Consider the following 57,671-nt stretch of genomic DNA (forward strand, 5'->3'; position numbering starts at 1 on the left):
TCCATAATAATTAGTTATCCATCATTCAGATAACCAACCAAACTCAAAAATGCACAAAATTCCGTGGGTTTTTAACTGTCAATAACTCCGTTTTTTTCTTTTCATTGACATGCGCATACATTTGCGTGACGTTAATAGAACTATGCCCCAAAAAATGTTGAATATATCGAATATCAACATCTTCCTCTAATAACAAAGTCGCAAAAGAATGTCGGAACACATGTGGCGTAATAGTCCGCTGAATATTAGCTTTCATAGCATACTTTTTTACCAAAAAACGAACAGATTGTGTAGAAATCGGATTCCCAAAGCGGTTGATAAAAAAATACGAAGAAGTATCAATCATAGTTTTAAATGACAAATAGTTGTTTTGTAAAGCTTCTTGAGTTGCCGTATTTGTTATCGGAACATTGCGTTCCTTATTTCCTTTTCCAAGTATCCGAATAGTTTCAAAATTAGCACCAATATTTTCCTTTTTTAAACCACACAATTCAGACACTCTAATTCCAGTTGCCAACAACAATTCAAGTATGGCAACATTGCGAATTGCTTCCTTATACTGATATGAATTCTTAGTGTTAACACTTGCTTTTTCAGCGTATACATTTTTCAGAATAGCGTTAATTTCTGCAATTGATAAAATTTTAGGCAATAGCTTTTCCAACTTAATCTTGATACGGACTTTATGAAACGGATTTGTTTCAATTGCTTCTTCAAACTCTAAAAAAGAAAAAAAAGTTTTCAACGTAGCAACTTTTCGTTTCATCGTACGGGAAGCAAACTTTGATAATATACCTAAATACAATTTTAAATCATCTTTCGTAATCTTTGTAAGATCGTCAGTCTTCAAAAAAGTAGCAAACTGACGTAAATCTGTTTCATATGCCTTCAATGTTTTTGGACTTAATTTTTTTTCTATCTCACAATGAAATAAAAAAAAAGAAATTTCTTTCTTCATAAATAAAAAATAGGTTTAAGGGGAATTCAACAATGTTCAAAAAGCTAAAGATCACATAATTTTTTGACTCTTGTATAGAATGTTAAGATCATGAATCAAATTATATTTTTGTTCAAAAAACTGTATCTTGTTGTTCTTAAAATTTCTAAAAATGAAACAAACCTCAATAGCCATTATGAGTAGTATTCTGCTATTTGCTTCCTGCAAAGATGCTACTTCCGAGAAAAAATCAGAAACCGCTATGAACGATAATCCATTATTGACCGAATGGAACACACCTTACGGAGTGCCGCCTTTCGATAAGATAAAAAGTAGTGACTACTTACCCGCTTTTAAAATAGCACTAGAAGAAAATCAAAAAGAAATTACTGAAATCAGTGATAATTCCGAAGCACCAACATTTCAGAACACTATTGAAGCGTTAGAATTTAGCGGAAAATATCTCAACCGATTGCAACGTATATTTTATGCCGTAAATGGTGCAAATACAGATGATACTTTAAAAGCTGCCGCCAAAGAAATCACGCCTGCAATTGCTACTCACAACGACTTTATCAATTTAAATGCAAAACTGTATGCGCGTGTAAAAGCGGTGTACGATCAAAAAGACAAACTCAATTTATCAGCCGAGGAAACACGTTTATTAGAAGAAACACACAAACGATTTGTTCGAGCAGGAATTAGTCTCAAAGGAAAAGCACAAGACCGTTTACGCGAAATCAATACGCGATTGGCAAAACTAAGTGGCGATTTTGGAGAAAATCTATTAGATGAAACCAATGCTTTTGAATACCACATAACTGACAAGAAAGACTTAGGAAATCTTCCTGAAAGTTTAGTTTCTCTTGCGGCTGCAGAAGCTAAAAAAAGAGGTCACGAAGATGGATATTCGTTTACATTGCAACGTCCAAGTATCAATCCTTTTTTACAAACGTCTCCAAACAGAGAAGCGCGCAAAGCATTATTTGATGGCTATGCCATGCGTGCCAATAATGACAATGAAAACGACAACAAAGCTATTTTAAGTGAAATGGCTACGTTACGTTTGGAAAAGGCAAAACTATTGGGCTACGATTCGCATGCCGCTTACATTCTGTCGGATAACATGGCAGAAACTCCCGAAGCTGTATATGATTTCATGGACAAACTCTGGCCGTCTGCGTTAGCAATGGCGAAATCAGAGCGTGAAGCCTTAGCGAAGAAAATGAAAAGCGAAGGTGTTTCTGGAACTTTTCAAGGAAGCGATTGGAGATATTATGTAGAAAAAGTCCGTAAAGAACGTTACAACTTTGATGAAGAAGAAACACGTCCGTATTTTGAAGTAAATACAGTACGAGATGGTGTTTTTGCACTAGCGAAACAATTATTTGGTTTGACATTTAAGGAAATGAATACTGTTCCGAAATGGCATGAAGATCAACAAGTATTTGAAGTATTAGAAGCCGATGGAAAACACTTAGGAATCATTTATATGGATTTCTTTGCACGCGAAAGTAAACGTGGTGGCGCTTGGATGAATGCTTTACGTAGTCAAATGAATGTAGACGGTATGGTAACGCCAATTGTAACCAATAACTTTAATTATCCTGCTCCTTCCGGAGATTCGCCATCGCTATTATCTTTTACGGAAGCGGAAACCTTATTCCATGAATTTGGACACGCGCTCCACGGATTATTCTCAAATGTAAAATACGAATCGTTGTCAGGGACAAACGTTCCAAGAGACTTTGTTGAATTCCCATCGCAAGTAATGGAAAATTGGATGAGTGAACCGCAAGTATTGCGAATGTTTGCGAAACATTACAAAACTGGAGAAGTAATTCCTGATGCAATGATTAAAAAAATGAAAGATGCCAATTCATTCAATGGTGGTTTTGCTACGGTTGAATATATGGCAGCAGCATACTTAGATATGGCTTGGCATTCTAAAACAGCAGATATTCCAACAGATGTAAATACTCTTGAAAAACAAGCAATGACAGAACTAGGTTTAATTGATGAAATTATTCCACGATACAGAAGCACCTATTTTGGACACATCTTTTCAAGTCCAGTAGGATATTCATCTGGATATTACAGCTACTTATGGTCAGAAGTATTAGATGCAGATGCTTTTCAAGCGTTTAAAGACACAGGAAACATATTTGATCCAGCAACAGCAAAACGCTACCGTAAAATGTTGAGCATGGGCGGATCGCAACCTGGAATGGATTTATATGTTGGATTTAGAGGTACGAAGCCTGAAATAGATCCTTTACTAAAGAAAAAGGGATTTGTAGAATAATTTACAAATCCTTTCCAACAAAAAAAGCCTGAACAAATGTTCAGGCTTTTTTTATGTAATTTAAATCTTAATTATGCTTCGAATGGTTCGATAGACACATAAGATCTGTTGTTTGCTTTCTTTGTGAATTTCACAAGTCCGTCAACTTTTGCATGTAATGTATGGTCTTTTCCCATATATACATTTTCTCCTGGATTGTGAGTAGTACCTCTTTGTCTAACGATGATATTTCCAGCAATTGCTGCTTGTCCACCAAAAATCTTAACTCCTAATCGTTTCGATTCTGATTCTCTACCGTTTTTCGAACTACCAACTCCTTTTTTGTGAGCCATTTTCGTAAGGTTTTATTTTGTTATACTTAAGTGATTTTGCAATTATGCTTTACCACCATCTAATTCATCTTGCCATTTCTTCAACTCATCCCACTTTCCGTCAGCAGCTAATTGAGCTTGTGCTGGCCAAGTATCAGTTACGTGATTTCCACGAACTCCTGAGATAATTTCAGAAATTTTTGCTGGTTCTGTTTTTGCCAATTCAGCAAAAGTTGAAATTCCAGCTTCTACCAAAGTAGATGCGATTTTAGGACCAATTCCTTCAATCTTTTTCAAGTCATCAGCTTTAGTTGCTGTAGCTTTTTTAGCAGCAGGTTTCGCTACTGGCTTAGCTTCTTCTTTTTTAGCTTCTTTCTTTGGTGCTGCTTTTTTAGCTCCTGAAGCTACAATGTTTTCAATAACAATTTCAGTTAAAGACTGACGGTGTCCGTTTTTCACACGGTAACCTTTACGTCTTTTCTTCTTGAAAACAATAACTTTATCACCTTTAAGGTGCTTTAAAACTTTGGCCTCTACTGCGGCTCCGTTTATAGCTGGGGCGCCAATCGTAACTTGTCCGTTGTCATCTAATAAAAGAACATTGTCGAAAGTAACTTTCTTTCCTTCTTCTACAGCTAGACGATGTACAAATACTTTTTGGTCTTTCGCAACTTTAAATTGCTGCCCTGCCATCTCTACAATTGCATACATAGCGTATCGTTTAATTAATTAATTTTATCCAAAAAATGGACGCAAATATACATCTAATTAATTAATCTACAAATACTTCAACAATACTTTCTATGAGATATTCCAACTTGGTTTAAATTTCTGCATAAATAACAGACTTAAAACCACTGCCGAAGCAAAACCTTCTATCAATATAATGAAGAGTAAAATGCCTGGTTCTGAGGTATGACTTCCCAATCCCATTGCCATTATTTTTTCTGCAAAAGCGGTATCAATATGAAAAATATAAATTCCCATGAAAAGCGTAAAAAGCAAAGTAGCTACAAAACCAGCAACAATTCCAGCTTTGAATCCGTCAAAATAATTGAAACGAGCACCATTTTCTGCTTTTACATCTTTAATAATTTTATAAATACCAAATGCTACAATAAGTCCATTGAGTAAACGCAACCAAGGATTTTCATGCATTCCAAACAATCGTACGAGTAAAAAATATAATATCAACCCTAACGCGATGAATCCTCCATATTTTAATGCTTTCTTTTCCATTTTTAATTTTTTTATATTCTAATTAGTAATCAATTGATAGTCTTTAAATTACAAAAAATCGAGTACATGCCAAAATATTCTTAAAATTCTTTTATTTCTTGTATGCTGTAACATTTTTATAGAACTTGCGTCACATACAAAATAACTCAAGTAAAAAAGTAAAAACGCAATGAAAAAAAGATTATTTTCAATAGCCTCTTTGCTGCTTTTCGGGTTTCTTTCCCAAGCACAAGAAGTTAAGTTTGAAGAATATGATTTAGACAATGGTCTACACGTAATTCTTCACCAAGACAATTCGGCTCCTGTGGTCACTACAGCTGTTATGTATCATGTAGGAGCAAAGGATGAAACTCCAGAGCGTACAGGATTTGCTCATTTCTTCGAACATTTACTTTTTGAAGGAACAGAAAATATAGAGCGTGGACAATGGTTCAAAATCGTTTCTTCTAATGGAGGAAGCAACAATGCAAATACTACAGATGACAGAACGTATTATTACGAAGTTTTCCCTTCAAATAATTTAGAATTAGGATTATGGATGGAATCAGAACGTATGCTTCATCCTGTAATTAATCAAATTGGAGTTGATACTCAAAATGAAGTTGTTAAAGAAGAAAAAAGACAACGTGTAGACAATCAGCCTTACGGAGGTATTCTTGAAAACATCAAGAAGCACATGTTTAAAAAACATCCATATAAAGGAACTACGATTGGAAAAATGGAGCATTTAGATGCTGCTACTTTAGATGAGTTTTTAGCTTTTAACAAAAAATATTACGTGCCAAACAACGCTACGTTAGTCGTTGCTGGAGATATTGATGTTGCTGCAACTAAAAAGATGATCAAGGATTATTTTGGAGCTGTTCCTAGAGGAAAAGATATCGTTAGAAGTTTCCCAAAAGAAGATCCTATTACAACACAGTTCCGTGAGAAAGCATATGATCAGAACATACAAATTCCTATGATTATATCTGCCTACAGAACACCTTCATTCAAAACAAGAGATGCAAGAGTTTTAGATATGATTTCTTCTTATTTAAGTAATGGAAAAAGTTCTAAATTATACAAACGTTTAGTAGACGAAAAGAAAATGGCATTAGCTGCACAAGCAGTAAACATTAGCCAAGAAGATTACGGAATCTACGCTGTATTGGCACTTCCTTTGGGAGAAAATACTTTGGATGATTTGATTGCTGAAATGGACGATGAAATCAAAAAAATACAAACAGATTTAATTTCTGAAAAAGATTATCAAAAACTTCAAAACAAATTTGAAAATTCATTTGTAAACTCAAACGCAAGTGTACAAGGAATTGCAAATTCTTTGGCTAGATACAATGTTTTATACGGAGATACGAACTTAATCAATACGGAAATTGATATCTACAGATCAATTACGAGAGAAGAAATCAGAACCGTAGCGAACAAATATTTAAAACAAAATCAACGCTTGATTTTAGAATATTTACCAGCTGAAAAAATAGAAGAAAAAAAATAAAAAGATAATGAAATGAGTCAGTGCATAATTTAAACAATGTAAGTTTAAATTTTCTGACGAATTCCATCTGACCTTTTAAAAAACATTAAAAAATAACAGATGAAAACAAAAATATTTTCACTCCTTGTATTGTTTTTAGCCTCGCTAACAATGCAAGCCCAAATAGATAGATCAGTGCAACCAAAACCAGGACCTGCACCAAAGATCAATATTGGAAAGCCCGAAACTTTTACACTAAAAAACGGACTTACGGTAATGATTGTAGAAAACAACAAATTACCGCGTGTTTCTGCAACACTTACTATTGACAATCCGCTTGTGTTAGAAGGAAAAAAAGCAGGACTCACGAGCTTGGTAAGTTCATTATTAGGAAGTGGTTCTACTTCTATTTCTAAAGATGACTTTAATGAAGAAGTTGATTACTTAGGCGCTAATTTAAACTTTGGTTCACAAAGTGCGTTTGCAAGTTCGCTTTCAAAATATTTCCCTAGAATTATGGAATTAATGGCTGATGCCGCTTTAAATCCTAATTTCACATCGGAAGATTTAGAAGCTGAAAGAGCTAAAATTTTAGAAAACCTAAAATCGGAAGCAAAAAGTGTAACTGCTATTGCAGGAAGAGTACAATCGGTATTGGCGTATGGAGCAAATCACCCTTACGGAGAATTTATTACGGAAGAAAGCATTAAAAGTGTAACGCTTGACGATGTAAAAGCATTTCACAGTAAATATTTCAAACCAGACAATGCATATTTAATTGTTGTTGGGGACGTAAAAGCTAAGAAAGCTAAAAAATTAATTAAGAAACTTTTCAACAAGTGGGAAAAAGGAACTGTTATAGCTGATACGTTTGATACAGCAAAAAATCCTATGACAACAGAAGTAAACTTCATCAACATGGACAACGCTGTACAATCTGAATTAAGTGTTCAGAACACCGTAACATTGACCATGAAAGATGATGACTATTTCCCTGTATTAATTGCCAACAACATCTTAGGTGGTGGTGGAGAAGCACGTTTATTTAACAACTTACGTGAAGACAAAAAATTCACATACGGTTCGTACTCAAGAATTGGAAACAACAAAAAAACAGTTTCTACATTCAAAGCTACGGCGAGTGTACGTAATGAAGTAACTGATAGTGCGGTTATTGAAATTTTAAAAGAAATTAAAACCATTACTACAGAATTAGTTTCTGCGGAAGAACTAAAAAATGTAAAAGCAAAATACGTTGGAAACTTCGTTATGGGAATCGAAAGACCTGCTACGGTTGCAAACTATGCTTTGCGTATCAAAACACAAGACTTACCAGCAGATTTCTATGAAACGTATTTAGAGAAAATCGAAGCGGTTTCAAGAGAAGATGTATTAAGAGCTGCCAAAAAATATTTCCAAAAAGATAACTTACGAATAGTAGTTACCGGAAAAGGAAGCGAAGTAGTTGATGCTTTAGAAAACTTAACATTTGACGGAAAAAAGATTCCTGTTAAATATTTTGACCAATATGGAGCGCCAACAAAAAAGCCTGAATTCAAAAAGCCAATTCCTGCTGGCGTTACAGCACAAACGGTAATTGACAACTATATCAAAGCCATTGGCGGAAAAGACAAATTAATGTCTGTTACTTCAATAGTTCAAGAAATGGGCGCTTCTTTCCAAGGAATGGATATGTCAATGGTTTCAAAACGCAAATCTCCAAACCTTTTTATGGTTGATGTAAGCATTGCAGGAATGGGAAGTGTTAACAAGCAAACATTTGATGGCGAAAAAGGTTACATTGCTGGACAAGGTCAAAAAAGAGATATGCCAGCAGAAATGCTAGCTGACATGAAATCTCGTAAAGGATTATTTCCAGAATTAAACTATGATTCTAGTAAAACTACACTCAAAGGAATTGAATCTGTAGATGGAAAAGATGCATACGTTATTGAAGTTGAAAAAGCTAACGGAGATAAAACATCTAATTTTTACGATGTAAAGTCTGGTTTAAAAATTATGGAACGTTCAATGGTAAAAGGTCCTGGAGGACAAGAAATGCCACAAGATCGTATGTTAGGTGATTACAAAGAAGTAAATGGTATAATGATTCCACACGCGATGATTATTCCTGCAGCAGGACAAAAAATTGAAATGATTGCTGTTTCTACTAAAATTAATGAGCCTTTAACAAAAGCTGATTTCGAATAAACCATATTTATTTTTAATATATAAAAGCTGAAAGTTGTGTACATAACTTTCAGCTTTTTTTTAGTTTAATTAATAAATAAGATATATTTACTTACATTTATAAAAATATTTTTAATTAAAAAATGTAAGATTATGAGTATAAAAAAGATGAAATCATTTAAGGTTCTAACGAAAAAGGAACAGAAAGAATTAGTTGGAGCAAATATTAATCCTATAAAATCTTGTGAAGCACAAGCAACACTTTCAGCAGCAATAGACGCTTACGGCGAACACTTTTTCCAAGAGTTTTATGAAATGTATTACCAAATAGCCTATGAGAATTGCATCAATGGAACTTGGGATTCTTAAAATTAATTTCCAATAGAAAACAGCTGGAAATTGTCCTAAACAAAATAAAATCTAAAAAAAGCTGAAAGTTATACTGATTTTTAGCTTTTTTTAGCTCGCTTATTCACCAAATACACACCAACCAAAATAATAATTCCTCCTAATAATTGATAAATACTTAAACGCTCACCGAAAATCAATCCCCAAAAAATAGCCACAACTGGCATCGTATAGGTTACTGAAGAAGCAAAAACTGGACTCGAAATTTGGACCAGTCTATTATAAATTACTTTTGCTACAGCACTCCCAAATAACGATAGAATCGCTACATAACCCAAAGCAATTTGCATCGCTTCGTTTTCTAAAACTGTATCAAAAAAACCTGTATACCATAATATGATGAGTCCTGGAATACTAATAATTACGAAATTTCCAGCTACAATCGCAATCGCGTTCAAATCGTTCAAATGTCGTTTTATAATATTCACATTCAAGCCATAACCAATCGTTGCTAATAGAATAAAAATACTATACCAATAATTTTGACTTGGCTGAAATTCTGCTCCAGCAAATACCAATACCAACGCACCAACTAAACCGAGAATTACTCCAACAATTTGCCGTTTCGACACGACAACTCCAAAAAATAATACGCCGAAAATGATGGTATGAAGCGGCACTAAAGAGTTTAACATACTGGCTACCGAACTATCCAACTGTTCTTGTGCAATTGCGAATAAAAACATGGGAAGCATAGAACCTGCCAAAGCCGTCCAAAAAATCCACTTCCATTGTTTGCGTTCAATCAATTTAACTTTCTTCAATCCGACAGAAAAAATAAACAATCCTGTCAACACAACTCGCAAAGCACCAACTTGTATTGAACTCAATCCGTGCATTGCCTGATCAATCAAAATAAAAGAACTTCCCCAAATTAACGACAATACGCCAAGATAAATCCACTTCAGTTTTTCGGTATTCATACGAATGATTCAAAAATTCTACACAAAAGTCGGACAATTATTTTGAATACTTTAACCATAATTGTGTAATTTTGTGATAAACATATAAGTCAAAACTATACTGAGTTTTCAGTGTACTCACTAAAAATATATACAATGAAAAAAATACTTTTTGTTTTCGCATTAGCACTTGCTATTGTAAGTTGTAAAAATAACGCGACACCAGAAACGATATCAGTTGATACACAAGCCGAAACTGTAAAAAAAGAAACAACTACACAAGATATTGCGGCAAACTATAACAAAGCTGAGTTTAAAATTGATGGAATGACTTGTGCTATCGGATGTGCAAAGCGCATTGAGAGCAAATTAGCGTCTATGGACGGCGTAAAATCGGCAACGGTAGACTTTGAACAGAAATTGGCAATGGTTGAATACAACGAAACTAAGGTTGATTTTGACGCGTTGACAAGTACAGTTGCCAAAGTTCCTGGAGATTATAAAATATCTGACATGAAAAATGTGGATGCTTTTGGCAAAACATGCAAAGCAGACTGCAAAATGGAATGCTGTGCTAAAAAAGGAGAAGCTAAAAAAGCATGCAAGGCGGATTGCAAAATGGCTTGCTGTACAAAAAAAGAAGAAGCTAAAAAGGTGGCATGTGCTGACGATTGTAAAAAAGATTGTTGCACAAAAAAGGTATAACTTTTTAAATACAATAATTTAGAATCCTCAATTGTAACGATTGGGGATTTTTTAATATAAAAATGTACCAATTCAATGATTTAGTAATTTGGTCATAGAAATACAGAGATCTAAAAGGCATCTCGACTGCGCTCGATGTGGCTTTTTGAAATTGTAAATGCCAAATTATAAACGTTGAATGTAAAAGTATTTTAAGACTTACGCGAAGCGACCAAAAAGCGAAGCAACCCAAAAAGCGAAGCAACCCAAAAAGCGAAGCGACCAAAAAGCGAAGCAACCCAAAAAGCGAAGCGACCAAAAAGCGAAGCAACCCAAAAAGCGAAGCGACCAAAAAGCGAAGCAACCCAAAAAGCGAAGCGACCAAAAAGCGAAGCAACCCAAAAAGCGAAGCGACCAAAAAGCGAAGCAACCCAAAAAGCGAAGCGACCAAAAAGCGAAGCAACCCAAAAAGCGAAGCGACCAAAAAGCGAAGCAACCCAAAAAGCGAAGCGACCAAAAAGCGAAGCAACCCAAAAAGCGAAGCGACCAAAAAGCGAAGCAACCCAAAAAGCGAAGCGACCAAAAAGCGAAGCAACCCAAAAAGCGAAGCGACCAAAAAGCGAAGCAACCCAAAAAGCGAAGCGACCAAAAAGCGAAGCAACCCAAAAAGCGAAGCGACCAAAAAGCGAAGCAACCCAAAAAGCGAAGCAACCCAAAAAGCGAAGCGACCAAAAAGCGAAGCAACCCAAAAACTACTCTTCCCACTTCAACGTTTCAATCAACGTACGAATGTCTTTTTTAATATATACCACCGCTGGATAAATAGAATCATAGTTTGGTATAGCATTGAAATATAACGAACCTGTTAAGAAATGTTTTGTACTATCCGTAACGTAAAATTGTGCTTGTGAAGCGGCATTTCCTTCTACTTCATACACCATTCCATATACATTTTGTGCTTTGTTTTCATATACTGTTGGTTCAATCGCATCTGCTTTTACCGCATGTTCATAGGTAAGTTTCTGAACATCTTCCAGTAATTGATTTAAGTTGTCATCAATTTCTACGTATGATAAATGCAATGTTCCATTTAACGCTGGATAGTCTAAATTCATCCAACAATTTTTCTTCGGAACTATGTTAGCTATTTGGTTTTTTTCAAAAGTATACGGACAATCGGTTTGCATTTTGGCATACACAGGCTCAGGATATTGCAAACTCAAAAAACCATTTGGCTTTGGCAACACTTCTCCTCCACATGAAATTAATATACTACTGAGTACTGAAATGATACTTATATACTTAACTAGCTTCATTATTTGAGTGTTACTTTTACTTGTTTCAATCGTTTGTTGTCAATTACTTCTACGGTAAACGTATAGTTACTAAAGTTTATTTTATCTTTTACTTTTGGAAAGCCTCTAAAAATTTCCAATACAAAACCTGCAATGGTTTCCGATTCGCCTTTTTGTGCTTCAAATTCTGACGGATCGTCTACTCCGATTACTTTATAAAAGTCTTTTAAATTGGTTTTTCCTTCAAAGACATAATTTTTATCATCAATTTTAGAATAAATTAAATCTTCATCATCAAATTCGTCACTAATATCGCCTACAATTTCTTCAATAACATCTTCTAGTGAAACCAATCCAGAAGTTCCTCCATATTCGTCAACCACAATAGCCAAATGAATTTTCTTTTCCTGAAATTCACGTAATAAATCGTCTAATTTTTTATTTTCAGGTACAAAATATGTATCACGAAGCAGCTTTGTCCAAGCGAAGTTTTTAGCATCAATATGCGGAATTAAATCTTTTACATATAAAATTCCCGAAATTTCATCCAAACTTTCTTTATACACAGGAATTCTAGAATATCCATTTTTTGTAATTTCTTTCAAAACGGTTTCAAACGGCAGTTCTTCCTTTAGTGCAAACACATCCATACGCGGTCGCATTACCTGCTTGGTGTCTGTATTTCCAAAAGAAACAATTCCTTGTAAAATTTTCTGTTCTTCTTTCGTGGTTTCGTCTTCCGAAGTCAATTCTAATGCTTGCGATAATTGATCTACAGAAAGGTGCGAACGTTGCTTTCCTAGTTTTTTCTGAATCAATTCAGACACAAAACTCATCGGTCCGCTAATCGGCATAAAAACTTTATCCAAAATATTTAACGGATATGCCATCATTGCCGAAAACTTGTGTTTATTACGACTTGCATATACTTTAGGAAGAATTTCGCCAAACAGTAAAATTAAGAAGGTTACGACACCAATTTCAATAACCAATCTAATCCATTCTGTCGTTATTCCTGAAAAGAATACATTGCTTAAGGAAGCAAATAACAACACGGTTGTAATATTGATAAAATTATTGGCAACTAAAATTGTAGCCAAGAGTTTTTTGGGTTTTCGAAGCAATTTAGCAACCAATTGCAAACGCGGAGATTCATTTTCTTCTGCTTCGTTTACTTCTGTTGGCGACAGCGAAAATAATGCTACTTCTGCGCCAGAAATTAAGGCAGAACAAGCTAATAAGATACCAAAGAAAATAATCTTAAAAATTACCAGTCCGTCAAAAACTGTTAAAAAAATGATTATACTGGGTTCTGGATCCAAACTTTCAATAGTTAATTAAACTTCGATTAAAATGGTAGATCATCGTCTTCCTCAACAGGAGTGGCTTGTGGCGCTTGCTGTTGTGGTTGTACTGGCTGTGCAGCTTGATGATTTGTAGTCGTAGGCGCATTACTCGCCATATTACTTCCCGAATTAGAAGCATTTGCCTGTGCTTCTTTTTTGGTTGACAAAAATGTAAAATCGGTTACTTGCACTTCCGTAGAATAGCGCGTATTTCCGTCTTCGCCTTGCCATTGTCTATTTTTCAAGCGACCTTCCACATATACTTTATCGCCTTTACTTAAATATTTTTCACAAATTTCAGCAGCTTTATTTCGTACTACAATATTGTGCCAATCGGTATTAACAACGCGTTCGCCTGTTTGTTTATTTGTATAGGAATCATTTGTTGCAATTGGAAAACGCCCAATACAACCGCCACCTTCAAAGTAATGCATTTTTACTTCATCACCCAAGTGCCCTATCAACATTACTTTATTTAGTGTTCCACTCATATTTTTAAATTTACGTGTATTATCAAATGTACTAAAAAACCATTAAAAATTGAAAGCTTCAATGAAGTTTCCAATCAAAATCGGAACTGGATATTCTCTAATTTTGCGCAAAGGTATTCCGTTTTTTAAGATATTACTAGTTTCTACAATCCAAAATGTAGTATACAAGTGCTGATGCGACAACTTGTGTACAATTGTTTTTTCGTTGAATTGTGTAATAGAAAAATCTTGAATATTGATAATTTCTTGAATTTCAGCCTGATGTTGCTCAATATTTTCTACTTCCTTTGTGGTTTCAAGCAGTGGAAATTGATACAAACCTTGCCAAATTCCTTTTCCTTTTCGCTCTTCCAAAAGCGTCTGTTGTTCATTTGCAATAACGACCAAATAGTTGAACCAACGGTTTTTTATCTTTGTTTTTTTCAGCTTGACTGGCAACATATTGACACGTTGATTTTTTAATCCTTCACAACTTGAAGCCAACGGACAAATGATACAATATGGACTTTGTGGTTTGCATTGTACGGCGCCAAATTCCATAATTGCCTGATTGAAATTAGCAGGATCGTCATGATCTACCACTTCAAACGCTAATTTTTTGAACAGTTTTATGCCTTCTGTACTATTTATAGGTGTATCAACATCAAAATATCGCGCCAAAACTCTGTATACATTTCCGTCGACTACGGGCGCAACTTCGTCAAAACAAATAGAAGCGATGGCACTTGCGGTATAATCGCCAACACCTTTTAGCTTCAAAAGCGCTGCATATGTGTTTGGAAACTTTCCATTATAATTGTTTACAATATCTTTTGCGGTATAGTGTAAATTGCGCGCACGTGAGTAATAGCCGAGTCCTTGCCAAAGTTTTAACACCTGTGATTCTTCGGCTTTCGCCAGATCGTGTACGGTTGGAAATGCTGCTGTAAACTTCTCATAATAAGGCAATCCCTGAGCAACGCGTGTTTGTTGCAACATAATTTCGGAGAGCCAAATTCGGTATGGATCTTTGGTTTTTCGCCAAGGCAAATCGCGCTTATTTTGAAAATACCAATGTATAATTTCTTTAGAAAACTTCATTAAATTGAATAATACGCAAAAATAAATCTTTATATCGTTAAATTTTAATCAATTAGAATATTATTATTATCTAATTAATTATATATTTGCATCCCTTAATTTTATAACGAATAAACAAAATATATTAAAATGACGAAAGCGGACATCGTAGCAAAGATTTCAGAAAAACTAGGAATGGAAAAAGGTGATGTACAGGCAACTGTAGAAACTTTTATGGAAGAAGTTAAGAATTCTTTAGAGAGTGGAGACAATGTTTACTTAAGAGGTTTTGGTAGTTTCATTATCAAAACTAGAGCTGAGAAAACAGGTAGAAACATTTCTAAGAATACAACTATTAAAATTCCTGCACACAATATTCCTGCGTTTAAGCCTGCAAAAGTTTTTGTTGAAGGCGTAAAGAGCAACGTTGAAGTAAAGTAATTGAAAAAATAATTTATTAATTAAAAACATAGAGCATTATGCCAAGTGGTAAGAAAAGAAAAAGACACAAGGTGGCTACGCACAAGCGTAAAAAAAGAAGAAGAGCTAATCGTCACAAGAAGAAGTAGTTTATTACAAACTACTTTCTTTGTTTTATAGATTTTATAAAACACACGTTCTTTGAAAAAAATTGCATGCCTAAAATGTAAGCACTACTGTCTTGTGCTTGCATTGGCGTATGCATATTTTATTGGGTAAAAACAATACCTGTTGAAAATTGTTTAATCCATCTATACAATTTGTATGGATAAAAATTTTATCAGAGTGAATAAAGAATTAATAATTAGATCCAATTCCTCTGAAGTAGATTTTGCCTTGCTAAAGGATGGAAAACTTATAGAATTACATAAGGAAGAAGACAATAATGATTTTGCAGTTGGAGACGTATTTCTTGCTAAAATAAGAAAACCCGTTTCTGGACTAAATGCAGCTTTTGTAAATGTTGGCTACGAAAAAGATGCCTTTTTACATTACCATGATTTAGGACCGCAACTTCCTTCTTTATTGAAGTTTATAAAACGTGTAAGCACAGGTAAATTAAAAGATTTTACATTAAAAAACTTTCCTTTTGAACCAAATATAGATAAGAATGGTAGCATCATGGATGCTATAAAAGCCAATCAATCTTTACTTGTTCAAATTGTAAAGGAGCCAATTTCGACCAAAGGTCCTAGAATTAGTTCTGAACTTTCTATTGCTGGACGATATATTGTACTTGTTCCGTTTTCGGATCGTGTATCTATATCACAAAAAATAGAAAGTAAGGAAGAAAAAGACCGTTTAAAACGTTTGGTACTCAGTATCAAACCAAAAGGTTTTGGCGTTATTGTACGTACAGTAGCTGAAGGCAAAAAAGTAGCTGAATTGGACCAAGATTTACAAAATTTGTTGACAAAATGGTCAACAATGTGTAAAAAGCTATATAAAGCTGAACATCCTTCGAAAGTATTGAGTGAAATGAATAAAGCATCCTCAATTTTGAGAGATATCTTTAACGAGTCATTCACAGGAATACAAGTAGATGATGAAGATCTTTATTACGAAATTAAAGAATACGTGCAGAAAATTGCACCAAAAAAAGAGTCTATTGTAAAATTGTACCAGTCAAAAGTTCCACTTTTTGAAAAATATGGAGTAGAACGACAAATTAAAACCTCTTTTGGAAAAACAGTTTCCATGAGTAAAGGCGCTTATTTAGTGATAGAACACACCGAAGCGTTACACGTTGTTGATGTCAACAGCGGTAACCGTTCTAACAAAGCCCGCACACAAGAGGACACTGCATTAGAAGTCAACATGATTGCCGCAAGAGAAATTGCAAGGCAACTCCGATTGCGCGATATGGGAGGAATTATCGTCATCGACTTTATCGATATGACCAATGCAGAACACCGAAGAACTTTGTTTGATCATTTGAAGACAGAAATGAAAGACGACAGAGCGAAACACAAAATATTACCTCCTAGTAAATTTGGTTTGGTACAAATTACACGACAAAGAGTACGACCAGAAGTAAATATTAAAACACGCGAGAAAAACCCTAATGGTGGCGGAAGCGAAGTAGAGGCTCCGATAGTGCTCGTTGATAAAATTACGACTGATCTAGAAAGAATTTTAGCCAAGAAAGATGGCTTAAACGGAGTTACGTTAAACACGCATCCTTTTATTGCGGCGTATCTCACAAAAGGATTTCCATCCATCCGTTTTAAATGGTTTTTGAATCATAAAAAATGGGTAAAAATATTACCAAGAGATGCTTACACGTATCTAGAATATCGTTTTAAAGATAAAAACGATGAAGTTTACAACTAATAAAAAGCGATCAGAAATGGTCGCTTTTTTTGGTTTTAATACTTTTAGAAATAATAAAGTTAAATTTATCAAAATTCTAAAATATCCAGATGTCAACAATCTTTCCATATGTCCCAGTAATCATTATTATGTCCTTTTTAATCATTTACACACTAAAGAGGAAATTACAAAAGGTTGCAGTCGCTAAACTTTCTGAATCTTCTGTTGATATTCATAATGAACAACCTGTTACATATGCTATTAATATTCTTGGACTAACAAATGAGTATGATATTGACATATTACAGCCGATTGTTGTTTTTGAAAACAGAACTACAGTTAAACTTACCAAAGTACTTTTCCCAAGAATTAACTGGAAAAGACAGCCAGCACTTCAAAAGTGGAAATTTAAAGCACATGAAAAAGGAACGTACACCATTACGTTTCCTAATTCAGAAAAATTTGTTTTAGAAAACCCAACTCTTACTTCAAAAAAAGTTTTTAGCGACAGAAAGATATTTACAAAAGATTTAATGATTTTAATTACGAAATAAATAAGGAATCTAAACTAGTTCAAAAAAAATTTGCAAATACTTTTTTGGTAATCACATGTTAATATCGGCAACCTGAATCCTCATATCTCAATACTAATATCTTATAGTATTTCATGCACTTCTCGGTACAATTTTTCTTCATTTTACTTCAAAAAATCACTCGAAGAGACGATTTTTAATAACTTTATGAGATGAAACAACAAAACCTACTCCTACTTCACGGTGCTTTGGGAAGCAAATTACAGTTGCAACCGCTGCAAGAAATGCTTTCAAAAGATTTTAATGTTTACACCTTAAACTTTGAAGGTCACGGTGGACGAACTTCTGATGAAGCCTTTGCGATGGAACGATTTGCAGCTAATGTAATTGAGAAACTTGAAATGTTGGGAATTTCCCAAACACATATTTTTGGCTATAGTATGGGCGGTTATGTCGCGTTGACATTGGCTAAAAAACAGCCTGAATTGGTTGGGAAAATTGTAACACTTGGCACAAAGTTCAATTGGAGTTTGGAAAGCGCACAGCAAGAAGTTAAGATGTTGAATCCTGAAAAAATTGAAGAAAAAGTACCAGCTTTTGCCAAACGTTTAGCGGAACTTCATCAACCAAATGACTGGAAAGAAGTGATGCGCAAAACAGCCGAGATGATGCTAACTTTGGCAAACGGCAAAAAGTTAACCAATGACGATTTACACCAAATTCCACATAACGTTTTGATCGGAATTGGTGCTTTAGATAAAATGGTTACTATTGAAGAATCTGAAAATGTTACTTCACAATTACCCAACGGAACATTAAAAATTATAGCAGATGTAAAACATCCTATTGAAACCGTAAACGCAGACGTACTGACTCAACTGATTCGAGATTTTATATAGTCACTTCTTAACTATTGTTTGCATTTTTTCCCAAGTAGAAATTCCTTTTGTTCTCATTTAGCAAAAACATGAACGCAATCACTTCAATACAAGGCAACTACTTTTTTTAATTCTTCGTTTGACGTATCTTTATGAAAAAAGAAAAATTATGATACGAAAAGGAACCGAAGTTAAATGGAAATGGGGAAATGGTTATGCAGAAGGAAAAGTGGAAGAAACCTATACAAAATCAATTACGAAAACTATAAAAGGCTCAGAAGTTACCCGAAATGGTTCAGATGACGATAAAGCGCTTCATATAAAACAAGATGATGGTACAGATGTTTTGAAACTTGAAAGCGAAGTAGAACGCAACGACTAATAGTTTTTACATAATACACAACTGATCGTTTTGTCGTAAATACGCAACTTTACGTATTTTATTTTTATAGTGTAATCGTTATTTTTACTGTATTATAACACGTTTACATTATAAAACTATGCAAAAATCATTAACGCAACAAGACAAAAGTAAGCTTCGAAAAAAGTTAGGATTTATAGGTATTTTCACCATTGGCGCAGTTGTCATTTTTGGCTTTATTTTTTCTTTTGTTCTGAAAGATGTCACCTTAGGTAGCGATGGTTTTAGTTACATTCCATTTGTCATGTTTGGTCTTTTCGGATTGTTTTTTGCGGGAATTATTATCTATTTGGCAAGAACTGTAATTCTAGATATACGACTTGGCATGAAAGATTGCTATGAAGGAATTGTTGACGATAAACGACTCGACATTCGCCAAAGTTCATCAACTTCTACAGGAGCTAGAGGAAGTAGTAGCCGATCGAGCACTACAAAACGTAATTATTTTATTACAGTTGACGGCACCGAGCATAGCGTAGAATTTAGTATGTATAATGCTGTTAGCGTTGGTGATTCAATTTACTTTGAAGTTGCACCAAAATCGAAAACAGTTTTGCATCATAAAATTTTGGAGGAAGCCGTTGAAGAGTCAAAACAAATTCAAACATATGCCAAAGGAAGCTATCCAACATCAAAGATTCGGAAAGCACCATTGACAAGAAGAGATGAAGATTCTCTACGTAGTTTTTATAACCAAAAAATACGCAAACGCTTGATAATTATAGCGTTTTTAGCACTTCCAATTGGTGGATTAATTTTTAATGGTTTGGGAGGATTATTGGTGTTTCTTTTTCCGTTACCAATCATATTCATATATCAATTGTACAAGTTACTTCGCTTCCATTTAAACTACAAAAAAGCAATCAACTCTGGGAAGAAAAATTTAGTAACCACGCAAGTTGCCGATAAACTTTTCACTACAATTTCTAGAAACGGAAGCAAGCAACAAAACCGAACATTGAAAACAACCTACGGACATGTACGCGTTTCCGAGATGATGTATGAAAAAGTAAATTCTGGAGACGAAATTATTATTCACGAAGCTTTGCATTTAAAAAGTATCCTTGGTATTTCTGTTGATGATGTGTATTATCCTTTTTAAATACCTTATAAAATAGTTGTTGCAAAATAGTTACTGTTTATACAGCATAGGAGTTTGCGAGTTTGTATTTTTACTGTAAACTTTGCACGAATTACTTGTTATGAAACTACTTTGTTCTTGGTCTGGCGGAAAAGATTCCTGTTATGCTTTATTGAAATTACAACAAAAACCCACGGTTTTATTGAATGCCTTAAATGAAAACGGCGAGATGAGTCGCTCACATGGACTTTCTAAAGCTGTGTTACATGCACAAGCAGACGCTTTAGGAGCTTCAATTCATTTTATTTCGGCTACTTGGAATGATTATACTACTAAGTTCATTGACAAGCTAAAAACACTTTCAAATCAATATGAATTGACAGATGCTGTTTTTGGCGATATTGATATTGAATCGCATCGTGAATGGGAAGAAAAAGTGTGTAAAGAAGCAAATATAAAGTGCAATTTACCGCTTTGGCAACAAGAGCGTCGCAAACTCGTTACAGAAATGATAGATGCTGGAATTGTAGCCATGATTGTTTCATGTAATGATCATTTAGGTCAAGATTTTTTAGGCAGAATTATCAACGAAGAAACCATTGCTTTGTTAGATGCGAAAGGTGTTGATATTTGTGGCGAGAATGGCGAATTTCATACTGTAGTTCTAGATTGCCCACTTTTTCACACACCTATTGACGTGATTACAGGTGAAAAAATGAGCAATGGAACTGGTTATCATTTTATAGAATTATTCCTGAAAGAAGAATAACTCTTTTGAATGCTGTTAGCGGGTAATTTTCTTTGTTATTTTCCCTTTTTCGGTATCAACCACAACAATATACACTCCTGAAGCTTGCTGATTTAGTGCTATTTTTTGACTCATGTCCGTTACCGAAATGATTTTTTCTCCCAACATTGAATATACCGTTACACTATTGATTTGTGTCGTTGTACGTTGCTTTATTTCTAATTCGTTAGTATCATTTACATACACAACAATAGCATCTTCATTTACAACCTCATCAACACTCAATAAATTATTGTTTACAAATTGTAATTCAAAACGATTTGGAAAAATTCCATCAGCACTTGTGAAGGTATAATCAGATAGTTTTAAGTTATGAACTATGTTTAAATCTAAATCGTTTAGATAGATATCTGTTGTGTTTAATACTCCATCTATGTCTCCAAGTCCTATTGTAAAATCGCCTAAAACTTGCGTATCGTATCCTAAAGGAACAATATCTGTATCTGTAAATGTTGGACGTCCTTGAATTCCGTATTCGCCCGTATCATCTTTTGAATAGAAGCTGACATAGTTGATTCCTTTTAAACGAACACCATCATACAACCTGTCTTTTTGCAGCGTTGCATCATCAAAAAATCCAATTAAGAGTTCACTAAATACGCCGTCTGCATTTGTGAGTTGCAACCAAACTCTATCTTTTTCTATAATAGGATCATTTTCTGCATTCGTTGGCCTGAAAAAGTCATCATTACTATAAGCGTTGCTTCGCATACTGTTGTTAAATGTAACTGTTCCTGCCGTGATGGCTTCTAAGAAAAATCCTTGTCCAGAAGCTATAAATCCTGTTGGTGCCGAACTTCCACTTGTTGAACCTGTTCCGATTCCTCCAACGGTATTGTACATTGCATAATCGTCCGTACTGTAATTAAATGTATTAGGTCCAGGATTGGCAATAGAAACATCATCTACATGCGTCCAAAAGTATAGTGTTCCTGAAATATTTGTGTTAAACGCGACAAAATCGTCAGCACTAATTGCTGATGGATAAGGGTTTCCGACAAAATTCCAGTCGTCATCAGAATCTGTTGCATCTGCACTTAGACTAATTGGCGAAGTAATAACACCATTGTTAACTGCACCACTAAATGTAATTGATTCTGTTCTCGGAAAACTTCCTGTAGTTGGTCCCATAGCTGCATAACCAACGCCTGGCGTCATTGCATTTGACACGGTTACTGAGTTCCAAATATTATTATCATCATCAATTTCATCATTGTTTAAATCAGCATAGTTTGCCGCGATGTAATTGTAAATTCTATCAAGTCTCCAACCACTTAACGCAGTTGCAAATGTGGTGCTTGCTACAGGCGAAGACCAGTATGTATAATCGTATTGTTCAAATGAAGTGGTTGTTTTTTCAACATTGATAATTCCTGTTCCATTAAGTGTTACACTTCCAGCATCATCAACCATTACTAATGAACCTTCATGATTGATGTTTATGATTCCTGTATCATTTACGGTCAAATCATTTTCAATATCAATATAAGTTGCCGCTGGAATTGTTAGCGTTACGCCTGAATTAACCGTTAACGAACATACAGTAAGCTCTCCATTTGTTGTGGCATTATAATTTGAGGCAAGTGACACTGCTCTTGATCTGTCTGGCATTCCATGACTCCAAGTCGAACCGTTCCAAGAAGTAACCGCATCTTCATGTTCTCCTAAGTATGGATTTGTTCCCATGACTGCATTTTCGACTTCTGCGGAAGTAAATTCAACCCAATCATTAATATCCCAAGTTGTGGAAGGCGTTGTAGACACACATGAGTTTCTTACAAAACATCTTAAATCGCCCCAAGCAGTTCCATCTCCAATAACATCAACTCTATTTGCCCATGAATTGCTATCAAGACTTGTAGTAATAATGACTAAATCGTCTCCACTAAATAAACTTGCTCCTGCTGGAAATTCAGTTGTAGGATTTCCATCATACCCTGTTTCTCCTGGTGAAGCATATGCGGGCAATACTGCGGTATCGTGCTTGAAACGACGCACTTCTCCAGCAGCCATGTCTGTAGTTATGAGTACATTGTTATTAAATGACGGCGAACTTCCGTTAGAAGGATCTGCAGCTGCAGGATTGTCAGCATCTGCATTGTTTAATACTACGATGTAATATGTATTTGCTGGAATGATTGATCCGCTTACATTTTTGACTTCAATCCATTTATTCGTTGCAGCACCTTCATAATATTGTGTAATCATTACATCATTAGAACCAGCGCCATCATTGTCCGTGATGGTTAGTGTATGAGTTGTGTTTGTTCCTATTGCTGCGCTTGTTCCACCTGCTACATTTTGTAAATTTAAAATTACTGTTTCGTTTGGCTCTACAACTGCGTCATCATTGGAGATAAAGATAGATACGCATTCGTCAGAAGATGATCCTGCCGCAAATGTTAATGTGATTGGAAATACGATTGCTGCTGGAGTTCCTCCGCCATCATCGTAGTCTGTTCCATTGGTTGCTGTACTAGCTCCATCAAGGGCAACTTCTACGGTTGTTGCTGTTGAGCCACTTGGATTTACAATGGATACACAAATATCTACGGTAACTCCATCTTCCGTTAATGTTGAAGTTGTTGATATAAATTCTACTTCTGTAGTTGCACAAGGAGAAACGAGTGAGTTGGTTCCTGGAGAACCACCATTGGTAACTTCTTGCCAGTTGGTTCCTGTATCCGAATTATCTATGGTGCTATCTATCACATGAAGAGAGTTTCCATTTCCATCTGCACCATCACTTGGATCGTAGGTAACAGCATCCGCGGCTGTTGTTCCGTCTGCAGCGAAAAGCGTAATAGTTTGTATTGAGTTTGCTAAGTTGTTCGAGTTATTTATACTTCCATTTAATCCGAAATCGGGAGTAAAATTACATCCAGGATTAAAGTTTCCGTCTCCATTACTTCCAACACCAATTGTAATACAGGTTCCGTCTGCAATGGTTGTTCCTCCTGAAAAAGTATATAATGTTGAACTGTTAGATTCTATCGTATATAAACTTAGACTTTGCGTACTTCCTGAGTTGTTACAAATTTCTACCCATTCGTCGTCTGTTCCTGTAGAGTTATACATAATTTCTGTGATCACTACATCTGCTAATGGTGGCGGATCTACAGTTAATATTCCTGAGTTATACGTTACAGGATCCCAAAAATTCCCCATATTGTCTGCTAGAATTCCTCCATATGTAAAATCGCTACTATTGATTCTAAATCGGGAAGCGTAGTAATAAGTTCCTGGTGTTCGCGCACTACCAATTTCCGCTACGTATTGATCATTATTTCCAACATCCGAATCGTACGTTGCTGCAACCCATGTCCAACCTGAATCTACTCGTGGGTCATTATCTGTTGTATTATATCCTATCCAAGCTTCAACATTGGCTCCTTGCCCAACGGCATTTGTGATTCCTGGTTCAAAAACTTGTGCAAATACATTAAATGTATCGCCTTCTGTAATGGTTGCTGATTTAGGAAAATCTACATTACAAAAGTCTGCAATATCAGGATTTACTGTTAATTGAACTGAATCATTATTCCAAACTCCGCCAGAACCTCCATAGGTAAATAGGCAATTATTTAGTCTAAAACGACTTGCATAGTAATAGGTTCCTGTTGCTAAACCTGAACCGATTTCGGCACTAAATTCATCATTGTTTCCCGATTGCACATTAAATGTTGCTGGAACCCATGTCCAACCTGTATCAACACTCGGGTCATTATTTGTTGTATTGTATCCTATCCAAGCTTCTACGCCTGTGCCAGCGCCAGCAGCTTCTGTAACTCCAGCTTCATATCCTTGCGCAAATACGGTAAAATTATCGCCTACTGTAATCGTTTGTGACGTTGTTGGAAATTGCACGTTGGTAAAATCCATGGCATCTGTACAGGTAGTAGCAGTGCTTCCATTCACAATGATATCATTTCCAGTTCCTTCAAAACCTCCTGTACCTGTAGTACCTTCTGCCCAGCCATAAATTCTATACGTCACGGCAGCTGCATTTCCCGTTTGATTCACTGTGAATGTAATAACTTGTGTACTGGTATTGTCGGCAATAGCCATTTCGGTATCAATGTTTGCAGCATAACTGTCTAAAGAACTTCGCAAAGTAATACCACGCAACCCTGTAGAAGAGCGTTGTACATTGAAAACCATTGTGGTAACATCAAAAGAGAAACCAGAATTTGGTGTTATTGTAAATTCCATGTAATCATTCCCTGAGACTGCATTCGCAATATTTGTTAATGCCCAAGAACGCGCATTGAATCTGTTTCCATTGTTTGAAGCAGTCAGTCCAGCACCTCTGGTAATTGTAGCACTTGATATGTTAGCATCATTTGTATTGGATGTTGCAGACACTTCATTTCCTACTAATCCGTTGAAGTCGAAAGTTAATATTTGACTGTACCCAACAGACACAACAAAGAGAAAAAATAATATGGTAAAGTTTTTCATTGTATGGCAAAATTATAGCATATGCAAAGATACTTTTTAATCTATTTGTTATCAAAGAAGTATCTTTGTAACGTTAAATAATTCGTTGTAATTGTTCATATTTATGGAAAAAAAATCATATTCTGTTACAGAAGCCAAAATTAAGTTACAACAATTTTGCGCATATCAAGATCGCTGTCACAAGGAAGTTGTTGAGAAATTGCAACAAATGAACATGATTCCAGCAGCAATTGATGTGATTGTTTCTGAATTGATTCAGGATAATTTTTTGAACGAAGAACGCTTTGCAAAAAGCTTCGCTAGAGGCAAGTTTCGCATTAAGAAATGGGGACGTTTACGTATTGTGAGAGAGCTGAAATTACGCGATATTTCAAAGTATAATATTGATACGGCTTTGAAAGAAATTGACGAAACTGAATACTTGAAAACTTTAGACGATTTGGCCAAGAAACGGAATGCTTCTATAAAAGAAACCAATCCGTTTAAACGAAAGAAAAAAATTGCCGATTATCTATTTTACAGAGGTTGGGAAGCGCATTTGGTGTATGAAAAGATTAATGAGCTTGTTAAATAATTTAAAATATTTCATTTTTTCGATTCGTCCTGAGAATCGCTTGTTCATTTTTCCAATCAATCCATTTTTGTCCTTTCATTCTACGCATTAGGTTGTCGTAATGACGCATGATAAAAATATTATAGATGGCTTTTCCTAGATTTTTTGGTTTTCTTGGAATGGCGCGTAAACTCATAGAAAAACCAGGTGTTATGTATTTCATGTAATGCCACCATCCTTCTGGCATGTAGAGTATATTTCCGTGTTCTAAGTTTGTACTATATCCTTTTGCGTTTTGCAATGCTGGCCATTTGTCAAAATCAGGATTTGAGAAATCAATATCTTCTCTAACAATTAATGAATGTGGAATTTTATAGAGAAAATCATTTTGTTTTTGATCGAATAAAATACATTGCTTTTTTCCTTCGAAATGAAAATGAAAAATATTTGCTAAGTCAATGTCATAGTGCATAAATGTATGCGAGTTTGTTCCACCAAAGAATAACATTGGCAACGATTTCATTAGTTTTAAACCAAAATCAGGATAGGTAAAATCGTCTTGCAGCGAAGGAACTTCTTTTAGAATATTCCAAAGAAAGATGCGGTATTTTGTAGGTTCATTTTTGAGTAAATTTACATACTCAGTCATTTTCATTTTCGCATGTGGTTCGTTAAAACCATCTTTATAATCTACAGGTCTATCATCATATAATGGCACTTCTTTATCTCCTGCAATTTCTTTCATGTAGTCCAAACTCCATTTTTGATACGCTGGCCAATCTTCAATAAAATTCTCTATGACCACAGGTTTTTGTGGAATAAAGTAATTTTTAATAAAGTCTTCTTTGGTAATTGTTTTAACCCTTGGAATTTCTTGCAGATTCAATTTCAAAATTCTAACGTTTAAGATAGCTAAGTTAGTAAATTGTTACTTAAAAAGTATTTTGCAACTAAAAAAAAGAGCCTATTTCTAAGCTCTTTTTTGTTAATGTTTTGGTAATTTTTTATTGTTTTTTGGACAATACCGCTGCTTTCATTTTTTCTTTCGCTTCTTCGTTTCGTTCAATTTTGTGCTCAGGTCGTGACCATTTTGGTTTTTCCCCTAACGCTTCATATTGCGAATCTTTGGCTTCTACGGTTTGTGGTTGTACTTTTTTGGTAAATGGTTTTTGCGGATTTAGACCTAACATTTCAAACATCTTCATATCTTCATCTACATCAGGGTTTGGTGTAGTTAGTAATTTGTCTCCTGCAAATATTGAGTTTGCTCCTGCAAAGAAACACATTGCTTGTCCTTCTCTACTCATGTTTGTTCTACCTGCGGATAGACGCACTTGCGTTTCAGGCATTACAATTCGCGTGGTAGCTACCATACGAATCATTTCCCAAATTTCTACAGGTTTTTCGTTTTCTAATGGCGTTCCGTCAACGGCAACTAAAGCATTGATTGGCACAGATTCTGGTTGTGGATTTAGCGTTGCTAAGGCAACTAACATTCCTGCTCTGTCTGCTACAGATTCTCCCATTCCGATGATTCCACCACTACAAACTGTTACATTTGTTTTACGCACATTGTCAATGGTTTCTAGTCGGTCTTCGTAGCCACGTGTTGAAATTACTTCTTTATAGTATTCTTCCGAAGAGTCTAAGTTGTGATTGTACGCGTATAATCCGGCTTCAGCCAAACGCTGTGCTTGGTTTTCTGTTACCATACCTAATGTACAGCAAACTTCCATATCTAGTTTATTGATGGTACGTACCATTTCTAATACTTGATCAAATTCTGGTCCGTCTTTTACATTTCGCCATGCAGCGCCCATGCAAACACGTGAGCTTCCTGATGATTTTGCGCGTAATGCTTGTGCTTTTACTTGGGAAACCGACATTAAATCGTTTCCTTCAATATCAGTGTGGTAGCGTGCTGCTTGCGGGCAATACCCACAATCTTCAGGACAACCGCCAGTTTTTATAGAGAGTAATGTAGACACTTGTACTGTATTTGGATCGTGATGCAATCTGTGTACAGTAGCGGCTTCGTATAGCAACTCCATCATTGGTTTGTTGTAAATCGCTATGATTTCTTCTTTAGTCCAATTGTGTCGTATGTTGTTCATAAAAAAGTTAGTTTGGTCACAAAAATAGTTATATCAAATTAGATTCTCTTGCTGATGTGCCTAAAATATAAATTTTAATGTAGACTGAATTTATTTTTAATTAAATTCTTACAGTTTTTTTTCTTTTAAATTTATTCTCTTAAATTCGCATAATTAAAACAAATTAAATTTAAAACTAATGAAGAAAAAATTAATCAAAGGAATTTCTGTTTTCGCTCTTGCTTTAGCAATGACTTCTTGTTCAATCACAATGCCTGTAACAGCTACTAGTAACGCTGTAGGTTCTAAAGTAGGTAAATCATCTGCAACTGTAGTATTAGGATTTGCTTTCAACGAAGATGCATCAATCAGAACTGCTGCAAAGCAAGGTGGAATTTCTAAAATTTCGACTGTTGACATTAAAGTAAAAAATGTTTTAGGATTAATAGTTACTTATGAAACTATCATCACAGGAGAATAATTTTACAAGATTTAAAATAATGGGTAGTTTTTTTCTGCCCATTATTTTTTTGTGTTTATTTTTCATTTCTTGCAGTTCTGAAGGCATTCAAGCACCTATTTCTTTGTTTGACGGACATCAGTATATACTAAAAGAAGGAGAAAAAGAAACTAAAAAAGGAACTGAAGCAGTTGCAACAAGCAATGAGTTAAAGTTCGCCTTAAATAAACCACAACTTGTTTTATTTAAGCATGTTACACACAAAGATTACAATACTTATATTTTTATAGATTTAGATTCTACTATTAATAAAAGTAATATTTACAAAAAGTCTACTTTAGCAAAAAAGAAAGTAGTTTTTTACCAACATATGGTAGATTCTGCAAGCGAAATTACGAGTATCACTTTGCTTAAAAACGATAATTTTTTAAATCGTTTTTCTGAAGATTCCCTAACAACACAACGTTTCATTATTGAAAAATAAAAGTATGATTTCTACACCTATTCGTTTCTCAAAACAACTTATCATTTTAGCACTTGTAGCATTTAGTTTACAGAGTTGTGTCGGAGTACGTTCTGGCGGATCGAGTGGTAAAATATCCAAATACGTAGAAGAGTTTTTCGTGGGCGATAATGTGTTTCAATACTTTGTGAAGCCGTTAAAGTATGACACAGACAACCAAGTTGACGCTTTTGTAGATGCTACATTGCGAAATAAAGATAAAACTACAGATAGCCTTACCGTCAACTTTACCGTTTCGCTAAAGACTTTAGATGAAATTGAGCAATTGGTTATTAAAAATAGTACGGATGTTGTGAAAATTTCTACCATCAAAACATTCTTTAGAGAACCTGCTGAGGAAGAAGGTTTTTACGATCACAGAGGAAGCATTCAATTACCTTACAGTCAATATGTTGATTTTTTATTGAATGAAAATCATTCTATTGAAATTAAAACTGCATCTGAAAGAATTTCTATTCGTCCTTCCAAAAAAGCTTTGAAAGCAATGAATGCCGTTAAAAATAAGTTTGCTGTTCGTATTAATTAAACTACAACCATTTAGATTCCGCTTCTGTTGCGTCTAAAATATCAATTTTTAATACTTCGGCAATTTGTTTTGCTTTTTCAAACGCATCTTCTTTGTTTTTGGTTGTGTATGCTTTGATGCGATGATTTCCATTGTAAAATAAATTTAAAACAATCACATCACTTTTCACATTTGCTTCTGCACTTCTAGAGCGAATAGTTATGGTTTCTGTTGTACTAAATACAGAAACATAGTCTATTTCAGGCAAGTCATCCCATTTTCCAAAACGAAATCCTAAGACTTCTATAAATGTTCTGTATTTTTCTATTGTAAGATCGATCTCAGTTCCATCTTTGTGTAAAAAAAACATAGAAATTCCACAGACAATTAATCCATAATAACCGCCAGCTAGTACCGAAATTGCACCAACGGCAAAAGTAAATACTCCAAAAGCAATTTTTATGACTGGAGGTTTTCGCTTAAATTCTATTTTATCGTTATTCATTTATAAAATCTGTAAAAAGTTTGTAAAATTTCTCAGCTTCTTCTAAGTATGGATTGTGTCCGCTTTGCTCAAACATGACAAATGTTGCTTGTGGCATAAATTGCTTGTATTGTACTGCAAATTCTGGTGTAGAAACGCCATCGTAACGACCGGCAATGATTAAGGTTTTTGCTTTTATATTTTTTAATTCTTTTCTATAGTCTTGCTGAATCATACTTCCTGCAACATCAAAATCGCCATCTTTTCCAATGATAGCCACATAGACATCATTTGCCCAACCTCTGTGCTTATATGAAGGCGAATTTTGCTTGAGTTTCGTATTGTGATAGTAGACATATTTTGTTGGAAAACTCCCGTATACTTTTGAGAATTCTGGATCGCTGGAAACATATCCTAATGCACGTAACGAATCTACTTTTTTCCACTTTTCAGGAAAGTGTGTTTTTGCATACCGATTGTAACTGTCACAGTTTGCTTGCCACATGGCGCCACTGTGAAAACCGTTTATCAACACCATTTTGTCTACGTTATTTTTGTATTTAATGGCGTAAGCTTGCGCTGGAACAGTGCCGTACGAATGACCAACTAAAAAGATTTTTTTGAACTTTAAAAGCTTGCGTAGTTTTTCAATGAGTTCTACATCATTTTCCACTGAATATTCAGATGGATTTTTAGCATCATCACTTTTTCCTCTTCCTAAGAAATCAAAAAATACAACCGTATGCGTTTTGTAATAGTGTCCAAAATTTCCTTGCATATAATCATGCGAATTTCCTGGTCCGCCAGGCAAAAAGAAGATGGGATCGCCAGTTCCTTTGACTTCAACGTTTATTTTGTAACCGTCAATGGTGTAGAATTTTGATTCAAATTTATCATAAATATCCGCTTCTTGTTGTGCAAATAAAATTGAATTTACACAGATAAAAAGCAGTGAAAGAAATGCTGTTTTTTTCATTCTATTATTTTTAGTTGCGTCAGTATTGTAGTGCTTATTTTCATAAAAAAAATCCGCACAGTGGCGGATTTTTATATGTATTGAAAATTTATTTTTCTTCCGTATCCGTTGTTGTTTCTCCAGATACTGGAATTTCTTTGGTTACATCTTTACCTTTTAGGTATTCTGGCAATTCCATTCCAGCCATGTTAAACATTTCTTGTAATGGTGGAACTGCTTTGTACATTCCTGAGATAAAGTTTGATGTAGATGTTTTACCATCTTTTCCACCGCCACCATTTTCCCAAACGGTAACTTTATCAATTTTGATATTTTTAATTGCTTCTGCTTGTGTTTTAACCAATTCAGGTAATTTGTCAGCAATTAATAATAATACCGCATCTTTTGAGTTGTCTCCAGCTGCTTTTACAATCTGATCTAAACCTGCTGCTTGCTTCGTTAATACTTCGTATAAACCTTCTGCTTCTGCTTGCGCTTTGAATAAGATTGCATCTGCTTCACCTTTCGCTTTTCTACGAATGCGTTCTGCTTCTGCTTCAGCGTCAATTTCTACTTTACGTTTGTCAATTTCCGCAGGTACAATAATATCTGCTTCTTGCGATGAACGTTCTCTTTCTGCTCTGGCTAATTCCGCTTCACGTTCAGCTGCATACGATTCTTCTAAGGCTTTTGCCGCTTGTACTTTTTCTGACGCGATTGCCACACGCTCTGCTTCTGCTTCACGCTGTCTACGTAAGGAATCAGAGTTTGCTACTTCAATTTTTGCTGTGTTTTCACCATCAACTGCTTTTGCATTTGCCGCAGCAACTTGTGTACGTTCGTCTTGTAATGCGTTTGCTTCACCAATAGAACCATCTCTGTTTTTTTCTGCAACCGATTTACGTGCCGCGTTAATTGCGTGTGCCGCAGCTTCTTTACCAAGTGCTTCTATATATCCAGATTCGTCAACGATATCCGTAATGTTTACGTTAATCAGTTTTAAACCTACTTTCTTCAATTCTGTTTCGACACTTTCAGAAATATTCGTTAAGAATTTGTCACGGTCATTGTTGATTTCTTCAATATCCATCGAAGCAACTACCAAACGTAATTGTCCAAAAATGATTTCCTGTGCTAATTCTTGAATTTCATGTTGTCCTAATCCTAATAAACGTTCGGCTGCATTTTGCATAATGCCTGGTTCTGTAGAGATACCAATGGTAAATCGAGAAGGCACGTTTACACGAATGTTTTGCTTACTTAAGGCATTTACTAAGTTTACTTCTATAGAAATTGGTGTTAAGTCTAAAAATTCATAGTCTTGAATTACTGGTAAGATAAATGCTGCTCCACCATGAATACATTTGGCAGATTGTCCGCCACCTACTTTTCCATAGACTACTAAGATTCTATCAGAAGGACAACGCTTGTATCGACGGATAAATACCGTGATTAGGATAAAGAAAAAGAGACCTGCAAAAACAAGCGTGATCAATGATCCTGCTTCCGATAACGGATTGTCAGTCTGCAATAATAGTTGTGTCATAAATTTATTGATTTAATGGTTGTACGATTAATATTCCTGTTCCTGTAATTTCTTTTACTTCAATAACAGTACCTGTTTTTAGGCTTTCTTCAGTATCAGTCAACGCATCCAACTCGCGCAAAGCACCTTGAATATTGACATGTACTTTTCCTACTTTAGAACGATTGGCTCCAATAGTTAGGTATACTTCTCCAACGTTTCCGACGGCATTTTCGAGCTTTAACGTTCCGCTACTTACCAATTTATTGATGTAATAGATTAAAGCTCCCATAATGAACATCATGATGAGTCCTGCAATGGTAGACACTAAAATTGTTACGCCTTTTCCATATCCTGCGTCCATGCATGAAATTCCTGCCCAACTAAAGATGGTAAAGAATGCTACTAAGTTTTTGAAGGTGAAAAATTGAAAACCAATTCCTGTATCGCTTTCTATTTCGACATCTACATCACCATCAACACCATCTGCATCGCCTATTAAAAATGTAGTGATGAGAATAAATACAAAGATTGTAGATGAAATTCCGGCAATAACCCAATAGAATTTCTCAAAATATGATAATGCTGAAAACCATTCTGTCATAGTTCAAAGTTTTAAGTTGTTAATGTTATACCAAAGTTTAGTCACGTGTAAGCAATACTGAAACCGCATTTCCCCCAAATCCAACTGCATTTACCAAAATCTTTTTGAGTTGCTTTGGTTGATTTTCTTCGTCAAGATAAGGAATAGAAATGAATTTTTGATGTTGCATCATAAGTATTGCGAGTTCGACACTTAACATTCCTGAAGCTCCAAATGTGTGACCTATCTTCCATTTATTCGTAGTAAGGTTTGGCATTTTGTTACAAAAAATATTTTTTATTGCATTATATTCAGCTGCGTCACCTTTTATGGTTCCTGGTGCGTGCATTACAATAGCGTCAATTTCTTCGGGCAAATGATTTCCTAATGCCATGCGCATTGATTTTTCAAAACATTTTCCATCGGCTGAGATCGATGTGTTGTGTTCTAAAATTTCTGTTGCATATCCAATACCACTAATTATTGCCAACGCATTTGGTTTTTTTCCTTTTTCTAAACATATTGCGGCTGCGCCTTCGCCCAGAATCATGGTGTTGCGCTTTTTTTCTAAATCTAACGACAGACATGGATAATCTGCTTCTTTTTTGGCATAAATGTGCAAGGCTTTCATTTGCGCAATGGTAAAAGGCGTCAGCGGCGCTTCACTTCCACCAATTAAAAAGGTTGCTGTCATGCCCGCTTTTATCCAAGCAACTCCATTGATGAGCGCATGCAAAGCGGTAGAACAGGTAATGGAATGTGATATTTGTGGTCCATTAGTTTGCAAATCGTGCCCAACCCAAGAAGATATGTTTCCAAGTGTTGTGGTAGGAGAACTTAAGGTTTGTGCTTGCTTATTTTCTAAGAAATCTTCATGGTATTTTTCAAATAAACCTGTTGCGCCTCTGGATGAACCTATGTTGATTCCAAAGTTGCTTTCTGCTGTCCAACCAGCATTTTTTACAGCACTTCTTGCAGCAATTATAGCATATAAAACACTATTGTCTAAATTTTTATATTTTGAATTCGATTTTTTTAACGCTGCGACTTCTTGTTGTGCATTTTGTGAAAGTGATGCGGTGTATTCGGCATGATTTTCTTTACGAAAGCAATGAGATAAATTTGTATAATTTTCCCAAATTTCTATAGCTGTACTTCCCAGAGGAGATATTGAGCCCATGCCCGTTATAGAAATACATTCTTGCATCATAGTCGTTTTTATTAAGATTGCTAATATCGTAAGAAATCATATGATTTGCTAACATTTATATGGCAGTTTCCAACTATGTTTCCGACTCGTTTTATATGTTGCAAAAGTTATACATTCGTTTTATATTTTTCGAGTATTTTTAGATCCGCTTAATTTTACTATTGCTATGAAAATTCGCTTGTTACCGTTTGTTATGCTATTCCTGCTGACGCCTATTTTGATGTTGGGAACAAATCAAGATTCGCTTGCTATTTTTAAAGAAAAAAGTCTTTTAGATCAGCACAATTATCTGAAAGAGCATGTAAATTCTTCTCAAAATATTGAACCTTATATTGGTGTATTTTTAGAGAAAGCAACAACAGCGAAAGACACAACGTTTATTGCAACTTCTTATTATTTTAAGAATAAGGTGTATCGGAATTCGAAAATATACACGAAAGCGCATGCAGCTATTGACAACGCTATTGCATTGGCAGAAAGTAGCAAAAAAGATTCATTGCTAGGTTCTTTTTTTTATGCAAAAGGCGCAACATTTTATATTCAATCAAATTACTCAAAAGCATTGGATTATTATTTGAAAGCGAATGAGATGATGCGCACAACAAATGCTATTGAGAATCAATTATCACTTCAATTTGATATTGCTACGATAAAGCTGAAAGCTAGAAAAACCGAAGAAGCTTTTGCTGATTGTAAAAAGATTATTCATGCCTATGATTCTTTAGTAGCCTTGAAACCTGATTCTCGTTTTTTGAAAGTTCGTCTTATTAAAATGTTGAACAGCATCGCCGATTGGCACACAAAAGAAGGTTTGTACGCCAAAGCAATTGAGTTGTATACTAAAAGTCTTTTTATAAATGAAACAACTGATTATAGTTTTGGCAAGTGCGCGGCTATTGGCGGCATAGGAAATGTATATACTACGCAAAAAAAGTACGCGCTCGCGATTGAAAAACTAGACGAAGCCCTGAAAATTCCTAAAACGGATGCCAAATTGAAATTAATTACGCCTTATTTATTATTAGACAAAGGAAAATGTTTGTTTGGATTGGGACAGTATGAAGATGCGCTTCAAAGTTTTGAAGAAACCGTTGACATTATTCAAGCTAAGGATTTAAAATTTATTGGATTAGACGAAACTTACCAGTTTTTAGCAAAAACACATGTGCAACTTGGCAATCATGAAACCGCAAACGACGTATACAATCAATTTATTGAACGCACCAATTTGAGTACTGCCAAGCGTTTTGAATTGTATGAAACGATTTTTGAAGGATACGATTTAAAAAATATAGAACATCAGGTTACCAAAGCAAAAGAAGAATCTAGTTTGTTTAAAACGTATTTCATTCAAACACTAATAGCAACTTTATTGTTAGCGTTTGTAGCACTTATTCTTTTTGTCCGTTATAGAAAATCACAAAAACAGCAGTTGGAAAAGTTTCATCGACTTATTGAAGATTTGAAGACTAAAGAAGTTGAAGATTCTGAAACTATTGCAACAGGATATGTATTATCTGATGAAAAAGCCACAAAAATTTTGAATGATTTGGCAACGCTTGAAGCAAAGTTATTTTTCTTAGATAAGAAGTACAACTTGACTACATTGGCTAAAAAATGCGGCACCAATTCGAGTTATTTGTCTAAAGTGATCAATCAATATAAAGAGAAATCGTTTTCAGAATATATTTCGGATATGCGAATCAATTATGTGTTGAATGCATTGAAAAATGATAAAAAATTACGTTCATATACCATTCAATCGATTGCAGAAGAAATAGGTTTTAAAAAATCTGAATCGTTTTCAAAGGCTTTTAAAAAGCGAACTGGTTTGAATCCTTCTTATTATATTAAAAATCTTGATAATCTGTAAGTTACACTATTCAAAATACTATCTATTTTTATAAAAATCGGTTGTATTTCTTAGTTACACATTTAAATATTGAGTTATTTAGCTAAATAATTCAATAAAAAAAATCGATATGAAAACTGGTATTCCTAAAAAATTAATGTTAAAAAAAGTAACCATTTCAATTCACAAAATTTATGGTGGCGATGATGTTTCACAGAACGATACAACAGATACTACCACGACTGAACTTCCAACATTATCAAGCGCATTTCACGATCCGACGGAATCGCAAATAGATCCGAAATTCTTGAGTTTTAATGCAGGAATTTGTGCATAAAAAAGTAGTTTTTACAATACTCAATTATTAAAAAACCAGCGAGATCATTTTCGCTGGTTTTTTTGTAATTTCTTCCTATAGATTACATACATCTACATCGTGAACCATTGTCAGCTGTAGGTGGTGGACAGTGACAGACATCTCCAATAAATGATAATGTATGCACATCAAAACCTCCTTTTAACTCTTGTTGTTGTAGGTTGGAAACTGCTTTTTTGTTTAGCGATAGATTTTTAAAATTCTGTTTTTTCATGATAAAAATGTTTTTTTTGAATTAATAATTTGATCCAAAACTATCCTGATTTTAAAGCTCTTGCAAGCGTTCCTTTACCACTTTTATGAAAACAATACCCGTTTTTTATAAAAATCGATTCTTAAAAATCGCCATTGTATCTGTAACTTTTTCTGTATTTTACAACCTATTACGTATACATAAAAAATAATCTCATGGATGAACACGATATTTTTGAAGAACCTAAAAAAAATTGGTGGCAACGCAATTGGAAATGGTTTGTTCCGACTGGCTGTTTAACGCTTATTGCCCTTTTTATAATTTCTATCATCACAATGTTTTTTACGGTTACGGCTATGTTGAAAGAATCTGCTCCGTATGTAGATGCGTACGAAACTGCCACAACCAATAGGTATGTTATAGAACAATTGGGCGAACCTATTGAGCAATCTGCATTGATTAAAGGACAAATTTCTGTTGTAAATAATAATACAGACGCAAATATTCGGATTCCACTAAAAGGATCAAAAGGAGAAGCTTTGCTACATGTTATTGGTTCAAAACGCAATGAACAATGGAAATATAGTAAGATGAAAGTATATTTTACTGCTAGTAAAGATTCGATAGATTTGTTACGAGAATTGCAGTAAATTGAATTTATAATTCATCCAGCGTTTCTCGAATAGCTTGGTAAATTTTTTGCAATTGTGCATCTGTAGTAATGTAAGGCGCTAAAATGTAAATTGTATTTCCTAACGGACGCAAACAAACACCTTTGCTCATGAATGAATTGAATAGTTTGTCACGCAGATTTCCATAACGCTCCATTTTTATATTCAAATCTAGTGCATAAATTTGTCCTTGCTGACGTGTATTTCCAACTTTCGGATGTTTTTTGATGATTGCATCAAATGCTTTGTGAGCTGCTTCAATTCGGCTTAAATTTTCCTGCATTTCATTGGATTGCAACAAGTCAATTCCCGCTATAGCGGCAGTACATGCTACAGGATTTCCCGAATACGTATGTCCGTGAAAGAAGCCTTTTTTCATGTCATCTGCATAAAATGCATCATATATTTTTTGACTACAACTCGTAATTGCCATCGCCACCATTCCCGCGGATAACGCTTTGGATAAGCAGATAATGTCTGGTTTGGTTTCAATGTACTCAGAAGCAAAGTTTTTACCCGTTTTTCCAAAACCTGTCATTACTTCGTCTGCAATGGTCACTACATTATATTCTTGGGCAATTTTCAAGATTTCGTTAATATGAGTCGCTTTGTGCATTTGCATTGCTGCCGCGCCTTGCACCAAAGGTTCATATACAAAAGCGGCAACTTTGTGTTTTGTAATGAGTTGTATGAAAAGAGTTTTTACCTCTTCCAAATTCTCAGCATTCGGAACAGGAATTCGCGCTACATCAATAAAAAATTCTTCAAAAGGTCCGTTGTAGACCGATAATCCTGAAACCGACATGGCACCAAAAGTATCGCCGTGAAAACCATTTTCCAAAGCAATGATTTTTGTGCGTTTTTCGTTGCGATTGAAGTGATATTGCAACGCCATTTTGATTGCGACATCAATTGCCGTAGAACCATTGTCTGAAAAGAATAGCTTTTCTTGGTTTTCTGGAAGAATTTTAATGAGTTTTTCCGAAAGTTCTACCGCTGGTTTGTGCGTAAATCCTGTGAACACCACATGATCCAAGGTTTCCATTTGCTGACGTACTTTGTCAATGATATAATCGTTGCAATGTCCGTACACGCAGGTATACCAAGAAGCAATTCCGTCAATGTATTCATTTCCTTTTTCATCATATAAAACAGCGCCTTTTGCTTTGGTAATTGCGATGTGATTTGGATGCGATTTGTGCTGTGTTAGCGGATGCCAAAGGTGTTTTTTATCTCGTTCTTGTAAATTCATTATAGTGCTGATTTGAATAATTCTGCGTATTCACGAATGACATTTGGGTCAAAATATGGTTCTTCTTCAATGCGTCCAATCACAGGAACGTTGGTCATTTTTTTGATGATTGCTTCCGTTGTTGGATGTTCGTTTCCACTAAAAATAATTGAAACATTGAATCCTTTTTCTTTGAGTAAATTTACCGTTAATAGCGTATGATTGATACTTCCTAAGTAATGACGCGAAACTACAACAACATGATATTCAGGCTTTATAAGGTCTAAAATCGTGTGTTTTTCATTTAGTGGAACTAAAACACCGCCAGCGCCTTCGATTACTAAATGATTTTTAGTAGTTGGCTCGTTTATTGCTTTCAGATTGATGGTTAGATTGTCAATTTCTGCGGAAGCATGCGGACTCATCGGCGTGTTGAGCGCATAACTATTGTTGTGAATTTTTGTATTTGCATTCGAAATGTAACGTTCAATTTTATGACTGTCTGAATTGTCTAAATCGCCTGCTTGAATCGGCTTCCAATAATCGGCTTCTAGTGCTTCTGTGATGATGGCGGAAGCTACTGTTTTTCCTACTTCCGTAGATATTCCTGTGACAAATATTTTTTTCTGCATTGTTATTCAGCTTTCTTATTAAAAATTTCTCCGCACTCGCCACATTGATACCGTGTTGGCTCGAAGAAAGGAAATAATAGATAGAGTAATTTTTTTCGCGGTGGTGCAATTAATACACGGTTTTCTTGACATTTTGGACAAATGATTCGATTGCCTTTTCGGTCTACTTCGTATTCGCGAAGTTCATTGTATAGCGCAATTGCTGCTTCTTTATCTCTAACATGGACTTGCAATTTTACACCGCCAATAGCATGACTGATTAACGGATCGGCATCCAATGTGTGTTCGTCTTTTAGGAATACTTCAATACCTTGCGATTCAAACTTTCCTTTCATGACTTGGGCTTCTGCCGTGTAATCGAAAGCGGCTATGGTGTGAAAATCGTTTTTCATCATATTATTTATAGTATAAACTTGTGAGTGTGTGGATCATTTCTTTGATTTCTTTGGTTGAATTGTACGAATGTAAACAAAATCGCAAACGTTCTTTTCCTGCTGGAACTGTTGGCGATATTATTGGTTTTACATCAAATCCTTTTGCCCGCAATGCTGCTGCTGCTTTTATTACGTTTTCATTTCCAGCAATGATATAACAGTGAATTGCAGAATCGCTGGGAATAAATTTTAACATTGTTGTTGCTTGCTTGAAGGTGAAAATTCGAAGTTTTAAGCGTTTTACCTCTATACTATCCGCAAGTTGATCGTATGCTGTTTTGATGGTTGCGACGGCATGTGGCGACAATCCTGTAGTATAGATAAAGCTTCTGGCAAAGTTGATTAGGTACGTTTTTAATTCGTTACTTCCTAAAATTGCTGCTCCATGACAACCTAATGCTTTTCCAAATGTATAGATTCTGGCAAAGACTTCTTTTTCTAGCCTTAAGTGTTGTAATAAACCTTCTCCATCATCGCCAAAAACGCCTAATGCATGCGCTTCATCTACAATGAGGTGGCAATTTTTTTTGTTACAAATCTCAATCATTTTTACCAAGTTTGGCGAATCTCCATCCATGGAAAATACTGATTCTGTAACAATGTAAAGTTGCTGAGTATCTTCAAGTTGGTTTGAAATGTTGCTTATTTTTTTGGCTACATCTTCTATATCATTGTGTTTGAATTTGTACGATTTGGCAGTACTCATACGAATTCCATCACGAATAGATGCATGAATGTATTCATCATATAATATTACGTCGCCACGCAATGGCACAGCCGAAAAGAAGCCAATATTAGCGTCGTAACCTGAATTGAATAGCAATGCTGCTTCACTGTTGTGAAATGCACAGATTTGCGCTTCTACTTCTTCGTATAGTTCAGAGTTACCCGAAAGTAAACGTGAACCAGTGGCGCCATTTTGTTTTAGATTTCTATCTGTTAACAGTTGATGTGTTTTATTAAAAATAGATTCGGACTTTCCAAAACCCAAGTAATCATTGGAAGAAAAATCAATTGCTTTTTTTTCTGTTGAAAGTATACGCAGTGTCTTGTTTTGAATGCGTTCTTGAAGTTTACTTTGTAATTTTTCAGGTAGTTTCATAGTTCAACCCATTTTGAATCGTTTGCTACCGTTGCATCTAATAAGTCTATTCCTAAGGATTTCGCTAATTGTTTTCCTGTTTCCAAAGCTTCCTCTTCGTTGAACATATTATATATTTTGAAATGCTTGTTTCCGAGATACCATAAATTGATTTCAAATACACCTTTTTCTTTTTGAAATACAGAAATGTATTCGAGTTCAGGCAATGGATTCCATTTTCCTAGTTTGAACCACAGAAATGAACGTTCATGCTTGTATAAATTGTTTTTGAAATCGAAGTAATAGGTTTGGATTATAGAATAGTAAAAAGCGCCTGCCAATGCAAGTCCTGCTAATTTTATAGATCCCATTTCTCTTTCAACATATTGTCTTTCAAAGGAGAATTCTAACCTAAAAAAGAAAAGTAATACACACGCAATTACAACCGTATAAAGAAATGCAGCAATAATGTTATGCCAAAGTGGTCTGTCTCCTTGTGATATAACGATTCTATCTTTCATTGTGTAAAAATACTGATTATCTGCGGAAATTTTTTAAGAAACAGAAGCGATGTGCAACTATTTTGGAATTGTAATTTTATCACCTAAGAATTTTGGTTGCTTCCCAATTAGCAAGTCTAAACACATGGCAACACGTGCTAATAGTTCTCTCATTTTTACTTTGAAACCATTTCGCCCGCCGACATTTTTTGCATTGAAACCAACAGCATTGATTCCTTTGGCTTTTGCGATGGCAATGGCGCGTTCATTGTGAAATTGTTGTGAAATGATAGTTATATCTTCTTGTTGAAATATTTCTTTACTTCTGATGACAGAATCCAAGGTTCTAAATCCTGCATAATCTAAAATGATTCGGGATTCGGGAATTCCTGCCGCTATTAAATCTTCTTTGAAGGTTGTGGGTTCATCGTACGATGTACTTCCGTTATCGCCACTGACTAGAATGTATTTAATTTTTTTTGCGTTGTATAATTTTACGGCGGCGTTGATTCTGTATTTATAAAATAGATTCACGTTTCCATTGCTTAAATATTTTCCAGTTCCCAATAGCAATCCAACTTTATTTACTGGAATGTCAGCAACTGTATTGAATGTTTTGCCTTTGGTACTGAGTTCTACATATGCATTACAGCAAAGTATGACTAGCAGTATTCCTAGCATTGCGTATCCAATTCGTTTAGCCCATTTTTTCATATGTATAAAGATACTTTATTCTATGAAGTGATTCAAACTTTTCAGGTGGAAGCGAAAATTAGAAGTTTTAAATACTGATGACGACTTTTTTGAGTTTTATAGCATTGTTACGGAACAAAAAAAAGTGTAAATTACTGCTATAAAAAAAGCACCAAACAAATTTGCTTGGTGCTTTTATATAAATAAGATTTAAAATTATACTTAGTCTGCAAGTACAATTACTTTATTATCTTTCATTTCAATAGTTCCAGAATTGATCGCTAGACTTGTTTCGTTTTTGTCTTGTGTAAACTTGTCTTGAACGTTTTCTTCAAGGGTAATGTTTCCTTGAATCTTAACATTTCCTTCGCCTAACAAAGAAACGATTGGTGCGTGACCATTTAACATTTGAAACTCGCCGTTAATTCCTGGAACCGTTATTGAAGTAACTTCTCCACTGAATAACATCGCTTCTGGTGTAACAATTTCTAAATACATATTTTTCTAGTATTGAGTTATGAGTACAGAGATATGAGAATAGTAGCGTTCTCACTACTAACTACTCATTTCTCACTACTTATTTTAAGCCTCAGCTAACATTTTCTGTCCAGCTTCAATTGCTTCTTCAATTGTTCCTTTTAAGTTAAAAGCAGCTTCTGGTAAGTGATCTAATTCTCCATCCATAATCATGTTGAATCCTTTGATCGTTTCCTTGATATCTACTAATACTCCTGGAATTCCTGTAAATTGTTCTGCTACGTGGAACGGTTGAGATAAGAAACGTTGTACACGACGTGCGCGTCCTACTGCCATTTTATCTTCTTCCGATAATTCTTCCATACCAAGAATTGCAATAATATCTTGTAATTCTTTGTAACGTTGTAATAACTCTTTTACACGTTGTGCACAGTCGTAGTGCTCATCTCCTAAGATGTCTGCTGTTAAGATTCTTGATGTAGAATCTAATGGATCTACCGCTGGGTAAATACCAAGCTCAGCAATTTTACGAGATAATACAGTTGTTGCATCTAAGTGGGCAAACGTTGTTGCTGGTGCTGGATCCGTTAAATCATCCGCAGGTACGTAAACCGCCTGTACAGATGTAATAGATCCTTTTTTAGTTGAAGTAATACGTTCCTGCATAGCTCCCATTTCTGTTGCTAATGTAGGTTGGTATCCTACCGCTGATGGCATACGTCCAAGAAGTGCTGATACTTCAGAACCTGCTTGTGTAAAACGGAAGATGTTATCAACGAAGAAAAGTACATCTTTTCCTTGTGCGTCTCCTGCTCCATCACGGAAATATTCTGCAATTGTTAATCCTGATAAGGCAACACGTGCACGCGCTCCTGGAGGCTCATTCATTTGACCGAAAACAAACGTTGCTTTCGAATCTTTCATTACTTCTTTATCTACTTTAGATAAATCCCATCCACCTTCTTCCATTGAGTGCATAAAATCGTCACCATACTTGATAATTCCTGATTCTAACATCTCACGTAAAAGGTCATTTCCTTCACGCGTTCTTTCTCCTACTCCTGCGAATACTGAAAGTCCACCGTGACCTTTTGCGATATTATTAATTAACTCCTGAATCAATACTGTTTTACCTACTCCGGCACCACCAAATAATCCAATTTTACCACCTTTTGCGTATGGCTCAATTAAGTCGATTACTTTAATACCTGTAAATAGTACTTCTGTAGAAGTTGATAAGTCTTCAAATTTTGGTGCTTCTCTGTGGATTGATAATCCATTGCTACCATCTTTTGGTAATTCTCCTAATCCATCGATTGCATCTCCGATAACGTTAAATAATCGTCCATACACATCATCGCCAATAGGCATTTTTATTGAGTCACCTGTAGTGTGTACGTCAGTACCTCTACTTAGACCATCTGTAGAATCCATAGAAATTGTACGAACAGTGTTTTCACCTACGTGAGACTGTACTTCTAGTACTAATTTTGTACCGTCAGCTTTCGCTATTTCTAATGAATCATAAATTCTTGGAAGTTCGTTCCCAGCGCTGAATTCTACATCAACAACAGGACCTATAATTTGTGCAACTTTACCTGTAACTTTTGACATTACTTAAGTGTTTAATGTTTAGGTTATTAAATACTGAAAAATGGATTTCATATTTTATGCTAAAACATGACCTTTTTTCGCGGTGCAAAGATATATTTTATTAATTAAAATAAGTAGTGTTTTGAGGATGTTTTTTTCGATTTATTCAAAAACCTTTATTTCTCTATGGTTTTATGGGTGTTGTGTCTAAGGTAGAATTGACAAAAACTTTTGAACTAAAAAAAATAGGCTACCGATTTGGCAGCCTATTTTTTTATATACTTTGTGTTTTTTAACTTAATTGATTACCCAAGAGATATAGTATTGAGAACCTATGGTTCCAACTCCTGGTGCACTTACATATTCGTGTCCTAAAACGTTCGCCGCTCCAATTTTAAATGTTGATTTTTTGTAGCGATAGTTAAACTGAAGATCAACTAATGAACGAGCAGTTACCATTCCGTCAGCAAATGTTGATTCCCATAGGAATGAATCATTCCATCTCCAGTTGATATTGAATCCGAAGTTATCAAACAGATTTGGATTTCCAAAAGACGCTTTTACTTTGTGCTCTGGCGTATTGAAGTTTGTTTCGAAATCTGGATCACTTGCCTGATCGAAATCAAGTTTTGCATATGTATAGTTTATCCCAAAATTATAGTCTCCAAATAGTTTTGTATTAACACCAATAGCAGCACCATACGAATTGATATCTGCATTGGAGTTAGAGTATAATTGGAAAGGTGTAAAATCGCCGTTACTTGCTGCAATTAATGCATTTGGTGTTGGCGCGCCACCTACAGGTGTTAAGTCTGTAATATCAGATAAATCTACATTACCATAGTTTGGTACAATTACCGTTCTGTTTGCAATGAAATCTTGGTATGCATTGTAATATGCACTCACATCTACTGAAACGTTATCAAATACAATTCCGCGGTATCCAACTTCAAATGCTGATACTTGTTCTGGCTTTACAAATTCTACATTAGCACGCTCTAGCAACGCTGGATTTGGCGTTCCTGCTGCTGCACTTGCTCCAAATGCTTGGAATGATGATAGTGTGTATGAATTGTTATACGCATCATTTCCTGAGAGTGTAACTGTTCTGTCTAATCCGAAAGCTTCTAAACCTGCTGGGAAATTGTTTGTAATTGGACGCGTTGTGTAACGATCTAAGTTATCTGGTGCCGAACCTACTAAGATTGCGTTTCCTACATCTAACCCAATGTATTGATCTTGTGTAGTAGGATTACGGAAACCTGTTTGGAAAGACGCTCTAAAGTTGTGTTTTTTGTCTTCGTCTGGAGAAAATACTAATGATAATCTTGGCGATACGTTTCCGTCAAAGTTTTGCGCTTTGTCATAACGAATAGAACCTGTAAACTTCATTTTGTCTTCCATAAACTTCTTCTGAACTTGTACATACGCACCATATTCATCGTAACGAATTGGTCCGTCGATATCCGTAAAGATTGTTCCTTCAGAGTTTAATACATATTCTCTAAACGATCCACCAACTTGAATGTCTGCAACATCGATTAAGTGTGAGAAGTTATAGTTTACATCAGCGTGGTATAGTTTTGTATTGTCAATAAATCGTGCTCCTGTGAGTAAATCACCATCTGCAGTAACTCCATCTAATGCGGCACGAAATTCTGCTGTTCCTGGTTCAAAGCGACCAGTGTCTGCCAATCCTCTTGCGAACGCATGTGCTACAGTTGGATCTCCTGGCGTCACACCTGGAATTGCTCCAGTGATTGCACCTAAGTATCCTGTAGCGTACTCCGTAAACCATTGCTGATCTGATTTCCAACGTCTGTTTACATTGATTGCTGCAAAACGTGTATCGTATGAGTTTCCTGCTTTTTCAGCCGTTACATATCCTCTAACAAAGAAGTTGTTGTTACGAATTTCTAATTTGTGCTGTTGCATGAAGAAATCCTTAATAGAATATCTGTTTGCTCCTTGATAGATAGTATTTCCTCTACCAATTTTAGAATTCCATATGATGGTAAAGTCATTTGCCCAAGGCTTGTAATGTAATGCTAAGTCCATTTTTACACTTTCTGCATCATAATCCATTAAGTCACGTTCTTCATATCCTGTTCTTGATACTGCCGCAGTCTCAAAAGTTCCTGCTGGTGCTCCTGCTATTGAACTAAAATCTAATGTTGTTGATACTTCATCTCCATAGATATTTAAACCATTAAAATTTGGATCCGTTTGTCTGTTTCCAGCAATTGCATCACCTGTAGCAGAATCATAGTTTGTGTAATCGGTAGCAAACCATTCTGTACCATTAAGGAACGAGAAAGAAGCTTTTACCGCTAGTTTATCGCTAAATGCATGCGCGCCACGTATTCCAAAGTCTATGAAATTATTGTCTCCTGCATTTTCAGAAGACGTCATTCCTGTTTTTGCATAAAAGCTAAGCCCTTGTTTTTCGTATGGATCTTTACTACGCATGAACATGATTCCGTTGAAGGCATTTGCTCCATATAAAGCTGATGAAGCTCCTGGCAGTAATTCTACAGTTTGTACATCTAACTCGGACATTCCTAATAGGTTTCCTAATGCAAAGTTTAAGGCTGGCGAAGAATTATCCATTCCGTCTACTAATTGCATAAATCGAGTATTAGCAAATGTAGCAAAACCTCTTGTGTTTACTGATTTGAATGTTAAACTGTTTGTATTAACATCTACACCTTTTAGGTTTTCCAGTGCATCATAGTAACTTGGAGCAGAAGAGTTTTTAATAGCTCTTGCGTCCATTCTTTCTATAGTAACAGGAGATTCCCGTATTCTTTCAGGTGTTCTAGAAGCAGATAAAACGATTTCATCTAATTGTGTTCCTTCTTTAAGAACGATGGTTACTTCTTCATTGTTTTTTGTAATTTCTACTGTGGAAGAATCAAAACCGATACTACTGGCTTTGATTTTAAAAGGTGGTTGTTGATTTACTTTTAATTTAAAGTTACCATCGAAGTCAGTTACGACTCCTACGGATGTTCCTACAACGACAACATTTGCGCCTGGGACAGGCAGATTATTGCCATCAACAACTTTTCCACTAACGTTGGTTTGCGAGAACATACTCACACAAACCAACATCGCGAAAATTGATAGAAAGGTTCTCATAAGTGTTTTTGGTTTAGTTTTTATGAGAACAATATACACTTTTTTAGGATATCCTTAACAAAGTGGCATTATTTTTAAACTTATTCTACTGTTACTGATTTTGCCAAGTTTCTCGGCTGATCTACATTACAGTCACGCATAACTGCAATATAATACGACAATAACTGTAATGGAATGGTTGTTAATAATGGTGTCAACAACTCTAATGTTTCAGGAATTTCAATTACATAATCCGCTATATTCTTGATGGTTTTATCACCTTGCATAACTACAGCAATGATTTTTCCTTTTCTAGATTTTATTTCCTGAATATTACTTACTACCTTATCGTAGTGTCCTTTTCGAGTTGCAATAACCACAACTGGCATTTGCTCATCAATTAATGCAATAGGTCCGTGCTTCATTTCTGCTGCTGGGTATCCTTCTGCATGGATATATGAAATTTCCTTAAGTTTTAATGCACCTTCTAAAGCTACAGGGAAGTTGTAACCTCTTCCTAAGTATAAGAAGTTTGTAGCGTCTTTATAGATATTTGCAATCGTTTTAACGTGATTGTCTGATGTTAAAGTCTTTTCAACTTTAGCAGGAATCGCATCCATTTCAGATAAATACTGATGAAATTCTGAGGTAGATATTGTTCCTTTTTTCTGTGCTAGTTTCAACGCAATTAAGGTTAATACCGTAATCTGCGTCGTAAATGCTTTTGTAGAAGCCACTCCAATTTCTGGACCTGCGTGTGTGTATGCACCTGCATGTGTTTCTCTTGAAATTGATGATCCAACTACATTACATACTCCAAATACGAAAGCGCCTTTGCTTTTTGCAAGTTTGATAGCCGCCATAGTATCTGCTGTTTCTCCAGATTGAGATATTGCAATGACAACATCTTTTTCTGTTATTACAGGATTTCTGTATCTAAATTCAGAAGCATATTCTACCTCAACAGGAATTCTTGTTAGATTTTCAAACACATATTCTGCTACCAATCCGGCATGCCAAGAAGTTCCGCAGGCAACGATTAAAATTCTATTTGCATTTAAGAATTTTTCAATATTATCGTCAATTCCTGCCATACGAATGATTCCTTCGTTTGCCAACATTCTTCCTCTAAAGGTATCTAAGATAGCTCTTGGCTGCTCATAGATTTCTTTTAACATAAAGTGATCGTAACCACCTTTTTCTATTTGCTCAAGATTTAATTGTAATTCTTGTACGTACGGATCAACTAACGAGTCATCCTTTATTTTACGAACTTTTACTTTTTTTCCTCTTCGAACAATTGCCATTTCTTCATCTTCAAGATAAATAGCATTGTTTGTATATTCAATAAACGGAGATGCATCCGAAGCGATAAAGAATTCGTCTTCGCCAACTCCAATTACTAATGGACTTCCTAAACGCGCCACTACAATTTCGTCTGGCTTATTTTTATCAAAAACAGCAATCGCATATGCTCCTACTACTTGATTTAAAGCAACTTGAACAGCTTTTCCAAGCTTTACATTTTCGTTCTTCTTTACATCTTCAATTAAATTGACCAATACTTCAGTATCTGTATCAGATTTAAATTCGTATCCTCTGTTGATTAATTCTTGCTTTAATGGCGCATAATTTTCAATGATTCCATTGTGAATGATAACCAACTCACCCGAATTAGAGTAATGTGGATGTGAATTTACATCATTAGGTTCTCCATGTGTTGCCCAACGTGTATGTCCGATAGCCAAAGTTCCAACATCAGAAATCTCTTCTTTAACACGAGTTTCTAAATCGACAACTTTTCCTTTTGTTTTTGATAATTTAATGTTTTTACCATCGTAAATAGCAACTCCTGCGCTATCATATCCTCTGTACTCAAGTCTTTTTAATCCTTTTAGCACTACAGGATATGCCTCTCTATGACCTATATAACCTACGATTCCGCACATAATTTTTTCTTAATTATTGATATTTAATTGGTTTCTGGGATTGTATAAAATATTTCCAAACTTATACGTTTGTCTGCTGGGGAAGCAGCTGTATTTCCATATAATACGGTTCCAAATGGATTCATATTTGATACTGTTGGGACAAATTCTTGCTCAGAACTTCCAGTATTTTCGCGTCCGCTTGAAACAACTCTGATATCAGAAGATGAAACTAATCCAAGTTTAACATTGGTAGAGTCTCTTCTGACAAGATTATTAATATGTTCTGTAATTCTAATTCTGTATCGAACGCCATCTCCATCGTCATCACGTTCTAAAATTCCACCATGTATAGCTTTAGAAAGTCCTAAAGAATTTTGGTTAACGGTTTCATCAACACCATAATCTGCCACAGGAATATTGTCATCCATGTTGTATAAATAAATACGCTCTGGATCTATTTCATTTCCTTGTATGCTTTCATTAACATGAAAAACTAAACTAGCATCGTTAATGAGCCAATTTTCTTCACGGATGTCTTCTAACTGATCTGCAATACCATTGTTGTCATTATCAGGTCCAAAAAGATCAATAACCGCCATAGAGCCTTCGCCACCTTTTAGGTAAATATTGTCGTTTGACGCTTCTACATCAGGAAATGGATCTAATTGTGTAAAGGTATTTACAATGTTTCCAGAAGAAAGACTTATCGCATACGAATCCGTTTGTGTTACAGGTACATCATCATCAGGATCATCCGTTCCTTGCGTGTCTATTTCCTTATATTGATATTCAATAGTAACATTTGCATTTGCAAGATCGAGCAACATTAATAAGTTTGAATCTTGCCCAATGGTAATGTACAATCCTCTAAATAAGTCTTCTGCTTTAAACACGTTATCGCTTGAGAGCTTTATACTTCCTTCATTATCAATAATTCGTTGTTGAAAAAAATCTGTATCCAATTCTACACGAATTCTAGGCGACAAGGTTTCCACAACTACTTCTTCTCCAGTATCATCATCAATAGCTGTAACTTCTACTGAATTTTCATCTAAAGTGACATCTCCTAGAAATAGATTGTCACTTGCAGCATGTATCGACAAATCTTCATTAGAATAATAAGCCTGCTGACCGCCATCTACGTCAAGAGTTCTTAAAAAATAAGTAAACTCTTTTACAGTTAATAAAAAAGGAACTTCTCTGTTTCCAAATACAGAATCGACAGCCGTTGTAATAGAACCATCACTTTCTACAGTACTTGTACTAAAGAAAGGTAGATTTAAGTATACTTTTGTTACGATTTCTTCTTCATCAAAACCTTCAGAATCTTCATCTTCTTGTGATTTTATTCCGAATGTAGGATCTTCGTTGTTTGCAATTAAACCAGCTTGTAATACAAGACTTGATTGCACGTCTCCATAAACGCTGTTTAAATTTTTACCCAATTGGTAAACGGGCATTCCATTTGTTTGTACTGGCGAAATGCGTCTGTTAGAAATTTCAAGTATAGTTTCGTCAAAGAGATTTGTAGAGAAATTATTATTTTCAATAATTTCGCCTCCAACCGTACTAAACTCATCGTCACATGCCATAAAGCCCACAAGTATAAGTAACACAACTAAGGTACTTGTGAGTGTCTTTTTCAATTTGTTCATAATGTAATTTAATTAACCTAAATTTAAAACTTTTGTATTGTAAAAATCAGTGTACGCATCTGCAAATTCTTCGCTGTTTTTGTATTCAAGAACTGGTTTATCAATACCTGTGAGATATTCTTGAACATCAGCAGGAATTTCCTGAGACGCAATTACCACGGCATCCGAATGATCCACAGCAACTTTTAGAAGGTTAGAGTAGTTTGGCTCCGCAAGTATTTCTACATTGCCATCGCCGATATTATCAAATTTGATTTTGTTTAGCATTTCTGTATCTAAAGTTCCCTCAAATTCTTGTTTATAAACCGAAGTTACAATTTTACTATCTGTAAACAACGGTTCGTCTTTATAATATTTTCTTAAATATAAAGGTAGTAAAGAAGCCATCCAACCGTGAACGTGAATGATGTCTGGTGCCCAATTTAATTTTTTTACAGTTTCAATAACACCTTTTGCAAAGAAAATAGCGCGCTCGTCATTGTCTGGAAATAAATTCCCTTCTTCATCTGTAAACGTAGCTTTGCGCTTAAAGTATTCTTCATTGTCAATAAAATATACCTGAATTCTTTCTTTTGGAATAGAAGCTACTTTGATAATCAATGGCATATCCATATCATTAATTACTAAGTTCATTCCCGATAGGCGAATTACTTCATGCAATTGATGTCTTCTTTCATTGATATTACCAAAACGTGGCATAAATATTCTAATCTGTCCACCTTTGCTATTTACCATTTTTGGTGCTTCAAACGACATTGACGAAATTTCTGTTTCTGGCAAATAGGGTACAACTTCGGATGAAACGTACAAGACTCTTTTATTATTCATAAAAATACTTTTCCTTTAATAATTAAGCGTAAAACATGCAAAATTACAAAAATTATGCAGATTAACAGTAATATATTAAGTTTGCAAGCTGTTAATTTTTTGCAAAATGACTATACATTACTCTCAAAACACGTTAAAACCGTTTGTAAACGACCTTAAATCGGAAGGCAAAAAGGTTGGTTTTGTGCCTACTATGGGCGCACTTCACAAAGGACACCTATCGCTCGTAAAGAACGCTATGACTGACAATGATATTGTAATTGTCAGTATTTTTGTAAATCCAACACAGTTTGATAACGCTACCGATTTACAAAAATATCCGCGAACGCTCGAAGCCGATGTAGCATTGCTAAAAACTTTAGGAAATAATGTGTTTGTGTATGCTCCAAGTGTGGAAGATATCTACAATTCCGATGTAAATTCTGAAAAATTTAGCTTTGACGGACTCGAATTTGAAATGGAAGGCAAGTTCAGAACAGGTCATTTTGACGGTGTTGGAACCATTGTAAAACGTCTTTTTGAAATTATTGTACCCGATAATGCATACTTTGGAGAAAAAGATTTTCAGCAATTAATGATTGTCAAAAAATTAGCTTCCAAATACAAATTACCTGTAAATGTAGTTGGCTGTGAAATATTTAGAGAAGCTTCAGGTTTAGCCATGAGTTCTCGAAACCAACGCTTATCTAAAGAAGCAAAAGAAGAAAGTGCTTTCATCTATAAAACGCTTTTAAAAGCCAAAGAAAAGTTTGGCACAAAAAGTGCTAACACAGTAAAAGAATGGGTTCAACAACAGTTTGAAAAACATCCGTTACTTACGTTAGAATATGTTGAAATAGCAAATAGTAAAAACTTAAAAACTGTACAACGAAAATCTAAAAACGAGACGTATCGCATATTCATTGCCGCTTTTATTGAAAACATTCGCTTAATTGATAACATTGCATTGAATTAAAAACTTTAAAATCATTAACTTTGCCCCATGCAAATACACGTAGTAAAATCGAAAATACATAGAGTCAAAGTCACAGGAGCTGATTTAAACTACATTGGAAGTATCACAATTGATGAAGACCTTATGGATGCCGCGAATATTATTCAAGGAGAAAAAGTCCAAATTGTCAACAACAATAATGGAGAACGCCTAGAAACCTATGCTATTCCAGGACCTAGAGGAAGTGGTGAAATTACCTTAAACGGTGCCGCCGCTCGAAAAGTTGCCAAAGGCGACGTACTTATCCTTATTACGTATGCCATGATGCATATTGAAGAAGCAAAAACTTTTAAACCTGCATTGGTATTCCCAAATGAAGCCGACAATACACTTACGTAATTGAAGAAACCAATATCAAAAATATTAAAAATACTACTCCCACTTTTTTTGGGAGTTTTTTTAGTTTGGTATTCATTGTCCAAAACTCCGCTTGATGAATTGATAGATCATTTCAAAAAAGCAAATTACATATGGGTAGCACTTGGAGTATTCTGCGGAATATTAAGTCACTTATCACGTGCATACCGTTGGCGCTATATGCTAGAACCGATGGGTTTCAAACCGAAATATCCAAACAGTGTAATGGCGGTATTTGTAGCCTATTTGGCAAACTTAGGTGTTCCACGATCAGGAGAAGCCTTACGCGCTTTAACACTGACCAACTATGAAGGTATTCCTTTTGAAAAAGGTTTTGGAACCATTGTTGCCGAACGTGTTGCGGATTTAATTGTCATGCTTCTTGTCATAATTGCGACACTTTTTATACAGTTTGATTTTATTTGGGACTTACTCATGAAAAAGTTCGATCTGACAAAAATCACGCTTTTACTTGCCGCAATGCTCGTGGGTGGAATTGTATTAATCATATTTATCAAAAGAGCAAAAAAAGGAATTGCACTCAAAATCAAAAACTTTATCATTGGCGTCTATGAAGGTGCCACAAGCATTCTTAAAATGAAACACAAATGGGCGTTTATAGCACACACACTTTTCATTTGGGCAATGTATATTTTTATGTTTTACGTCACGATGTTGTCCGTAGAAGAGTTACAAGGACAAGTTCCAATTGGTGCAGTTGTCATTGCTTTCATTGCTGGAAGCTTTAGTATTGCGGTAACCAATGGCGGAATTGGCGCCTATCCATTAGCCATCGCCGCTGCGTTTGCTCTATTTAATATTCCAGAAACACCAAGTGAAGCATTTGGCTGGATTATGTGGGCTTCACAAACACTAATGATTATCATTTTAGGCGGATTATCATTTCTTTATTTACCTATTTTTAATAGCAAAAAATAATCTTTACCTTGCTATCATAAACTAACCTATCTCCAAACATGAAAAAGTACATCATGCTCCTCACTGCATTTGTATGTGTTTCCTACGTAAATGCGCAAATAAAAATTGAACAATTCAAATCTGAAAAACTGAATGAAACCAGAGATATTCAGTTGTATCTTCCAGAAGATTATTCCGATGAAAAAGTATATCCTATCATTGTAGTGCTTGACGCGAATTACCTCTTTGAAAGTGTGGTAGCCAACAGTAAATTTTACAGTTACTGGGACGAAATGCCACAATCTATTGTAGTTGGTGTAAATCAATACAAAACAGAAGATCGTGAACGCGATTGTATGTATGAAGATGCTAGCGGATTGCCTACCGAAAAAGGAAGTAAGTTTTTTGAATTTATCGCGATGGAATTAGTGCCTTACGTGGAAAAAAACTACAACACCGCAAACTTTAAAATGATTGTTGGACACGATCATACGGCAAACTTTATCAACTATTATTTATTCAAAGAAGTTCCTTTATTTGATGCATACATCAATTTGAGCCCATCGTTTGCTCCAAAAATGGAAGAGCGTATCGTAAAACGTTTGGGCGAGTTTGAAGACAAAAAGTTTTTCTATCTCGCTACAGCGAAAGAAGATACTAAAAAAGATGCCAAACGAATTCGTGCTTTGCATGCTTCATTACAGGAATTAAAAAAGGAAAATATTTTTTACTACTATGACGATTTTGCAGAAGCAAATCACAACTCTTTAGCGGTGCAAGCGATTCCGAAAGCGATGAGTCAGATATTTTCTATGTATCGCCCAATTAGTGTAAAAGAATACAAAGAAACCATTTCAAAACTCAATACATCTCCGTATATATACTTGACAGATAAATACCAAACGATAAAAGACCTTTTTGGTTTCGAGAAACGCGTTTCCGTCAACGATTTCATGGCAATATATGCTGCTGTTCGCAAGAAAAATAATTTAGAAGATTTAAAATTATTGGCAAAATTGGGCAAAAAAGAATATCCTGATACGGCTTTATTTCACTTCTTCATGGGAGAATTTTATGAAAAAGATGGCAAACCTAAAAAAGCATTGCGTATGTATCAAAATGGATTTAGTATGAATGCAATTGATTTTATTACAAAAGATTTAATGCTCGATAAAGCTGAAAAACTAAAACAAGACTTCGGTTGGTAATATGGCAAAAGTAAAAACAACCTTTTTCTGTCAAAACTGTGGATCACAATTTGCAAAATGGCAAGGACAATGTACTTCTTGTAAACAGTGGAATACTATTGTGGAAGAAGTGATTCAAAAAGAAGTAAAAGCCAATTGGCAAAGCAACGAAAAAAGCAAATCGAGAGTTTCAAAACCTACGTTAATTCACGAAATAAGCTCCACAACGGAAAAACGCCTACCAACTTCCGATCAGGAATTGGACAGAGTTCTTGGTGGCGGAATTGTACCTGGATCATTAATTCTTTTAGGTGGAGAACCTGGGATTGGAAAAAGTACATTGTTATTACAAATTTCACTCAAATTACCATACAAAACTTTATACGTTTCTGGAGAAGAAAGTCAGAAACAAATAAAAATGCGCGCAGAACGCATCAGTCAAAAAAACTCCAATTGTTTTGTGTTGACTGAAACAAAAACGCAAAATATCTTTAAGCAAATTGGCGAAATTGAACCTGATATTGTCATCATTGATTCCATTCAAACCTTACATTCAGATTATATAGAATCGTCTGCGGGAAGCATTTCTCAAATTAGAGAATGTACGACAGAATTGATCAAATTTGCCAAAGAAAGTGGCACACCCGTGTTACTTATTGGACACATTACGAAAGATGGAAATATTGCTGGTCCAAAGATTTTAGAACACATGGTGGATACGGTTTTGCAGTTTGAAGGCGATCGAAATCATGTCTATCGTATTTTACGCTCTCTAAAAAATCGTTTTGGTTCTACGTCTGAATTAGGAATCTATGAAATGTTATCTGATGGCTTACGCGAAGTGAGCAATCCGTCAGAAATACTAATTTCCAAAAACGCTGACGAATTGAGCGGAACTGCCATTGCAGCCACGTTAGAAGGCGCACGACCATTAATGATTGAAATTCAAGCATTAGTCAGCACCGCAGTGTACGGAACGCCACAACGAAGCACGACAGGTTACAATGCCAAACGTTTGAATATGTTATTGGCAGTGTTGGAAAAACGTGCAGGTTTCAAACTGGCGGCTAAAGATGTGTTCTTAAACATTACGGGCGGCATCAGTATTGATGATACTGCCATTGATTTGGCGGTTATTGCAGCTATTTTATCTAGTAATGAAGATGAAGAAATTTCGAAAGCAGATTGTTTTGCTGCCGAAATTGGTTTGGCTGGAGAAATTCGTCCCGTAAACAGAATAGATCAACGTATTTTAGAAGCTGAAAAGTTAGGTTTCAAACGCTTTTTTGCTTCAAAGCACAACAAAATATCGCTTCAAAATACAAACATAGAAATTGTATTAGTTTCCAGAATTGAAGATTTAGTTTCACATCTTTTCTAGGAGAAAATCATTAAAATTGTCTTGTAAAATCTACATTTTATCGAAAATAGATCTTAAAATATGCTGAATAGACAATATTCATGTATCATGCAGAGTTAATTATCTGTAAGATTACCTAAAAAACCAAGAAAGGGAATATGACGCAATGTCTATTCCCTTTTTTATTTCTTATGTATTTATTATTTCACACATGATGCGGAATACAGTTTTAGCATTTTAATGCTCATTGGCACGCGTTACAAACGCGCGCTAGCGTACGAAAATTGTAGATTCCTGCCTTCGCAGGAATGACATTGTAACTTTGAAATGCTAAACTCAAAAGTATTTTAAATACTTACGCGAAGCGAGCCAAAAGCGAAGCGAGCCAAAAGCGAAGCGAGCCAAAAGCGAAGCGAGCCAAAAGCGAAGCGAGCCAAAAGCGAAGCGAGCCAAAAGCGAAGCGAGCCAAAAGCGAAGCGAGCCAAAAGCGAAGCGAGCCAAAAGCGAAGCGAGCCAAAAGCGAAGCGAGCCAAAAGCGAAGCGAGCCAAAAGCGAAGCGAGCCAAAAGCGAAGCGAGCCAAAAGCGAAGCGAGCCAAAAGCGAAGCGAGCCAAAAGCGAAGCGAGCCAAAAGCGAAGCGAGCCAAAAGCGAAGCGAGCCAAAAGCGAAGCGAGCCAAAAGCGAAGCGAGCCAAAAGCGAAGCGAGCCAAAAGCGAAGCGAGCCAAAAGCGAAGCGAGCCAAAAGCGAAGCGAGCCAAAAGCGAAGCGAGCCAAAAGCGAAGCGAGCCAAAAGCGAAGCGAGCCAAAAGCGAAGCGAGCCAAAAGCGAAGCGAGCCAAAAGCGAAGCGAGCCAAAAGCGAAAAAAGGCGCAAATTACGGTGCCGGATTCGGAATACTATTATGAATTGCGTTAATTTCGTCTAAAATTTCTTGTGACAATTCTACATCAATACTTGCAATATTTTCCTCTAATTGTTTCAAGTTTGTTGCGCCAATGATGTTTCCTGTTAAATATGGTTGCTGATTAACGAATGCTAATGACATTTGCGCCAAACTTAAACCGTGCTTTTGAGCAAGTTCGTTGTATTTTTCCGTTGCTTTTGTTGCTTGTTCGCCGCTGTAACGTGCAAAACGTGGAAATAAAGTCAATCGTCCATTTTCAGGTTTTTTTCCGCCTAAGTATTTTCCAGAAAGTACTCCAAACGCCATTGGAGAATATGCCAATAAACCAACACCTTCACGCATGGCAATTTCTGACAATCCAGAATCAAAGCTTCTACATAATAGTGAATACGCATTTTGGATGGTTACCATTCTTGGCAATCCTTTTTTAGATTCTTCCAAATAGCGCATGGTTCCCCAAGGTGTTTCGTTTGAGATTCCGACTTGACGAATTTTCCCTTCTTTGATGAGTTCATCAAGAGTTTCAAGGCTTTCGTGAAAGTTGTATTCCCAAGCATCATTTGGATCGTATTCGTAAATACGTTGCCCAAATGTATTGGTATTTCGTTCTGGCCAATGCAATTGATATAAATCTATGTAATCGGTTTGCAAACGTTTTAAGCTATTTTCTACAGCAT

At 35.4% G+C, this 57,671-nt stretch carries 57 protein-coding genes (1 of these 57 running past the window's edge); 24 read left to right on the top strand and 33 right to left on the bottom strand.

Annotated elements, in window-relative coordinates:
• Positions 1-43: 43 nt before the first annotated feature.
• Entirely contained in the window at positions 44-958 is a 915-nt protein-coding gene (locus AA089_RS14450) for a tyrosine-type recombinase/integrase (protein WP_046757686.1), read from the bottom strand.
• A 151-nt stretch (positions 959-1,109) separates the two neighbouring features.
• Between AA089_RS14450 and AA089_RS14455 the strand changes: the two genes are divergently transcribed.
• Positions 1,110-3,242 (top strand): M3 family metallopeptidase, encoded by a 2,133-nt coding sequence (locus AA089_RS14455; protein WP_046757687.1) that lies wholly within the window; start codon positions 1,110-1,112, stop codon positions 3,240-3,242.
• Between the two features lie 71 nt (positions 3,243-3,313).
• On the opposite strand, the gene rpmA is transcribed toward AA089_RS14455, so the two are convergent.
• From rpmA to AA089_RS14470, 3 genes are all read right to left on the bottom strand, one after another.
• A complete protein-coding gene (rpmA, locus tag AA089_RS14460) occupies positions 3,314-3,574 on the bottom strand; it encodes a 50S ribosomal protein L27 (RefSeq protein ID WP_046757688.1) in 261 nt (86 codons plus the stop codon).
• Positions 3,575-3,616: 42 nt separating this feature from the next.
• The gene (gene rplU / locus AA089_RS14465; RefSeq protein ID WP_046757689.1) at positions 3,617-4,264 is read right to left on the bottom strand and encodes a 50S ribosomal protein L21; all 648 of its coding nucleotides are present in this window, start codon (positions 4,262-4,264) and stop codon (positions 3,617-3,619) included.
• Positions 4,265-4,354: 90 nt separating this feature from the next.
• Positions 4,355-4,792, bottom strand: a complete 438-nt coding sequence (locus tag AA089_RS14470; RefSeq protein WP_046757690.1) for a DUF4199 domain-containing protein — start codon at positions 4,790-4,792, stop codon at positions 4,355-4,357.
• A gap of 169 nt (positions 4,793-4,961) precedes the next feature.
• Between AA089_RS14470 and AA089_RS14475 the strand changes: the two genes are divergently transcribed.
• The 3 genes from AA089_RS14475 (at position 4,962) to AA089_RS14485 (ending at position 8,828) form a co-directional block, all read left to right on the top strand.
• Positions 4,962-6,290 (top strand): M16 family metallopeptidase, encoded by a 1,329-nt coding sequence (locus AA089_RS14475; RefSeq protein ID WP_046757691.1) that lies wholly within the window; start codon positions 4,962-4,964, stop codon positions 6,288-6,290.
• 99 nt (positions 6,291-6,389) lie between these two features.
• Positions 6,390-8,480 carry a M16 family metallopeptidase gene (locus AA089_RS14480; RefSeq protein ID WP_046757692.1) on the top strand — a complete coding sequence of 697 codons (2,091 nt, stop codon included), beginning with the start codon at positions 6,390-6,392 and terminating at the stop codon, positions 8,478-8,480.
• Between the two features lie 132 nt (positions 8,481-8,612).
• A complete protein-coding gene (locus tag AA089_RS14485; protein WP_046757693.1) occupies positions 8,613-8,828 on the top strand; it encodes a hypothetical protein in 216 nt (71 codons plus the stop codon).
• A gap of 80 nt (positions 8,829-8,908) precedes the next feature.
• On the opposite strand, the gene AA089_RS14490 is transcribed toward AA089_RS14485, so the two are convergent.
• The gene (locus AA089_RS14490) at positions 8,909-9,790 is read right to left on the bottom strand and encodes a DMT family transporter (protein ID WP_046757694.1); all 882 of its coding nucleotides are present in this window, start codon (positions 9,788-9,790) and stop codon (positions 8,909-8,911) included.
• A 135-nt stretch (positions 9,791-9,925) separates the two neighbouring features.
• On the opposite strand from AA089_RS14490, the gene AA089_RS14495 reads away from it, so the two are divergent.
• Positions 9,926-10,474, top strand: coding sequence for a heavy-metal-associated domain-containing protein (locus AA089_RS14495; RefSeq protein ID WP_046757695.1), 549 nt, complete (start codon positions 9,926-9,928; stop codon positions 10,472-10,474).
• Between the two features lie 191 nt (positions 10,475-10,665).
• On the opposite strand, the gene AA089_RS25460 is transcribed toward AA089_RS14495, so the two are convergent.
• The 5 genes from AA089_RS25460 to mutY are packed head-to-tail and all read right to left on the bottom strand — an operon-like array spanning position 10,666 to position 14,665.
• Positions 10,666-11,202, bottom strand: a complete 537-nt coding sequence (locus AA089_RS25460; protein ID WP_046757696.1) for a hypothetical protein — start codon at positions 11,200-11,202, stop codon at positions 10,666-10,668.
• A gap of 3 nt (positions 11,203-11,205) precedes the next feature.
• Positions 11,206-11,769 carry a gliding motility lipoprotein GldD gene (gene gldD / locus AA089_RS14505; protein ID WP_046757697.1) on the bottom strand — a complete coding sequence of 188 codons (564 nt, stop codon included), beginning with the start codon at positions 11,767-11,769 and terminating at the stop codon, positions 11,206-11,208.
• Positions 11,769-13,070 (bottom strand): gliding motility-associated protein GldE, encoded by a 1,302-nt coding sequence (locus tag AA089_RS14510; RefSeq protein WP_046757698.1) that lies wholly within the window; start codon positions 13,068-13,070, stop codon positions 11,769-11,771. Before AA089_RS14510 ends, gldD begins: the two co-directional genes overlap by 1 nt.
• Positions 13,071-13,096: 26 nt before the next feature.
• Positions 13,097-13,585 (bottom strand): single-stranded DNA-binding protein, encoded by a 489-nt coding sequence (locus AA089_RS14515; RefSeq protein ID WP_046757699.1) that lies wholly within the window; start codon positions 13,583-13,585, stop codon positions 13,097-13,099.
• Between the two features lie 42 nt (positions 13,586-13,627).
• A complete protein-coding gene (gene mutY / locus AA089_RS14520) occupies positions 13,628-14,665 on the bottom strand; it encodes an A/G-specific adenine glycosylase (RefSeq protein ID WP_046757700.1) in 1,038 nt (345 codons plus the stop codon).
• A 129-nt stretch (positions 14,666-14,794) separates the two neighbouring features.
• Here mutY and AA089_RS14525 point away from each other — a divergent pair, with 129 nt between their 5' ends.
• The 7 genes from AA089_RS14525 to AA089_RS14555 all read left to right on the top strand — a co-directional run bounded on the left by AA089_RS14525 (position 14,795) and on the right by AA089_RS14555 (position 20,618).
• Positions 14,795-15,085 (top strand): HU family DNA-binding protein, encoded by a 291-nt coding sequence (locus AA089_RS14525; protein WP_007095511.1) that lies wholly within the window; start codon positions 14,795-14,797, stop codon positions 15,083-15,085.
• Positions 15,086-15,409: 324 nt separating this feature from the next.
• Entirely contained in the window at positions 15,410-16,957 is a 1,548-nt protein-coding gene (locus AA089_RS14530; protein WP_046757763.1) for an Rne/Rng family ribonuclease, read from the top strand.
• 89 nt (positions 16,958-17,046) lie between these two features.
• Entirely contained in the window at positions 17,047-17,490 is a 444-nt protein-coding gene (locus AA089_RS14535; protein WP_046757701.1) for a hypothetical protein, read from the top strand.
• Positions 17,491-17,681: 191 nt separating this feature from the next.
• On the top strand, positions 17,682-18,368 hold the full coding sequence (locus AA089_RS14540; RefSeq protein ID WP_046757702.1) for an alpha/beta fold hydrolase: 687 nt from the start codon (positions 17,682-17,684) through the stop codon (positions 18,366-18,368).
• Positions 18,369-18,516: 148 nt separating this feature from the next.
• On the top strand, positions 18,517-18,729 hold the full coding sequence (locus AA089_RS14545; protein ID WP_046757703.1) for a hypervirulence associated TUDOR domain-containing protein: 213 nt from the start codon (positions 18,517-18,519) through the stop codon (positions 18,727-18,729).
• Between the two features lie 118 nt (positions 18,730-18,847).
• Entirely contained in the window at positions 18,848-19,870 is a 1,023-nt protein-coding gene (locus AA089_RS14550) for a hypothetical protein (protein ID WP_046757704.1), read from the top strand.
• 100 nt (positions 19,871-19,970) lie between these two features.
• On the top strand, positions 19,971-20,618 hold the full coding sequence (locus tag AA089_RS14555; RefSeq protein ID WP_046757705.1) for a Dph6-related ATP pyrophosphatase: 648 nt from the start codon (positions 19,971-19,973) through the stop codon (positions 20,616-20,618).
• 15 nt (positions 20,619-20,633) lie between these two features.
• Here AA089_RS14555 and AA089_RS23760 read toward each other — a convergent pair whose 3' ends face one another.
• Positions 20,634-25,118: a lamin tail domain-containing protein gene (locus AA089_RS23760; RefSeq protein ID WP_053002449.1), complete on the bottom strand. Its 4,485-nt coding sequence runs from the start codon at positions 25,116-25,118 to the stop codon at positions 20,634-20,636.
• A gap of 103 nt (positions 25,119-25,221) precedes the next feature.
• Between AA089_RS23760 and AA089_RS14565 the strand changes: the two genes are divergently transcribed.
• Entirely contained in the window at positions 25,222-25,692 is a 471-nt protein-coding gene (locus AA089_RS14565; RefSeq protein ID WP_046757706.1) for a regulatory protein RecX, read from the top strand.
• 1 nt (position 25,693) lies between these two features.
• Here the strand turns inward: AA089_RS14565 and AA089_RS14570 are convergent, their stop codons facing one another.
• Positions 25,694-26,563: a cupin-like domain-containing protein gene (locus AA089_RS14570; RefSeq protein WP_046757707.1), complete on the bottom strand. Its 870-nt coding sequence runs from the start codon at positions 26,561-26,563 to the stop codon at positions 25,694-25,696.
• A 112-nt stretch (positions 26,564-26,675) separates the two neighbouring features.
• Positions 26,676-27,785 (bottom strand): biotin synthase BioB, encoded by a 1,110-nt coding sequence (gene bioB / locus AA089_RS14575; protein ID WP_046757708.1) that lies wholly within the window; start codon positions 27,783-27,785, stop codon positions 26,676-26,678.
• Between the two features lie 178 nt (positions 27,786-27,963).
• Here bioB and AA089_RS14580 point away from each other — a divergent pair, with 178 nt between their 5' ends.
• Genes AA089_RS14580 through AA089_RS14590 form a run of 3 tightly spaced genes read left to right on the top strand, consistent with a single transcriptional unit; the run spans position 27,964 to position 29,273 of the window.
• Entirely contained in the window at positions 27,964-28,245 is a 282-nt protein-coding gene (locus tag AA089_RS14580) for a TRL-like family protein (RefSeq protein WP_053002450.1), read from the top strand.
• The gene (locus tag AA089_RS14585) at positions 28,220-28,708 is read left to right on the top strand and encodes a hypothetical protein (protein WP_156169036.1); all 489 of its coding nucleotides are present in this window, start codon (positions 28,220-28,222) and stop codon (positions 28,706-28,708) included. Before AA089_RS14580 ends, AA089_RS14585 begins: the two co-directional genes overlap by 26 nt.
• Before the next feature lie 4 nt (positions 28,709-28,712).
• Positions 28,713-29,273: a hypothetical protein gene (locus AA089_RS14590; RefSeq protein WP_046757710.1), complete on the top strand. Its 561-nt coding sequence runs from the start codon at positions 28,713-28,715 to the stop codon at positions 29,271-29,273.
• A 1-nt stretch (position 29,274) separates the two neighbouring features.
• Here AA089_RS14590 and AA089_RS14595 read toward each other — a convergent pair whose 3' ends face one another.
• The 5 genes from AA089_RS14595 to AA089_RS14615 form a co-directional block, all read right to left on the bottom strand.
• Positions 29,275-29,757: a hypothetical protein gene (locus AA089_RS14595; RefSeq protein ID WP_046757711.1), complete on the bottom strand. Its 483-nt coding sequence runs from the start codon at positions 29,755-29,757 to the stop codon at positions 29,275-29,277.
• The gene (locus tag AA089_RS14600) at positions 29,750-30,712 is read right to left on the bottom strand and encodes an alpha/beta fold hydrolase (RefSeq protein WP_046757712.1); all 963 of its coding nucleotides are present in this window, start codon (positions 30,710-30,712) and stop codon (positions 29,750-29,752) included. Before AA089_RS14600 ends, AA089_RS14595 begins: the two co-directional genes overlap by 8 nt.
• 88 nt (positions 30,713-30,800) lie before the next feature.
• Positions 30,801-32,237, bottom strand: coding sequence for a flotillin family protein (locus tag AA089_RS14605; protein WP_046757713.1), 1,437 nt, complete (start codon positions 32,235-32,237; stop codon positions 30,801-30,803).
• Positions 32,238-32,241: 4 nt separating this feature from the next.
• Positions 32,242-32,820, bottom strand: coding sequence for a hypothetical protein (locus AA089_RS14610; RefSeq protein ID WP_046757714.1), 579 nt, complete (start codon positions 32,818-32,820; stop codon positions 32,242-32,244).
• A gap of 37 nt (positions 32,821-32,857) precedes the next feature.
• Complete coding sequence (locus tag AA089_RS14615) at positions 32,858-34,006, bottom strand: beta-ketoacyl synthase N-terminal-like domain-containing protein (RefSeq protein WP_046757715.1); 1,149 nt, start codon at positions 34,004-34,006, stop codon at positions 32,858-32,860.
• A 169-nt stretch (positions 34,007-34,175) separates the two neighbouring features.
• On the opposite strand from AA089_RS14615, the gene AA089_RS14620 reads away from it, so the two are divergent.
• Both AA089_RS14620 and AA089_RS14625 read left to right on the top strand, forming a co-directional pair.
• Complete coding sequence (locus AA089_RS14620; protein ID WP_082113284.1) at positions 34,176-35,882, top strand: helix-turn-helix domain-containing protein; 1,707 nt, start codon at positions 34,176-34,178, stop codon at positions 35,880-35,882.
• A gap of 109 nt (positions 35,883-35,991) precedes the next feature.
• Positions 35,992-36,198 (top strand): hypothetical protein, encoded by a 207-nt coding sequence (locus tag AA089_RS14625; RefSeq protein WP_046757717.1) that lies wholly within the window; start codon positions 35,992-35,994, stop codon positions 36,196-36,198.
• 82 nt (positions 36,199-36,280) lie between these two features.
• Here the strand turns inward: AA089_RS14625 and AA089_RS24830 are convergent, their stop codons facing one another.
• A complete protein-coding gene (locus AA089_RS24830; RefSeq protein WP_156169037.1) occupies positions 36,281-36,451 on the bottom strand; it encodes a class I lanthipeptide in 171 nt (56 codons plus the stop codon).
• Between the two features lie 194 nt (positions 36,452-36,645).
• Between AA089_RS24830 and AA089_RS14630 the strand changes: the two genes are divergently transcribed.
• The gene (locus AA089_RS14630; protein ID WP_046757718.1) at positions 36,646-37,080 is read left to right on the top strand and encodes a cytochrome c oxidase assembly factor Coa1 family protein; all 435 of its coding nucleotides are present in this window, start codon (positions 36,646-36,648) and stop codon (positions 37,078-37,080) included.
• Between the two features lie 7 nt (positions 37,081-37,087).
• Here AA089_RS14630 and bioA read toward each other — a convergent pair whose 3' ends face one another.
• The 12 genes from bioA to AA089_RS14690 all read right to left on the bottom strand — a co-directional run bounded on the left by bioA (position 37,088) and on the right by AA089_RS14690 (position 51,276).
• Positions 37,088-38,353, bottom strand: coding sequence for an adenosylmethionine--8-amino-7-oxononanoate transaminase (bioA, locus tag AA089_RS14635; RefSeq protein WP_046757719.1), 1,266 nt, complete (start codon positions 38,351-38,353; stop codon positions 37,088-37,090).
• The gene (gene bioD, locus AA089_RS14640) at positions 38,353-38,964 is read right to left on the bottom strand and encodes a dethiobiotin synthase (RefSeq protein WP_046757720.1); all 612 of its coding nucleotides are present in this window, start codon (positions 38,962-38,964) and stop codon (positions 38,353-38,355) included. Before bioD ends, bioA begins: the two co-directional genes overlap by 1 nt.
• Positions 38,965-38,966: 2 nt before the next feature.
• Positions 38,967-39,356, bottom strand: coding sequence for a putative signal transducing protein (locus AA089_RS14645; RefSeq protein WP_046757766.1), 390 nt, complete (start codon positions 39,354-39,356; stop codon positions 38,967-38,969).
• 4 nt (positions 39,357-39,360) lie between these two features.
• The gene (locus tag AA089_RS14650) at positions 39,361-40,500 is read right to left on the bottom strand and encodes an aminotransferase class I/II-fold pyridoxal phosphate-dependent enzyme (RefSeq protein ID WP_046757721.1); all 1,140 of its coding nucleotides are present in this window, start codon (positions 40,498-40,500) and stop codon (positions 39,361-39,363) included.
• On the bottom strand, positions 40,497-41,000 hold the full coding sequence (locus tag AA089_RS14655; protein WP_046757722.1) for a hypothetical protein: 504 nt from the start codon (positions 40,998-41,000) through the stop codon (positions 40,497-40,499). The genes AA089_RS14650 and AA089_RS14655 overlap by 4 nt, the downstream gene beginning before the upstream one ends.
• Positions 41,001-41,057: 57 nt before the next feature.
• On the bottom strand, positions 41,058-41,693 hold the full coding sequence (locus tag AA089_RS14660) for a SanA/YdcF family protein (RefSeq protein ID WP_046757723.1): 636 nt from the start codon (positions 41,691-41,693) through the stop codon (positions 41,058-41,060).
• A gap of 201 nt (positions 41,694-41,894) precedes the next feature.
• The gene (locus AA089_RS14665; RefSeq protein ID WP_046757724.1) at positions 41,895-42,170 is read right to left on the bottom strand and encodes a F0F1 ATP synthase subunit epsilon; all 276 of its coding nucleotides are present in this window, start codon (positions 42,168-42,170) and stop codon (positions 41,895-41,897) included.
• An 84-nt stretch (positions 42,171-42,254) separates the two neighbouring features.
• A complete protein-coding gene (atpD, locus tag AA089_RS14670) occupies positions 42,255-43,763 on the bottom strand; it encodes a F0F1 ATP synthase subunit beta (protein ID WP_046757725.1) in 1,509 nt (502 codons plus the stop codon).
• A gap of 276 nt (positions 43,764-44,039) precedes the next feature.
• Positions 44,040-46,883 carry a TonB-dependent receptor gene (locus tag AA089_RS14675; RefSeq protein WP_046757726.1) on the bottom strand — a complete coding sequence of 948 codons (2,844 nt, stop codon included), beginning with the start codon at positions 46,881-46,883 and terminating at the stop codon, positions 44,040-44,042.
• An 80-nt stretch (positions 46,884-46,963) separates the two neighbouring features.
• A complete protein-coding gene (gene glmS / locus AA089_RS14680; protein WP_046757727.1) occupies positions 46,964-48,811 on the bottom strand; it encodes a glutamine--fructose-6-phosphate transaminase (isomerizing) in 1,848 nt (615 codons plus the stop codon).
• 23 nt (positions 48,812-48,834) lie between these two features.
• Entirely contained in the window at positions 48,835-50,448 is a 1,614-nt protein-coding gene (locus AA089_RS14685) for a DUF4270 domain-containing protein (protein ID WP_046757728.1), read from the bottom strand.
• Between the two features lie 12 nt (positions 50,449-50,460).
• On the bottom strand, positions 50,461-51,276 hold the full coding sequence (locus AA089_RS14690; protein WP_046757729.1) for a glycogen/starch synthase: 816 nt from the start codon (positions 51,274-51,276) through the stop codon (positions 50,461-50,463).
• 106 nt (positions 51,277-51,382) lie between these two features.
• Here AA089_RS14690 and panC point away from each other — a divergent pair, with 106 nt between their 5' ends.
• From panC to radA, 5 genes are read left to right on the top strand one after another with little or no spacing between them, the layout of a single operon-like run.
• Complete coding sequence (gene panC, locus AA089_RS14695) at positions 51,383-52,231, top strand: pantoate--beta-alanine ligase (protein WP_046757730.1); 849 nt, start codon at positions 51,383-51,385, stop codon at positions 52,229-52,231.
• A gap of 27 nt (positions 52,232-52,258) precedes the next feature.
• Entirely contained in the window at positions 52,259-52,609 is a 351-nt protein-coding gene (gene panD, locus AA089_RS14700) for an aspartate 1-decarboxylase (protein WP_046757731.1), read from the top strand.
• Entirely contained in the window at positions 52,610-53,566 is a 957-nt protein-coding gene (locus tag AA089_RS14705) for a lysylphosphatidylglycerol synthase transmembrane domain-containing protein (RefSeq protein WP_046757732.1), read from the top strand. It begins immediately after the preceding gene.
• A gap of 38 nt (positions 53,567-53,604) precedes the next feature.
• Entirely contained in the window at positions 53,605-54,753 is a 1,149-nt protein-coding gene (locus tag AA089_RS14710; RefSeq protein ID WP_046757733.1) for an alpha/beta hydrolase, read from the top strand.
• A gap of 1 nt (position 54,754) precedes the next feature.
• A complete protein-coding gene (gene radA, locus AA089_RS14715; protein ID WP_046757734.1) occupies positions 54,755-56,113 on the top strand; it encodes a DNA repair protein RadA in 1,359 nt (452 codons plus the stop codon).
• A 315-nt stretch (positions 56,114-56,428) separates the two neighbouring features.
• Here the strand turns inward: radA and AA089_RS25190 are convergent, their stop codons facing one another.
• Positions 56,429-56,737: a hypothetical protein gene (locus AA089_RS25190; RefSeq protein ID WP_162200449.1), complete on the bottom strand. Its 309-nt coding sequence runs from the start codon at positions 56,735-56,737 to the stop codon at positions 56,429-56,431.
• Positions 56,738-56,964: 227 nt separating this feature from the next.
• On the bottom strand, positions 56,965-57,671 hold the 3' portion of the coding sequence (locus AA089_RS14720) for an NADP(H)-dependent aldo-keto reductase (protein ID WP_046757735.1). The gene runs 328 nt beyond the window's last position; 707 of the gene's 1,035 nt are visible here — the last part of the coding sequence; the start codon falls outside the window, past its right edge; its stop codon occupies positions 56,965-56,967.

Origin of the sequence: Kordia jejudonensis, from assembly GCF_001005315.1 — a bacterium.
GTDB classification, from domain to species: Bacteria; Bacteroidota; Bacteroidia; order Flavobacteriales; family Flavobacteriaceae; genus Kordia; species Kordia jejudonensis.

Coding starts and splice junctions, on each gene's coding strand:
- mutY (WP_046757700.1), bottom strand. CDS start 14,665: ATGAAGTTTTCTAAAGAAATTATACATTGGTATTTTCAAAATAAGCGC.
- AA089_RS14515 (WP_046757699.1), bottom strand. CDS start 13,585: ATGAGTGGAACACTAAATAAAGTAATGTTGATAGGGCACTTGGGTGAT.
- panC (WP_046757730.1), top strand. CDS start 51,383: ATGACTATACATTACTCTCAAAACACGTTAAAACCGTTTGTAAACGAC.
- AA089_RS14600 (WP_046757712.1), bottom strand. CDS start 30,712: ATGAAAAAAACAGCATTTCTTTCACTGCTTTTTATCTGTGTAAATTCA.
- AA089_RS14630 (WP_046757718.1), top strand. CDS start 36,646: ATGGATGAACACGATATTTTTGAAGAACCTAAAAAAAATTGGTGGCAA.
- AA089_RS14475 (WP_046757691.1), top strand. CDS start 4,962: ATGAAAAAAAGATTATTTTCAATAGCCTCTTTGCTGCTTTTCGGGTTT.
- bioA (WP_046757719.1), bottom strand. CDS start 38,353: ATGAATTTACAAGAACGAGATAAAAAACACCTTTGGCATCCGCTAACA.
- AA089_RS14605 (WP_046757713.1), bottom strand. CDS start 32,237: ATGACACAACTATTATTGCAGACTGACAATCCGTTATCGGAAGCAGGA.
- AA089_RS14525 (WP_007095511.1), top strand. CDS start 14,795: ATGACGAAAGCGGACATCGTAGCAAAGATTTCAGAAAAACTAGGAATG.
- AA089_RS14580 (WP_053002450.1), top strand. CDS start 27,964: ATGAAGAAAAAATTAATCAAAGGAATTTCTGTTTTCGCTCTTGCTTTA.
- AA089_RS14675 (WP_046757726.1), bottom strand. CDS start 46,883: ATGAGAACCTTTCTATCAATTTTCGCGATGTTGGTTTGTGTGAGTATG.
- AA089_RS14595 (WP_046757711.1), bottom strand. CDS start 29,757: ATGAATAACGATAAAATAGAATTTAAGCGAAAACCTCCAGTCATAAAA.
- bioD (WP_046757720.1), bottom strand. CDS start 38,964: ATGCAGAAAAAAATATTTGTCACAGGAATATCTACGGAAGTAGGAAAA.
- AA089_RS14540 (WP_046757702.1), top strand. CDS start 17,682: ATGAAACAACAAAACCTACTCCTACTTCACGGTGCTTTGGGAAGCAAA.
- panD (WP_046757731.1), top strand. CDS start 52,259: ATGCAAATACACGTAGTAAAATCGAAAATACATAGAGTCAAAGTCACA.
- AA089_RS14610 (WP_046757714.1), bottom strand. CDS start 32,820: ATGACAGAATGGTTTTCAGCATTATCATATTTTGAGAAATTCTATTGG.
- AA089_RS23760 (WP_053002449.1), bottom strand. CDS start 25,118: ATGAAAAACTTTACCATATTATTTTTTCTCTTTGTTGTGTCTGTTGGG.
- AA089_RS14615 (WP_046757715.1), bottom strand. CDS start 34,006: ATGCAAGAATGTATTTCTATAACGGGCATGGGCTCAATATCTCCTCTG.
- AA089_RS14545 (WP_046757703.1), top strand. CDS start 18,517: ATGATACGAAAAGGAACCGAAGTTAAATGGAAATGGGGAAATGGTTAT.
- AA089_RS14485 (WP_046757693.1), top strand. CDS start 8,613: ATGAGTATAAAAAAGATGAAATCATTTAAGGTTCTAACGAAAAAGGAA.
- radA (WP_046757734.1), top strand. CDS start 54,755: ATGGCAAAAGTAAAAACAACCTTTTTCTGTCAAAACTGTGGATCACAA.
- atpD (WP_046757725.1), bottom strand. CDS start 43,763: ATGTCAAAAGTTACAGGTAAAGTTGCACAAATTATAGGTCCTGTTGTT.
- AA089_RS14710 (WP_046757733.1), top strand. CDS start 53,605: ATGAAAAAGTACATCATGCTCCTCACTGCATTTGTATGTGTTTCCTAC.
- AA089_RS14550 (WP_046757704.1), top strand. CDS start 18,848: ATGCAAAAATCATTAACGCAACAAGACAAAAGTAAGCTTCGAAAAAAG.
- AA089_RS14565 (WP_046757706.1), top strand. CDS start 25,222: ATGGAAAAAAAATCATATTCTGTTACAGAAGCCAAAATTAAGTTACAA.
- AA089_RS14660 (WP_046757723.1), bottom strand. CDS start 41,693: ATGAAAAAATGGGCTAAACGAATTGGATACGCAATGCTAGGAATACTG.
- AA089_RS14535 (WP_046757701.1), top strand. CDS start 17,047: ATGTCAACAATCTTTCCATATGTCCCAGTAATCATTATTATGTCCTTT.
- AA089_RS14590 (WP_046757710.1), top strand. CDS start 28,713: ATGATTTCTACACCTATTCGTTTCTCAAAACAACTTATCATTTTAGCA.
- AA089_RS14490 (WP_046757694.1), bottom strand. CDS start 9,790: ATGAATACCGAAAAACTGAAGTGGATTTATCTTGGCGTATTGTCGTTA.
- AA089_RS14470 (WP_046757690.1), bottom strand. CDS start 4,792: ATGGAAAAGAAAGCATTAAAATATGGAGGATTCATCGCGTTAGGGTTG.
- AA089_RS14450 (WP_046757686.1), bottom strand. CDS start 958: ATGAAGAAAGAAATTTCTTTTTTTTTATTTCATTGTGAGATAGAAAAA.
- rplU (WP_046757689.1), bottom strand. CDS start 4,264: ATGTATGCAATTGTAGAGATGGCAGGGCAGCAATTTAAAGTTGCGAAA.
- AA089_RS14625 (WP_046757717.1), top strand. CDS start 35,992: ATGAAAACTGGTATTCCTAAAAAATTAATGTTAAAAAAAGTAACCATT.
- AA089_RS24830 (WP_156169037.1), bottom strand. CDS start 36,451: ATGAAAAAACAGAATTTTAAAAATCTATCGCTAAACAAAAAAGCAGTT.
- AA089_RS14645 (WP_046757766.1), bottom strand. CDS start 39,356: ATGAAAAACGATTTTCACACCATAGCCGCTTTCGATTACACGGCAGAA.
- gldD (WP_046757697.1), bottom strand. CDS start 11,769: ATGAAGCTAGTTAAGTATATAAGTATCATTTCAGTACTCAGTAGTATA.
- AA089_RS14655 (WP_046757722.1), bottom strand. CDS start 41,000: ATGAAAGATAGAATCGTTATATCACAAGGAGACAGACCACTTTGGCAT.
- AA089_RS14555 (WP_046757705.1), top strand. CDS start 19,971: ATGAAACTACTTTGTTCTTGGTCTGGCGGAAAAGATTCCTGTTATGCT.
- AA089_RS14480 (WP_046757692.1), top strand. CDS start 6,390: ATGAAAACAAAAATATTTTCACTCCTTGTATTGTTTTTAGCCTCGCTA.
- AA089_RS14495 (WP_046757695.1), top strand. CDS start 9,926: ATGAAAAAAATACTTTTTGTTTTCGCATTAGCACTTGCTATTGTAAGT.
- bioB (WP_046757708.1), bottom strand. CDS start 27,785: ATGAACAACATACGACACAATTGGACTAAAGAAGAAATCATAGCGATT.
- AA089_RS14455 (WP_046757687.1), top strand. CDS start 1,110: ATGAAACAAACCTCAATAGCCATTATGAGTAGTATTCTGCTATTTGCT.
- rpmA (WP_046757688.1), bottom strand. CDS start 3,574: ATGGCTCACAAAAAAGGAGTTGGTAGTTCGAAAAACGGTAGAGAATCA.
- AA089_RS14650 (WP_046757721.1), bottom strand. CDS start 40,500: ATGAAACTACCTGAAAAATTACAAAGTAAACTTCAAGAACGCATTCAA.
- AA089_RS14665 (WP_046757724.1), bottom strand. CDS start 42,170: ATGTATTTAGAAATTGTTACACCAGAAGCGATGTTATTCAGTGGAGAA.
- glmS (WP_046757727.1), bottom strand. CDS start 48,811: ATGTGCGGAATCGTAGGTTATATAGGTCATAGAGAGGCATATCCTGTA.
- AA089_RS14685 (WP_046757728.1), bottom strand. CDS start 50,448: ATGAACAAATTGAAAAAGACACTCACAAGTACCTTAGTTGTGTTACTT.
- AA089_RS14690 (WP_046757729.1), bottom strand. CDS start 51,276: ATGAATAATAAAAGAGTCTTGTACGTTTCATCCGAAGTTGTACCCTAT.
- AA089_RS14585 (WP_156169036.1), top strand. CDS start 28,220: ATGAAACTATCATCACAGGAGAATAATTTTACAAGATTTAAAATAATG.
- AA089_RS14620 (WP_082113284.1), top strand. CDS start 34,176: ATGAAAATTCGCTTGTTACCGTTTGTTATGCTATTCCTGCTGACGCCT.